The sequence below is a fragment of the Blautia acetica genome, assembly GCF_038739805.1.
In the GTDB taxonomy this organism is placed as follows: Bacteria; Bacillota; Clostridia; order Lachnospirales; family Lachnospiraceae; genus Blautia.
Window position 1 is genome coordinate 1 of the sequence record NZ_JBBEWO010000014.1, and the last position, 57,671, is coordinate 57,671.

The following is a 57,671-nucleotide window of genomic DNA, read 5'->3' on the forward strand; positions in this document are numbered from 1 at the left end:
GTTTTTTCAGCTATTCAGCTGAGCCGTTCTTTTTTTTCGACAGCCATACTAGATTATCACATCTGCATCGCTTTGTCAAGAACTTTTTAAAACTTTTTTATCGACCGAAGTCGTCTTTCAAAGTTTCTTTGTCGCTCACAGCAACTTTTATAGATTATCATATCTTCAATCGCTTGTCAACAACTTTCCAAAACTTTTTTTGTGACAGCAGAGCTGCCAGCGGAGAAAGAGGGATTTGAACCCTCGCACGGCGCGAACCGTCTACACCCTTAGCAGGGGCGCCTCTTCAGCCACTTGAGTATTTCTCCAACGCCTGAATAAGTAATTTATTCAATTTGCCTGCTCTATGTGAGCAAAATTGATTATACCTTACCAGACGCTTATCTGTCAATCACTTTTTTACTTTTTTTTTACTTTTTTATTTCTTTTTCTTTTTTTAATATCACTGTACCGAATTTATGCAGGGTTCCTCTATATTTTTCGCCCCAGGACGTGTACATTTCTGTTGAAAGTGGGAGTTCTATATCCTTGTCTGAAAAATTCTGTATGAAAATATAAACAGCTTTTTCATTCTCTCTGCTGCTGATTTCAATTTCCACAGGAATATCTTCCATAAAGAGAGGAATGTTACATTCCTTTACAATCTTTCTGTACAAGTCGTCATAAAACTGCTGTTCCATATCGGCACAAATATAGTATGCGTTGCCTTTTCCATAGTGATTTTCTGTCAATACAGGCATTCCCTTATAAAAATCTTCTCCATATACAAAATGTGCTTTTGCTCCCTGAAGCTTTACCAATTCACAGAGGTGTGTGCATTGGTATTCCTGCTGCATATTTACAGCCTCTGCAGGCTGTTTTCCCGGATTGCAGAACACGGCTCGGTTGGATTCCCAGTCATAGAGCCCGTCAATTTCCATGCTGCGCACTCCCATAACATCCATTAACCCATGCGGGGTTCCTTCCAGAAAACATAAGTCCGTGGAATCCACAATGCCGGACCAGTATGTCATAATAAACCGGCCTCCATTTTCTGTAAACCTGCGGACTTTCTCCTCAAATCCTGCGCGGAACATATAAAGCATAGGTGCAGCTACAATTTCATAACCCTCTAGTTCCTGCTCCATATCTATTACATCTACATCCAGTCCCAGTTTGCGGAACGCACTATACGATTTTTCTACCGTTTCTTTATAATACAATCCCTGATTTCGCGGTCCCTGGGCATTTTCCATGGCCCAGCGGCTCTCCCAGTCATATACAACAGCCACTTTTGCATAGGTATTACAGCCTGCAATTTCCTTTATCTTTGCCAGACTGTCTCCTACTTCTGTCACTTCTCTAAATACACGGGTATCCTCTCCCCCATAATGGTCAATGACTGCTCCGTGAAACTTTTCGCTGGAACCTCTGCTCTGGCGAAGCTGGAAATACAATACGCCATCCGAGCCATGTGCCACAGCCTGCATAGATGCCGCATGAAGCATACCCGGTTTTTTCAGCTTACTAACCGGCTGCCAGTTGGTTGCAGAGGGACAACTTTCCATAAGTAGAAAAGGTTTCTTCTGAATACTCCTCATAATATCATGCTGCATACCACTGTCCATAGCAGTAAGATATTCTGCTTTTTTATGCCACTGGGGATAATTGTCCCAGGAAATAAAGTCCACAGTATCTTTAAATTTATGGTAATTCAGCCCCTGGTAATCATACATCATATTTACTGTGGTTGGCTTATTGGAACCTGCGTCCCGGATAGCCTGAATTTCATGTTCTGTGAAATCAACGGTTCTGTCCGTGACAAAACGCTTCCAATCCAGATTTAGTCCGTGCAGGGCAGATTCTCCCCTGTCAGACGGACTTTCTATCTGTGAAAAATCCTGATATATATGACTCCAGAAAGTAGTTGCCCAAGCTTTGTTTAAGTTTTCAACCGTTTTATATTTTTCCTTCAGCCACTTGCGAAACTCTTCCTGACACAGAGGGCAGTGACATTCTCCTCCGTACTCATTGGAAATATGCCAGGCTATGACTCCCGGATGATTTCCAAACTGTTGTGCCAGCTTTGTATTGATGATTCTGACCTTTTCCCTGTATACGGGGGAGGTATAGCAGTGATTATGCCTTCCCCCGAACAGATTTCTGTGACGGTCTGCCTCTACCCGCAGCACTTCCGGATATTTATCTGCCATCCACTTTGGCCGGGCGCCGGAAGGTGTGGCCAAAATCACAGAAATATCATTTTCATATAACCGATTAATAATTTCCTGCATCCATGCAAAATGAAACTCCCCCTCATGAGGTTCCAAAACGGCCCAGGAAAAAATGCCCAGTGATACTTCGTTAATTCCTGCTTTTTTAAAATATGCAATATCTTTTTCCAGTATTTCCGGGAAATCCAGCCATTGTTCCGGATTATAATCACCCCCGTGAATCATTTTTCCGAACTGAACGTCTTTTTTCATAAATACTCCTATCAGATTCCCTTGAATCCAAACTTAAATTCCATCTTTTCGCTGACATTCAGCAGATATTCTTCATGTGTCTTAGCGCCCCAGCTGTCATCTCCGCCTACGCCCATCTGCTGTTTGGATACTCTTACCACCGTATAATGTACCTGCGGCAATTCAAAATCATGTCTGGCATTTTCCATTTCATGCGGTGTGTACGGAAGCGCAGAGAAATTCATACTGTCACCGGTGAAGAGCATGCCCCTTCCCTTCTTATCTGTTACAGAAGCCCAGCGAACCCCTGTTTTATTGCCGCATTCCTGTGGATTTAAGTATAAAGCCATATTATCCTGCACCTTATTTTCATAAATGCCCAGTTTTGCGCCTCTTCTTCTGTCCTCATAAGTCTCTTTCGGTCCCATACCGTACCAGGAAACATGGTCGTAATCCGCGTCAAGCTTAAATATTACGCCAAATTCCGGCATATCACCCAGTTCTTTGACCGGGTCATAGGTTAATGCAGTTTCAATATAGCCATCTGCATATACCTTATAGGAAAGCTGACATTCCGCTTCCGGTGTAGTTGGCATGAAATAGGTATAAGTTATCTGTGCATAATCTTCTTTTACTTCAATTTCCGGCATTTTACTATCCGGGTAACGTCCCTCTGAAGGTCTCTTGTGAGACAAATACAGGCTGGCCAGTTTCCACTGTCCATAGCGGGCAGGCATTAAACTTCCTTCGTCATTATCCGTTGGGGTTCTCCAGAAATTAGGCTTTGGAATCATTTTAATCATTTCCACGCCTCCATAACGGTAAGAAACCAGACCTCCGTTTAAGTAGGAAAACATCACTTCAAAGTTTTCTCCCCTGACACCGAAATTGTGAATGCTGCGGATAATGTTCATCTCGCCTCTGTGGGATTCCGCTTCTCCCTCTACTTTATAAACCGCTTCACCGAAAGCCACTTCATGTCCCCTCTTGGCCCAGAGTGTATCTTCTTTCAGAGTAAAGGAAACTGTGACCGTATACTCTCCCGGCAAGGTCTGTACCGGTACCGGAAGGACATAGATATCCTCACTTAAAGGCTCTGTATGGGTTTCCATAGGCACTTCCAAAATTTGCTTTCCATCTTTTTTGAGCATAACGGTACATTGGAAAGTATCTGTGTTTACAAACAGATTTTTATTGATAACCTTAACAGACTCCTTGTCTACCTGTGCAGTGATATTCTGATAGTTGAATTTGACCTCCTGCATTTTCGGGGAAGGATTTCTGTCCTTGCCATAAACAATACCATTTCCGCTGAAATTATAATCGCATGGATGCTCATCAAAATCTCCGCCATAGGCCTGGTATTCCCTGCCATAGCGGTCTTTCTTGTCAATAGACTGGTCAATATAATCCCAGATAAAACCGCCCTGATACAAAGGTTCCGTATCTGTCAAATCTGTATATTTGTGCATGGCCCCACAGGAATTTCCCATAGCGTGTGTATATTCGCAACAGATAAACGGCTTGCTTCTGTCTTTTTCCAGAAAAGCTTTGATGTCTTCCACTGTGGTGTACATCTGGCTTTCCATATCGCTGGTATCATTGTAACGCCTGTCATGCATAACCCCTTCATAGTGCACCAGACGAGTGGGGTCTTCCTTTCTGTAGAACTGGGACATCTCATAAATATCTTTTCCACCAAAGGATTCGTTTCCACAAGACCAGATGAGGATACTTGGATGGTTTTTATCTCTCTGGTACATAGAATTTACGCGGTCCAGCATCATAGAAAGCCATTCCGGTCTGTCACAGGGCACTACGCCGTCATATTCCCCGCTTCCCTCCTGAACAGTATCCCAGGAACCATGGCTTTCCAGATTGTTTTCTGCAATCATATAAAGTCCGTATTCATCACACAAATCATAAACCATAGTATCATTTGGATAATGACTGGTTCTGATGGCGTTAATGTTATTTTGTTTCATGGTGACAATATCTTTTACAACATCTTCCCTTGCAGCATGACGTCCTGTAAGAGAACTGAATTCGTGGCGGTTTACACCCTTAAAGACTATTCTCTTTCCGTTAAGCATCATAAGATTGTCTTTCATCTCAAAATGCCGGAATCCCACTTTCTGAGGAATCATCTCTTCCAACTCTCCATCTGTATTCCAAACCTCCAGAAGCAAATCATAAAGTACCGGTGTCTCCGCACTCCAGAGTTCTGGTTTTTCCACATTCATATGAAGAATTGTTTCCTGCTGCATTTCTTCTTCCAAAGTCTGCACAGCTTTCCCGTCCTTTGACAGAGTCAGGCGCACACGTCCTTCTTTAGATGCTTTGATTTTCACTTCCAAATCTGCCGCTGTATAAGTATCATTTAAGAATGTTCTGACTCTTAAATCTTCTACATGTACTTCCGGCACTGTGAATAAATACACATCTCTGTAAATACCGGAAAAACGGAAAAAGTCCTGGTCCTCGCACCAGCTGCTGCTGGTCCACTTAAATACCTGAGCTGCCAGCTTATTTCTGCCTTCTTTCATAAACGGTGTCAGATCAAATTCTGACGGTGTAAAACTGTCCTCACTGTATCCTACAAAAGAACCGTTCAGCCAAAGAGCCAGTCCGCTCTCCGCTCCCTGGAAAGAGATAAAGATTTTTTTGCCCTTCATGCTTTCCGGTACTTCAAAATATTTTACATAGCTGGCCACCGGATTAAAATGGGTGGGAATTTCTCCCGGCTTAATCTCTTCTCTTCCTTCCCATGGATACTGCACATTGGCATACTGAGGCACATCATAACCTTCCATCTGAATATGCGCAGGAACACGGATATCGTCCCAGGACAGACAGCAGTATTCTTCTTTTTCAAATCCCTGCACCGTGCTTTCATAATTCTTTGCATAGTGGAACTTCCATAACCCGTTCAGGCTATACTTAAAGCTTTCCTCCTGCTGCATCATAGCCTCGGCTGAGGAATAATATCTGTGGCTGGAATGTGCCGGCATACAGTTGTCTTTAAAATATTCCGGATTTTTCACCATGGAATAATCGAATCTGTTCATCTCATTTCCTCCTTGAATCGTGCGTAATTATAACTTTATTGTACCATTGATAAGGCTTTTGTTGTATGATATGTTTAGCTAAATAATATAACATTTTGAAACAGGAGATTCTTATGCCTATTTATTTCAGAAACACCCCTGTAAAACAGCCTTTCCTGTTTGATTCCATAGGATATGACTGGTATCAGGAGCCTATGAACCGTCCCAAGGGATATCCTCATTTTCATTACCTGCAAACCGAGCAGGGTATGGGACAAATACATATTCAGGGAAAACATTACACGCTGAATCCGGGAGAGGGGCTGTTTATCGCCCCTTTTGTGGGACATTCTTATCAGAGCATTTCAAAGGAAGAATGGCACACCTGCTTTTTTACTCTAACCGGAACTCTGGAAAGCAGTATCGGCAGGCTTTTGGACAACCAGCAGATTATTTGTGTCGAAAAAGAACTGGGAACTCTTCTGCGAAAGGAAATTGTCCGCATAGCGGGAAAATTTGAAACTCTTCCTGTAGATGCAAAATCCCTTTCTGTAGACTGTTACAGCCTTTTGATGCATTTCGTAGATGGCGGATACACCAAAGACTTGGAAAAAGAGGTTCTTTACAAACGTTATGTGGAGCCTGTGTTAAAGAGAATTGAAACAGATTATGCCTCAGAACTGACCATACAGGAATTAAGTCAACAGGTATATGTCACACCACAGTATCTCTCCCGTCTGTTTCGCCGCTTTCTGGACTGCTCTGCCTATGAATATCTGACAGCCTGCCGCATTAATAAAGCTAAGGAACTGCTGTTGACAGACAACAGCCTGGAGATACAGGAAATTGCCATTCGTACAGGATTTTCCGATGCCAGTCATTTCATTGCCATGTTTAAAAAGGCAGCAGGATTTACGCCCCGTGAATTCCGAAAAATTAACGGCTAAAAACAGGAAAGCGAAACCACAGTGTACAATCTGCGGTTCCGCCTTCCTGTTTTCTTTATTTTCCTTCATTCTCCTGAATGACTTTTTCAATGCGCCGTTTTACTTCTGCGGCAATCTCCACGGTCTTCATATCCTTGTACTCTTCATACAGCATAGGTTGCAGAATATGAACCTGTACCTTGATTTTCTCTATGGATTTCGTGTCAAAAGACTTGTAAGAGTCAATCAGAGCCACCGGAACAATGGGACATCTGGCTTTCGTAGCGCTTTTAAAGCTTCCCCCTTTAAATTCATGTACATGGTTGGGGTCCTTGGTCCTGGTTCCTTCCGGAAATATCAGGTAGTTCCTTCCCGATATAACTTCCTTTGTCACCTGCTGAATGACCTTCATGGACTGCCTTACATCTTCCCGGTCAATGGCATAGGCTTTCATACAGGCAAATACCTGCTTTAAGAACGGAATGTTCTGCACTTCTTTCTTCATGACCACAGAAAAGGGTCTGGGGCAGGCCTGCATAATGGCAAGCACATCAAACAGTCCCTGGTGATTCGGGAAAAGCATAAAGCCGTCCTCTTTCGGAATATTGTCCTGTCCATGAATGTCAATGACAATCCGTCCGCCCTTAATGGCGCGCCGGTCAATAAAACGAAGCATTTTATAACGCTCTTCCTCTGTATACTTCTCTACATGCCTTGCATAGTAACACAATTTAAACCACATAAAGGGCACCAGCAAAATGTTGTATGCCACCATAAGTAATATTCGTTTCACTGTCTTTCTCCCCTATCTGGACAATTCTTTAAACTTATTCTGCAGACTGTTCTCGTACTTTGGATTTTTTCTGATAAACGCCTCATATTCCTTTTCGTATTTCTTGTAGTCCTCTGTTTTCACAAATTCCTGATAATTTTCCCTGGATGCCTGGCTCATCTCGTCCGTCACATCTTTTGCCGGGACTGCATAATACTTCTTGTCCTTCTCCTTCACATAATAAAAGGACAGCGCCGGGACTTCCTGGATTTCTTTTTTTATCTCCACCTCATAATTGTACCAGACGTAAACCAGCTTTTTCTTATCTGCTGTTCCAAGAGTATCTGCTTTTTCAAATTTTACTTTATCTGCCTCATGGGCTTCAAAATACTTCATGTTGTAGTTCATCTCTTTTTGCACGGCGTCATCTGTCTTCTTATCCAAATCCAGACCAAAGCACTTTTTTACCGCCTCCCCATCTTGATTCTGATAAGCGCTGATGAGAGATTTCACTACCGCTTCCGGTGTTTTATGGCTGACCTTTGTACCGCAGCCTGCGAACAGAATTGCAGTACAAAAAACTGTCCCCAATACCAACCCTCTTATTTTTCTCATCTGTATACTCTCCTAACTTCTCCAATATCTGAAACTTCCTATTCCTGCACCGGTGTCTCCCCTTCTGTTTCCTCTGCAGGTGTTTCTTCCTCTTTCTCTCTGACCTTAGCAATACTTGCAACCGTAATATCATCTTTTAAATCCATCAGTTTCACACCGGAGGTAATTCTTCCCAGAATAGAAATTCCGTCACATTCCAGACGAATGATAATTCCCTCTGTAGTAATCATCATGATTTCATTGCCGCTGTTTACCGCTTTTACTCCGATGACATTTCCGGTCTTCTCCGTAATCTTATAGCACTTCACACCTTTACCGCCGCGGTTCTGACGGGTAAATTCCCCTATGGATGTTCTCTTTCCAAGTCCTTTTTCCGATACAATCAGCAGATAGTCTCCCTGACAGGTAAGCTGCATACCGATAACCTCATCATCCTCAATGAGATTAATACCTCTTACACCCATGGAAACTCTTCCTGTGCTTCGGACATCATTTTCATGAAAGCAGATACACTGGCCGAACTTGGTTACCAGGATAATATCCTTTTTGTTGTCTGTAAACTTCACTTCAATCAGTTCATCATCTTCCCGAAGAGAAATAGCTGCCAGTCCTGTTTTTCTCACGTTGGCATAGTCTTCAATCGGAGTCTTCTTCACCAGACCGTTTCGAGTCGCCATAAAGAGATAGCTTCCCGCCTTAAATTCCCGGATAGGAATAACTGCGCTAATCTTTTCATCCGGCTGTAACTGCAGCAGGTTGATAATTGCCGTTCCCCTTGCCGTACGGCTGGCTTCAGGAATCTCATAAGCCTTGATACGGTACACTCTTCCCGCATTTGTAAAGAACATGAGGAAGTGATGAGTGGTAGTCATCAGCAGTTCTTCAATATAATCGTCATCAATGGTGGACATTCCCTTAATTCCCTTGCCGCCTCTGTTCTGGCTGCGGAAATTGTCTACCGTCATTCTCTTAATATAGCCCAGTTTTGTCATGGCAATGACTGTATTTTCTCTTGGAATCAAATCCTCCATGGAAATATCAAATTCATCATATCCGATAGAAGTTCTTCTGTCATCGCCGTATTTGTCTGCAATGGTCAGAATTTCTTCCCGGATAACTCTCAGCAGCAGGTTTCTGTCTGCCAGAATTGCCTTTAATTCCTTGATTTTCATCTGCAGTTCGTTAAATTCCTTTTCCAGACGCTCACGCTCCATGCCGGTCAGCTGGTACAGACGCATGTTGACAATTTCCTGTGCCTGCACGTCGGAAAATTCAAAGGTTTCCATCAGAGTTTCCTTTGCTTCCACTCTTGTCTTAGATGCACGGATAATGCGGATAACCTCGTCAATTACATCCAGAGCCTTTAAAAGACCGGATACAATGTGGGCTCTTGCCTCTGCCTTATTCAAATCATACTGCGTTCTTCTGGTGACAACCTCTTCCTGATGTGCCAGGTAGTGTTTCAGCATTTCCAGAAGACTCATAACTTTAGGCGTATTGCCTACCAGCGCCAGCATAATTACGCCAAAGGTATCCTGCATCTGTGTGTGCTTGTAAAGCTGATTCAAAATGACATTGGCATTGGCATCTCTTCGCAGGGTAATACAGATACGCATACCTTCCCTGTTGGAATGGTCATTGATATCCGTAATACCGTCAATTTTCTTATCTCTTACCAGTTCTGCAATTTTTTCAATAAGTCTGGCTTTATTTACCATATACGGCAGTTCTGTGACAATAATCTGGCTCTTGCCGTTTGGCATGGTTTCAATATCCGTTACCGCACGGACTCTGATTTTTCCTCTTCCTGTCCGATAAGCTTCTTCTATGCCTCTTGTTCCCAGAATGGTTGCACCGGTAGGAAAATCCGGTCCCTTGACAATGGACAGAATTTCCTCTATCTCCGTCTCTCTGCCCTCTTCAATCTGGTTGTCAATGATTTTCACCACGGCCTGAATCACTTCCCGCAGGTTGTGAGGGGGAATGTTCGCCGCCATACCGACTGCAATACCGGAAGTTCCGTTTACCAGAAGGTTCGGGTATCTGGAAGGCAGCACCGTAGGTTCTTTCTCTGTTCCGTCAAAGTTCGGCACAAAGTCAATGGTATTCTTGTTAATGTCTGCCAGCATTTCCATGGAAATCTTGCTCAGACGTGCCTCTGTATAACGCATAGCCGCCGCACCGTCTCCGTCCACAGAGCCGAAGTTTCCATGACCGTCTACCAGCGGATAACGGGTAGACCAGTCCTGTGCCATATTTACCAATGCGCCGTAGATAGAACTGTCTCCATGAGGGTGATATTTACCCATGGTATCGCCGACAATACGGGCGCATTTTCTGTGTGGTTTATCCGGTCCGTTGTTCAATTCTATCATGGAATAGAGAATTCTTCTCTGTACCGGCTTCAGACCGTCTCGAACGTCAGGAAGGGCGCGGGAGGCAATAACGCTCATGGCGTACTCAATGTAGGATTCCTCCATTTTCTTCTGTAAATCTACTTCCTGAACCTTGTCAAAAATATTTTCTTCCATTTAGCTTCTCCTTATTGTTCCGGGTTATCAGATATCAAGATTCTTGGCATATTTCGCATTTTCTTCGATAAATTCGCGTCTCGGCTCTACCTTGTCTCCCATCAGGGTGGTAAAGGTCAAATCCAGCTCAGAGGTGGAATCTTCATCCATGACAACACGCATAAGAATACGTCTTTCCGGGTCCATCGTAGTTTCCCAGAGCTGGTCTGCGTCCATCTCTCCAAGTCCTTTGTATCTCTGAATACTGCAGCCCTCCAGACCGATTTCAGACAGAATATCTGCCTGCTCTTTCTCGGTATAGGCATAGTAAGTCTTACGATTCTTTTCCAGCTTGAAAAGAGGCGGTTTCGCCAGGTACACATAGCCCTGCTTAATCAGTTCCGGCATAAAACGGTACAAAAACGTCAGCAGCAAGGTTGCAATATGAGCGCCGTCCACATCCGCATCCGTCATAATGATAATCTTGTGATAACGAAGCTTGGAAATATCGAAATCCTCATGAATACCCGTTCCAAAAGCGGTAATCATGGCCTTAATCTCCGCATTGGCATAAATCTTATCCAGGCGGGCTTTTTCCACATTCAGAATCTTACCTCTAAGAGGCAGAATAGCCTGTGTGGCACGGCTTCTGGCAGTCTTTGCAGAACCGCCTGCGGAATCACCCTCTACAATATAGATTTCGCATTTGCTCGGGTCTTTGTCCACGCAGTCTGCCAGTTTTCCGGGCAGAGACATACCCTCCAGCGCGGATTTTCTTCTGGTCAGTTCTCTGGCCTTTCTAGCCGCATCTCTGGCTCTCTGGGATAAAATAGATTTCTCCACAATGATTTTTGCCACGGACGGATTCTGTTCCAGATAAATTTCCAGCTGGCTGCTCACCACATTGTCCACTGCACCTCTGGCTTCGCTGTTGCCCAGTTTCTGCTTAGTCTGTCCTTCAAACTGCGGGTCTTCGATTTTTACACTGATAACGGCAGTAATTCCCTCCCGAATATCCTCCCCGGTGAGATTCTGCTCGCTCTCTTTTAACAGTTTGTTTTTTCTTGCATAATCATTAAAGGTCTTTGTAATGGCATTACGGAATCCCATAATATGAGTTCCGCCTTCCGGCGTGGTAATGTTGTTTACAAATCCGTAAGTGTTTTCCGTATAGGCATCGTTGTGCTGCATAGCCACTTCTACCATGACGCCGTCCTTGTTGCCCTCAAAATACAGAATATCCTCATACAAAGGGGTTGCACTTCGGTTCAGATACTGTATAAACTCTTTGATACCGCCTTCATAGTGAAAAACCGCCTGGATTTCTTCTTCCTCCCGCTTGTCTCTGGCAATGATTTTCAATCCCTTTGTCAGAAACGCAAGTTCACGGAAACGGTGCTTCAAAATATTAAAGTCAAATACTGTTTCCTCAAAAATTTCCGGGTCCGGATGGAAGGTAACCATAGTTCCGGTTTTCTCCTTTTCACACTCTCCTACCACCTTCAGGCTGTACATGGTTTTGCCCCGCTCATACCGCTGTCTGTAAACCTTTCCCTCATTGTAAATGGTAACCTCCAGCCAGGTAGACAGCGCATTTACAACAGACGCACCTACCCCGTGAAGACCGCCGGATACCTTATATCCCCCGCCGCCGAATTTTCCTCCTGCGTGAAGAATGGTGAATACAACTTCAACAGCCGGAATTCCTGCTTTATGGTTGATGCCTACCGGAATTCCCCTGCCGTTATCAATAACGGTAATGGAGTTATCTTCATTGACAGACACATCGATAGTATCACAATACCCTGCTAAAGCCTCGTCTACTGCATTATCTACAATTTCATAAACCAGATGGTGAAGTCCTCTTGAAGATGTGCTGCCGATATACATACCTGGTCTTTTTCTTACGGCTTCCAGACCTTCCAGAATCTGAATCTGGTCCGCGCCGTATTCTGTCTTAATTTCTGTACTCATGCATTTCCTCCTGTTTTCCGGTATTCACCGGTGATTTGGCGGTTTACGGACAATAAACATTTCCCTCAACCACTTTAAATATCTTATTTATGTGAAATCTTCTGTCAATAAAATCGTCCAGTCCCGTACAGGTTATCATCGTTTGCACCTGGCTGATACTGTTCAGAAGATAGTTCTGCCTGTTAGAATCCAACTCGGACAATACATCATCCAAAAGAAGAATTGGCATATCCTTGATTTTTCTTTTCACCATATAGATTTCAGAAAGCTTCAGAGAAAGCGCGGCTGTCCGCTGCTGCCCCTGAGAACCGTATTTGCGGATGTCCATACCGTTTATCTTTACACACAGGTCGTCTCTGTGGGGACCTGTAGAAGTCATCTTAAAACGGCAGTCTTTTTCCCGATTTCCGGAAAGCTCTGAAAGAAAATGTTCACTGTCTGTACTTGGCTCATAAATCAGTTCAATTTTTTCCTTTCCGCCGGTAATCTTGCTATGTATTTCCTCAATAATGCCGTTCATCTCATCTAAAAAGGCTTTCCGCCCCTCAATCACTGCGCTGCCGTAGCTTGCCATCTGCTCGTCCCAGACCTCCAAAGTTGACATAAGAGACGGCTGAAAAGAAATATCCTTCAACAGCTTATTTCTCTGATTCAAAATCCGATTATAGCTGGAAAGGTTGGACAGATACAGTTTATTAAGTTGACATAATTCCAAATCCATGAACCTCCGGCGTTCACCGGGACCGTTTTTAATAATATTTAAGTCCTCCGGTGAGAAAAACACCAGATTCAGAATCCCAAAAAGCTCCCCGGCCTTTTTAATGGGAATCCCGTCAATGGCAATTCCCTTGGCCTTTGTCTTTTTCAGATGCATGTCAATTCTCCGGGAAATCCCGTTTTTGTTCACATACATACGGATATGGGATTCATCCGAGTCAAACTTTATCATCTCTCTGTCCTTGCTGCCTCTGTGAGATTTTGTGGTTCCGCACAGATAGACAGCTTCCAGAATATTGGTCTTTCCCTGGGCATTGTCCCCATAGAAAATATTGGTTCCTTTATCAAAATTCAGCGACAGCGTTTCATAATTTCTGTAATTCTTCAGCTCTATTGATTCGATATACATAGGCCACCCTTACTGCTTCCAACTATTTTATAATTTTTACTTCCTGCCCCTGGTAAGAAAGCACGTCTCCATCGTAAAGTTTGCGTCCTCTTCTGGTATCCACTTCGCCATTTACCAGAACTTCTCCGTCCTGAATGACATATTTTGCTTCCACCCCGTCCTGCACCAGGTTTGCGGCTTTCAAAGCCTGACCTAATTTAATAAATTCATCGCGTAATTTAATAGTTTCCATGTGTACTCCTTTTATCTGCTCACGGCATTGAAGTTAACCGGAAGAATCAGGTAAATATACTGCTGATTATCGTCCCGGATAAAGCACGGAGCCTTGGCATTCATCAGATAAATGCTGACCTCCTCATCATCAATGACCTTCAGTGCGTCAATCAAAAACTTAGGGTTAAAGCCAATCATAATGTCTTTTCCCTCTTTTTCAATGTCAATGTCCTCTTTCATGGAACCAACCTGAGAATCAATCTGCAGTTCCATCTGTCCATCCTGAATGTTAATGATAATCGGTTTTTTATCCCCTTCTTTTACAAACAGAGTGGCACGGTCAATACAATCTAAAAATTCTTTTTTGTTAATTTTTACTTTTGTTTCATAATCACTGGAAAGCATCTGGTCTACCTTGAAATACTCCCCTTCAATCAGGCGGGATACCACCTTTGTGTCATCAAACTCAAAGAGAATGTGGTTGGCAGACAGATAAATATCTACCATATCTTCCAGTTCTCCGGATAAAATCTTGCTGATTTCGTTCAGTGTTTTTCCCGGAACTACCACCTTACGGTTTTCACATTCGTCCTGCAAGCCGATTTTCCGGATAGAAATGCGGTGTCCGTCCAGAGAAATTACCCGCAGCATATTGTTTTCAATCTGGAAAAGCTCTCCGGTCATCAGCTTATTGTTCTCATTTACTGCAATAGAAAAGATAGTCTGACGGATAATTTCTTTTAAAGTAAACTGTGAAACCCGTATACAGTCATTCTTTTCAATTAAAGGTAAATAAGAAAAATCTTCTCCTGATTTTCCGGGAATATTGAATTTTGCTTTTTCACAGGTAATGGTAGCATTTAATTTTTCATCTGTTTCAATGGTAACATCATTATCCGGAAGCTTGCGGACAATTTCGGAAAAGATTTTTGCATCCAGTGCAAGGATACCTTTTTCCAAAACCATACCCTGAACACGGGTTTCGATGGCAAGTTCCATATCATTAGCCGTCAGTTTGATGTCATTGGTTGCTGCATCAATAAGAATACATTCCAGAATGGGCATAGTTGTTTTTCCTGGTACGGCTTTCATGACAATGCTGACACTTTTTTGAAGTTCAGATTTTGGGCAAATTATTTTCATGTGTGAATAACTTCCTTTCTGTGTGAGGTGGTTAAATATAAAAATAAATGAATAACAAATCCGTAGTAATCGCCGTAGGGGCTGTGAATATGTGAATAAGTCCCGAAACCCGTGAAAATACGGGCTTTATGGGTATGGATAACTTTGTGGGTCCATGTTGAAGTTCCAGTGTAACGGCTGTTGATAAAAATGTGGGTAAAAAACCGTAAATTTTTTCAACAGAGTTGTCCACATATAATTCACACGATATTCACTTTACGTTGTGGATAAAGTTCAGGTTATTTTGAGGGGTTTATTTTCTTCTGTAAAATATCAATAATTTCTTTGGTGGATTCGGAGGTTTCCAGTTCCGCCTCGATTTTATTAATACCATTCATAATTGTGGTATGGTCCCTTCCTCCCAGGACTTTACCGATATTTTTCAGTGTGACTTCTGTCATATGACGGCATAAGTACATCACAATCTGCCGTGGAAATACGACTTTGGAATTTCGTTTGTTGCCGGTCAGGTCAGCAGGAGATAAGTCAAAGTGTTCTGCCACAATATCAATGATAAGTTCAGGGGTAACGATGCGCTTCTGATTAGGAGAAATAATATCTTTTAATACTTTTTCAGCTAAAGGCAGATTGATTTCGCTTTTTTCCAGATTGGCGTAGGCCATAATTTTGTTTAAAGCGCCCTCAAGCTCACGGATATTGGATTTTATATTTTTGGCAATGTATTCGATGACCGCATCGTCTATCTGATAACCGTCCAGTTCTTCCTTTTTCCTTAAAATCGCCATTCTGGTTTCATAGTCAGGAGAGGAAATATCTACAATTAAGCCCCATTCAAACCGGGAACGGAGACGATCTTCCAGGATTTCCATATCTTTTGGCGGCTTATCTGAGGATATGATAATCTGCTTTTTCGCACTGTGCAGCGCATTGAACGTGTGGAAAAATTCTTCCTGTGTAGATTCCTTTCCTATAATAAACTGAATATCGTCAATGAGAAGAACATCGATGTTCCGATATTTTTCCCGGAACTTGGACATAGTGGAATTATTACCATTACGAATAGATTCAATCAGTTCGTTGGTAAAATATTCACTGGTGACGTAAAGTACTTTGGCGTCGGAATTCTGCTGCAAAACATAGTGGGCAATGGAGTGCATTAAGTGGGTTTTTCCAAGACCAACCCCTCCGTAGATAAACAGCGGATTGTAGGATTCCCCCGGAGATTCCGCTACGGCCACGGACGCGGCATGTGCCATCTTGTTGTTGTTTCCTACCACAAAGGTGTCGAAGGTATAGCGGGGATTTAAGTTGGCTTTTGCAATATTTTCGTTGTGGTCAATGGGATTTGCCACGGCTTTTTCCTTGATTTCTTCCTCAATTTCATCTGGCAGAATAAAAGAAATTTCAAAATTTTCCCCAGTAGCTTCTGCAATCGCTACTTTTAAAGGCAGGAGATACTTCTTATTAATATAATCCAAAGCAATATTTTGGTTATTAATGTTGATAGTGACCACATTTCCCTCTACTTTATAAACCTTTAAGGGCTTCAGCCAGGTGGAAAAGGAAATATCGGACACATCATGTTCGACCTTAATCATATTTAGAATCTCTGACCATTTTTCCTGAATTATGTGCATTTTCAATTCTCCTAAATCGTATTATATGCCGGTTTTCAAACACAAAAATATATGATTGACTGATTACTTCATTCAATCATAGGCAAAAAAAAGTATTATTATCTATATAATATAATAAAAAACCGTTTTTATCAATGAAAAGTTGAAGAGAAATAGAAGAATTACGGCATTGGAGACGATGTGGGTATGTGGATAAGTGTATGGATACTATTAATATAGGAAGAAATATTCTGGTGAGTGTGAAAAAATTGACAAAATGTGGGCATGTTTGTATGTGGATAGAAATGTGTGGATAATGAGGATTGTCTAAAAATAAAAGATTGTGGAAAACCTGCAATGTGAAAAATGTGTATAAGGTAAAAAACAGAATCCACATGTCGAAAACCGTTGAAAAATAAGGCTTTTTAAGATTTTGGAAAAGGAGTATGTGAATATATGGTGAGAGTTATCCACAAGTTATCCACATTTTGTGGATAAACTTACGTAAACTTAAAAAATGTGAATAAGTCGGTGTATAAAAATATGGATAAAATTAGTTAAAAGAAAAAATTCGTAAAAGTCTGTGGAAAAGAAGTGGAGAGATGTGGACAACTGAAAAAAGAGAGAAATACACAGAAAAAATGCCAGAAAAACCGCAGAAATAGAAAGAAAGGCTTGACGAACACCGACTTTATGAATATAATTGAAATGATGTTTTATCATGCATAACTAGAGGTGACATCTGAATTAAACAATATCGGAAAGATGTCCATTAATATAAGGGAGGTGCCTTGAATATGAAAATGACATTTCAGCCAAAGAAAAGACAGCGTTCCAAAGTTCACGGATTCAGAGCTAGAATGAGCAGTGCTGGCGGAAGAAAAGTTTTAGCTGCTAGAAGAGCAAAAGGAAGAAAAAAATTATCAGCATAAGACCGCAGACATGTGGTCTTTTCTTCTCTTTGCGGTAAAGGATAGGGTATGAAATATTCGGAATCATTAAAAAAGAACAGAGATTTTCAGCTGGTTTATAAAAGAGGAACATCATTTGCGAATCGTTATCTGGTTATGTACATTAAGGAAAATCAGCTGAATCGTAACAGACTTGGTATATCTGTAAGCAAGAAAGTGGGAAATAGTGTAGTAAGACATCATTTGACACGATTAATCAGAGAGAGTTACCGTCTGAATGAGGAAAAATTTTGCTGCGGATATGATATAGTAGTTATTGTCAGAGTAAGTGGAAAAGAGCAGGGGTTCCATTCTTTACAGAGTGCCTTGCTGCATTTGGGAAAACTCCACAAAATAATGAGAAGTGAAGAGAATGAAAAAAATATTAATCATCTTGATTAAAGGATATCAGAAATATTTGTCGCCGCTTAAAAGCACACGCTGCCCTTATATTCCCACCTGTTCGCAATATGGGTTGGAGGCTGTTGAAAAATACGGAGCGCTCAAAGGGGGGCTTCTGGCAGCATGGAGAATTTTAAGATGTAATCCCTTTTCAAAGGGAGGGTATGACCCGGTGCCGTAGTGCACCGAAAGAAAATAGAAGGGTGACAAAAACAGAAGGAGGAAACTGTTTTGGGTGTGTTACTGACTAAGAGTACCATGCCGATTGTAAACTGGGTAGCAGAAGTGCTGGGCTGGCTTATGAACGGCATTTATAGTATCGGAGTGCATAATTTAGGTCTGTGTATTATTATCTTTACACTGATTATCTATGCTTTTATGACTCCGCTTCAGATAAAACAGCAGAAATTTGCAAAAATGAATGCGGTTATGTCCCCTGAATTGCAGAAAATTCAGAAAAAATACAGAGGAAAAAAAGATCAGGCTTCTCAGATGAAGATGCAGGAAGAGACTATGGCCATTTACGAAAAATATGGCGTATCTCCAACAGGAAGCTGTCTGCAGATGTTAATCCAGATGCCGATTTTCTTTGCTTTGTATCAGGTTATTATTAAGATTCCGGGATATATCGGCGGAATTAGACATGTCTTTGATGCAGCTGTTGCAAATATTACAGAGGTAAAGGGATATTCTCAGATTATCCTGGACTTTGTACAGGAACACGGCATTAAAAATGCCTACCTGCCATTAGAAGGAACGTTAACGAACAATCAGGTCGTAGACTTTTTATATGCACTGTCTCCCTCTCAGTGGGACCAGCTTGCAGATGTAAATAAATTCCAGGGCTTTGCTGATGTGTTGAATCAGGCAGCAGATAAACTGCATCCCATGCAGAATTTCCTGGGTCTGAACATTGCGGACAACCCATGGGCGCTGATTCAGTCCGGATGGAATTCTCATAGCTATGTGTTGATTTTTGCAGCAGTGCTGATTCCGGTGTTGGCATGGGCGACCCAGGTTCTGAACATGAAGTTAATGCCGTCTGCAGCAAGCACCAGTGACAACGGAGCTGTGTCTTCCATGGAAGCCACTATGAAGAGCATGAACATGATTATGCCTTTATTTACAGCATTTATCTGTTTCACATTCCCGGTTGGTATTGGTATTTACTGGATTATAGGTGCGGTTATCCGAAGCGTGCAGCAGGTTGTAATTAACAGACATTTGAATAACATGGATATGGACGAATTTATCCGTAAAAACAAAGAAAAAATGGATAAAAAGCGTGCCAAGAGAGGGGTTACTACCCAGAACATCAGTCAGCAGGCCAAGATGAGTGTTCGTAATATTGAAGAGCCAAAAAGAAAGACCATTACAGAAAAGAGCAATTCTGTGAAAAATACATCAGGCTACAGCACCTCTGTACCGAAGACAAAGCCGGGCAGTCTGGCATCCAAGGCGAACATGGTGGCACAGTTTGATGAGGCGCACAAAGGAAAAAAGAAATAAGGTAAGGGGGAAAGAAGATGGAATTCAAAGAGTTTTCCGCAAAAACTGTAGACGAAGCGATTACAAAGGCAAGTCTTGAATTTGAAACATCGAGTGAAAATCTGGAGATTCAGGTAATTTCTGAGGGTAAGACAGGATTTTTAGGCTTTGGTACAAAGCCGGCGATTATTAAAGTGAAAAGAAAAGAAATCCCGGTAAAAACCACAGAAGAAAAGAAGGAAACAAAAAGAGAAGTAAAAAACACTCCTGTAAAAGAAGAGAAAAAACAGACTGTTGTGAAGGAAGAGGCGCCTGCTAAAGAGCCGGAACGTGTACGGGAAGAGAGAAAAGCAGTGGTAAGAAGCGAAGAAGAAATCGCGGAAATCAAGGCTGAAGCTGAGAAATTCCTTACAGGAGTATTTAAAGCCATGGAACTTCCGGTAGAAATTAAGATGCAGTACAAAGAAGCGGAAGGCAATCTGGATATTGAATTTGTTGGAGAGGATATGGGAATCCTCATCGGTAAGAGAGGACAGACTCTGGATTCACTCCAGTACCTTACAAGTCTGGTAGTCAACAAAGGCAGACAGGGATATATCCGTGTGAAGCTGGATACAGAAGACTACAGAAACAGAAGAAAAGAAACGCTGGAAAATCTTGCCAGAAGCATTGCCTACAAGGTAAGAAAGACCAGAAAGACTGTATCTTTAGAGCCTATGAATCCATATGAGAGAAGAATTATTCACTCTGCACTGCAGGGTAACCGTTATGTGGAAACTTACAGTGAAGGAAATGAACCTTACCGTCATGTGGTAGTAAAGTTAAAAAACAGATAACAACATACAGTAAAACATCATTATTCTAGGTGAAAGCGTGAATAAGAAGGGTTATCCCTGCGCTTTTGCCTGGAATATTTTTTTAGGAGGGATTTTATGACAGATACCATAGCAGCAGTTGCTACGGCCATGACTGCGTCAGGAATCGGAATTATCCGTATGAGCGGGCCGGACAGCCGGAAGATTGCCGGTAAGGTATACCGCTCGAAAGGTGGAAAGAAAAGGATAGAAGAGGTGTCTTCTCACACCATAAATTATGGTTTTATCTGTGACGGGGAGGAAACCATAGATGAAGTTCTGGTCATGGTTATGGACGGTCCCAGAAGTTATACAGGAGAGGATACCGTGGAGATTGATTGCCATGGCGGTGTGCTGGCCATGAAAAGAGTGCTGGAAACCGTGGTGAAGTACGGGGCCAGACCGGCGGAGCCGGGAGAGTTTACCAAAAGGGCCTTTTTAAACGGCAGAATGGATTTGTCCCAGGCGGAAGCCGTCATTGACGTCATCAATGCCAAAAACGAGTATGCGCTGAAAAGTTCCCTGGGGCAGTTAAAGGGAAACATTCAGAAGGCCATTCAGGAAATCCGAGAGAGGATTATTTATCAGATTGCCTATATTGAATCTGCCCTGGATGACCCGGAACACATCAGTATAGACGGGTACGGAGAGACGTTGGGAAAAGAAGTAGAACTTCTCAAGGAAAGACTGCAGCAGCTTCTGCAGACGGTACGGGAAGGGAAACTGATGAAAGAGGGAATTAAGACCGTAATTCTGGGGAAACCCAATGCGGGAAAATCTTCTCTTTTAAATATATTGGTGGGGGAAGAAAGGGCCATTGTCACGGATATCGCAGGCACAACCAGAGATATTCTGGAAGAAAGCATTGTGCTGCACGGCATTTCCCTTCGCATGATTGACACAGCGGGAATCCGCAGCACAGAAGATGTGGTGGAAAAAATCGGTGTGAAAAAGGCCATTGAATATGCAAAAGACGCGGATTTGATTCTGTATGTGGTGGATTCTTCTGTGCCGTTAGATGAAAATGACAGGGAAATTCTCGAGCTTCTGCAGGACAAACGCGCCATTGTTATTTTGAATAAAGCAGACCTTGAGCCGGTGGTCACAGAGGACATATTGAGAAAGAAAACAAAGCATGCAGTAGTGTCCATTTCAGCAAAAGAAGAAGAGGGAATTGACCTTCTGGAACAACAGATGAAAGACATGTTTTTCGATGGGGAACTGTCCTTTAATGATGAGATTTATATTACCAATGTGCGTCACAAAGCGGCTCTGGAAGAGGCAAAAAGAAGCCTGGAACTTGTGGAAAACAGTATTCAGATGCAGATGCCAGAGGACTTTTTCTCCATTGATTTGATGAATGCGTATGAGGCGCTGGGCAGTATTATCGGAGAATCTGTGGGCGAGGATTTGGTGAATGAAATTTTCTCCAAATTCTGTACAGGCAAGTAAAACAAAGGAAAAATATAGAAAGGATAGGGACAGGAATGAGTGTATTAGAAGAAAATTATGACGTTGCCATTGTAGGGGCCGGACATGCCGGCTGTGAGGCGGCTCTGGCCTGTGCAAGGCTGGGACTGGAGACGATTATGTTTACGGTCAGTGTGGAAAGCATTGCGCTGATGCCCTGTAACCCCAATATCGGAGGAACATCCAAGGGACATCTGGTGCGGGAAATTGACGCGCTGGGAGGAGAGATGGGCAGGAATATTGACAAAACATTTATTCAGTCCAAGATGCTGAATGTGTCCAAAGGGCCTGCGGTACATTCTCTTCGGGCTCAGGCGGACAAGCAGGAATACACCAGAGAAATGCGGAAAACTTTGGAAAACACAGAACATCTCACCATTCGTCAGGCAGAGGTAACGGAGATTTTGGCACAGGATGGCAAAGTACAGGGAGTGAAGACCTATTCCGGCGCCCGGTATCATACAAAGGCTGTGGTGCTCTGTACAGGAACCTATTTAAAGGCCAGATGTATTTACGGTGATGTGAGTAATTATACAGGGCCAAACGGATTGCAGGCGGCCAATTATCTCACAGATTCCCTGAAAAAACTGGGTGTGGAAATGTTCCGTTTCAAGACAGGAACACCGGCTCGAATTGACAGAAGAAGTGTGGATTTTTCCAAAATGGAAGAGCAGTTTGGAGATGAGAAAGTAGTTCCGTTTTCTTTTTCAACCAACCCGGAAGACGTACAGATTGAGCAGGAATCCTGCTGGCTGACCTATACCAATGAAAAAACCCACGAAATTATCCGGAAAAATCTGGACCGTTCCCCTTTGTATTCAGGTATGATAGAGGGTACCGGTCCCAGATACTGCCCGTCTATTGAGGATAAGGTTGTAAAATTCGCGGATAAAAACCGTCATCAGGTGTTTATTGAGCCGGAGGGACGTTACACCAATGAAATGTATGTAGGAGGTATGTCCAGTTCTTTGCCGGAAGATGTACAGTATGAGATGTATCATTCCGTGCCGGGGCTTGAGCATGCGAAAATCGTGCGGAATGCCTATGCTATAGAGTATGACTGCATCAATGCCAGACAGCTGTATCCCACACTGGAATTTAAGAACATCAAGGGCCTGTTTTCCGGCGGTCAGTTTAACGGAAGTTCCGGATATGAAGAAGCAGCGGCTCAGGGTCTTGTAGCCGGTATAAACGCGGCTATGGAGGTATTGGGAAAAGAGCAGATGATACTGGATCGTTCCGAGTCTTATATTGGTGTGCTCATTGATGATTTAGTGACAAAGGAAAACCATGAACCTTACCGTATGATGACCAGCCGGGCTGAGTACCGCCTGCTGCTGCGTCAGGATAATGCGGATTTGCGTCTGCGGGAAAAGGGATATCAGGTGGGACTGGTCAGTCAGGAACAGTATGATTATATTCAGTGGAAGAAAGAAAAAATTGCAGAAGAAGCAGAGCGCATGGAGCATGTGCATGTAGGAGCAGTAAAAGAGGTGCAGGAACTTTTGGAAAAATACGGAAGCACACCGCTGAAAAACGGGATTTCCCTGGCAGATTTAATCCGAAGACCGGAATTGACTTATGACATTGTGGCGCCATTTGATAAAAAAAGACCGGAATTGCCGGATGATGTAAGAGAACAGGTCAACATCAACATTAAGTATGACGGCTATATTAAGCGGCAGTTAAAGCAGGTAGAGGGATTTAAGAAGCTGGAAACAAAGAAACTTCCGGAAGATATGGATTATGATGCTATCAGTGGCCTGCGTATTGAGGCCAAACAGAAATTAAAAGAATACCGTCCGGTTTCCGTGGGACAGGCTTCCCGTATTGCAGGAGTGTCTCCGGCAGATATTTCCGTGCTGCTGGTTTATATGGAAACTTACAGACGAAACAGATAAGGAGACCTATCATGAATTATGATTTAACCCTTCTGAAACAGGCATGTGAAGAATACAAAATTAGCCTGACAAGTGAGCAGGAACAGCAGTTTATACAGTATTACGAGCTTCTGACAGAGTGGAATAAAGTAATGAATCTCACGGGAATTACGGAGTTTGAGGAGGTTTTGGTAAAGCATTTTGCGGATAGTCTGTCCATTGCAAAGGGACTGGATATGGAGAAAATTCACACCTGCATTGATGTGGGGACAGGAGCCGGATTTCCTGGAATCCCTCTGAAAATTGCATTTCCGCATTTAAAGGTGACGCTGCTGGATTCCTTGAATAAACGCCTGAATTTCTTAAATGAAGTTATCAGCCGGCTGGGACTTGAAGAAATCGAAACCGTTCACGGGAGAGCAGAGGACGGAGCACGCAGGGCAGAACACAGAGAACAATATGATTTGAGCGTGTCCAGAGCCGTATCCCGTCTGGCGTCCTTATGCGAGTATTGTATGCCTTATGTGAAGGTAGGAGGAGTATTTGTATCCTACAAAGCAGAAAAGGCGTCAGAAGAGCTTACAGAGGCCAAAAAAGCCATATCCGTACTGGGCGGAAAACTGGAAAAGGAAGTGGCCTTTCAGCTTTGCCGGACCGATATGGAAAGAGATTTGATTGTTATTAAAAAGGTGAAGAATACCCCGAAAAAATATCCGAGAAAAGCAGGAACACCTACAAAAGAACCTATCGTATGACAAAAAGTGAGCATGCTCAATTTTTACGGTTAAGCATGCTCACTTTTATACGAAAAATCATTTCTGATTTCACAGAAAAAACACATTCTCGTCTAATTTTTATCACAAATTCCCCATAGAATAAAAAAGTCAAAGTAGCTTTATTGCGCTTGTACATAAATCAAAGGAGGGACAGTTTTGATTGAGGTAAGAAATCTAGTCAAAAAATACGGCAGTCATATGGCGGTAAATCATTTGAATTTTACCATAGAGAAAGGGAAAATTTACGGTTTTCTCGGTCCTAATGGTGCGGGAAAGTCCACAACCATGAATATGATTACCGGATATATTGCGTCTACAGAAGGAGAGATTCTCATTGACGGACACAATATATTGGAAGAACCGGAAGAGGCAAAGAAAAAAATCGGATATTTGCCGGAAATTCCACCGCTTTATGTGGATATGACAGTCAGCGAATACTTGAAATTTGTAGCTGAACTGAAATCAATACCAAAGGAGAAGAGAAGCGGAAATATCAATGAAGTTATGTCAACTACAAAACTGCAAAGTGTAAAGGACAGACTGATTAAAAATCTTTCCAAAGGATACAGGCAGAGAGTGGGACTGGCGCAGGCTCTTCTGGGTTATCCGGAAATTATTATTTTAGATGAACCTACCGTAGGTCTGGACCCGAAACAGATTATTGAAATCAGGGATTTGATTAAGAGTCTGGGAAATAAGCATACCGTTATTTTGAGTTCTCATATTCTTTCTGAGGTCAGCGCAGTATGTGATCATGTGCTCATTATAGACAAGGGAAAACTGGTGGCCAGTGACACACCTGAAAATTTGAGCAAGGTTATGGCAGGGGCAAATTCTCTGGAGCTTACGGTGAAGGGAAAAGAAGAGGTCATCCGAAAGGCTCTTGATATGGTAGAAAATATTGAAGAGCTTGTCTACCACCAGTCCATGATAAAAGACGCATGTGACTTTACAGTGAAGATTGCCGGAAATCAGGATATGAGAGAGAATATATTCTTTGCCCTGGCGGAAGTGAAATGTCCAATTCTGAAAATGCAGTCCAGTAATATGAGTCTGGAAGAAGTATTCTTAAAACTGACAGATGATGGAAGAAGCATCAGTTCGGAAGTGGATGAGATGTTTGAAGCGGATACTTCGGAAAATCTGGCAGAAGATAGCGATGCTGAGAGCGGAAAAGAGGAGGAGAAATAGTATATGCTGGCAGTTTATAAAAAAGAATTGAGAGGGTATCTTACCTCCATGATTGGATATGTGTTTGTGGCGTTTATTTTGTTAATACTGGGCATTTACTTTACTGCCTATAATCTGCAGTATGCAAGTCCGGATTTTGGCGCTACACTGAATTCTGTAACCTTTATCTTTTTGATTATTACACCGATTTTGACAATGAAAATACTGGCTGAAGAGAAAAAAAATAAGACTGACCAGCTTCTTCTGACAGCTCCGGTATCAGTTTGGAAAGTAGTTTTAGGCAAGTATCTCAGCATGGTTACCATGTATTTGATTCCGGTAGTGATAGCAGGTTTTTATCCTTTGATTATGGGAAGATACGGTACGGTGTCCTATGCAATGGCTTATACAGCGCTTTTGGGATTTTTCTTTCTGGGATGTGCACAGATTGCCGTAGGAATGTTTCTGTCTTCTGTGACAGAAAGCCAGGTGATTGCTGCAGTTCTTACTTTTGGCGTTTTGTTTTGCAGTTTTATGATGGATGGCATTACCAGTTTCTTTTCTGATACGGCCATAACTTCTATGATGGCCTTTCTGGTGTTAGTGATTATTCTGGGTGTGATTATTTACCAGATGACAAAGAGTGTCGTCCTTTCTGCAGGGGTCAGTGGGGTTTTGGCGGTAGTCACCCTGGTGGTTTATATTATAAAACCAACGGTTTATTCAGGACTGATTCAGAAAGTGCTGGGACTTCTAGCGATATCCAATCAGTTTGATAATTTTGTAGGCGGTATTTTGGATATGACAGGTATTCTTTATATGCTTTCCGTTATCTGCATTTTTGTATTTCTGACCATTCAGTGTATACAAAAACGGCGTTGGAGCTAAGGTAAACTTATTTTAGAGGAAAGGAAATGCAGATATGAAGAAAATAAATTTGAAAGAAATGATAAGCAGCTACAGGGAACAGAGAAAGCGAAATAAGAAGCTTTTGAAGCATGGAACCTATAGTATGGCGGTAACAGCCGTGGTAATTGCCATTGTTGTGGTTTTGAATCTGGTTGTGCAGGAAATTCCCTCCAAATACAGAGAAATTGATTTGAGCAGCCAGAAGTTATATACCATAGGCGAACAGACGGAAAAGATTTTAAAGAACCTGAAAAAGGATGTAACTTTGTATTACATTGCCCAGGACGGCACAGAAAGCAGTGATATAAAAAATCTGTTGGAAAAATATGAGGAAGGCAGCAAGCACATTACAGTAGAGCAAAAAGACCCGGCTGTATCTCCTAAATTTGCTTCTCAGTATACTTCTGACAATATCAGTAATAACAGTATTATTGTAGTATGCGGAGATAAGAGTAAGGTTGTAGATTACAGTTCTATGTATGAGACATCTATCAATTATCAGACCTATTCACAGGAAGTTACGGGATTTGATGGAGAGGGCCAGCTTACAAGTGCCATTAACTATGTAGTATCCGATAATATGCCGGTTTTATACAATTTGGAAGGCCATGATGAATCCTCTATGAGTGAAACTATGAAAGAAACCATAGAGAAGGCAAATATTGAAATTAAGTCTTTAAATCTGCTTTCAGAAGAAGCTGTCCCGGATGACGCAGAGTGTCTGTTTATCTTTGCTCCGGCAACAGATTTGACGAAAGAAGAGGCAGATAAGATTATTTCTTATTTGGAAAATGGCGGGAAAGCATTGATTGTTTCTAACTATACGGATGAAGATATGCCGAATTTTGAATCCGTATTGGAAAATTACGGTGTTCAGCCTGTAGATGGCATTGTTTTAGAAGGAAATACGGATAATTACGTTTCCCAAAATCCATATTATTTGCTGCCAAATATCGAAAGCGGTGAGATTACTTCTGAACTTTCCTCACAGAGCAGATACGTGCTGGTACCTCTGGCGCAGGGGATTAAAAAGGCCGATAATATAAGAGATACCCTGAATATCAGCAGCATACTGACAACTTCCGACAGTGCTTATTCCAAGACAAATCTGAAAGATATGGATACTATGGAAAAAGAAGACGGAGATATTGATGGTCCATTTGATCTGGCTGTGTCTATTACCGAAAAAGTAGGAGACGATAAGGAAACGCAGATTGCTTATTTTGCTTCCGCTTCCATTTTCAATGACAGTATAAATTCAATGGTTTCAGGAACAAACTATGAACTGCTGTCTGCTTCTCTGGCATGGATGTGCAGCACAGATGACAGCAATCAGATTTCGATTCCAAGTAAATCTTATGACACGACGACACTGACTGTGCCTACAGCAGATATTAACTTCTGGAGCATTTTTGTAACCGGTGTGCTTCCGGTATGTACCCTGTTAATTGGATTTGGTATCTGGATGAAGAGGAGAAAACAGTAATATGAAAAAAAAGAAAAAAGGACTTCTGGCAGCAATTGTTGTTCTGGTTGTTCTTGTAGGCGTATATGCAGTAATGCGTGTGGCCATACCGGATGAAGACCAGTCCACAGACACAGAAGAAAGCAAAGAAACAGCATTCGAGGAAGATGCAGCAGATATTACCAAATTGAAAATACAGTCAGGAGAAAACACATATACGTTTACTCATGAGGACGATACCTGGAAATATGCGGATGATGAAAATTTTCCATTAAGTGAATCACAGTTTTTAAATATTGTGTCTAGCATTACCTCCATTTCTTCCACAAGAGAACTGGAAAAAACGGATAATTTGGCAGATTATGGACTGCAAAACCCGGAAGTGCAGGTGGTTGTGACCGATAAAGATGGAAAAGAAACAGAACTGAAGTTCGGTGATGTCAACGATTCTGTGTCCGGCTGCTATATGAGTAAAAGTGGAAGTGATACCATTTATTTGGTGGATTCTTCAGTAAAATCCGGTCTTCAGTTTAAAATCACAGATTTAGCAGATAAAGAAGAGATTCCGTCTATTACGGCTTCTACAATCAAAAATGTGGAAATTAACAGTAATGGAACAGTGCAGACGTTGGAAACCAATGATGCATCAGAAACGGGTTGGACTTATAAAGACCGTGATGGAAATACTACGGCCGTAGATAGTTCAAAAGTGGGAGAATATATGAATAATTATTCCGGTGTTTCATGGAATGATTTTGTTACTTACCGTACAGATAATCTTTCAGAATATGGACTGGATAATCCGACTACCATTACCGTGAATTATCAGGTGACCGAAACAAAAGAAAGCTCTGATGAAGATACTGATGATGAAAGCAAGAGCAGTTCGGATTCTTCTTCAGATGAAACAGAACAGGTTACTGTAAATAAGCAGGCTGTGTTCTTAATTGGTAAGCAGGATACAGAAGGTAATTATTATGCAAAAATGCAGGACAGCAAATATATATACACACTTTCTGCTGATAAGGTAGAGAGCATGCTCAATATAAATCCAGAAGACTTGGTAAGCAGCCTGGTAGCAGATTATTCTTTTGCTGATTTGGACAAAGTAACATTTGTAAGAAACGGACAGACTTATACTGCTGTCAAGAAAGAAATTGAAGTGGAAAAAGATTCGGATGATAAAGACAGTAGTGATGACAGTACAGAAACAGAAACAAAGTATTACATCAATGATAAAGAAATTGATAAGACAGCATTTTCTACATTCTTTAGTACAGTGACCTCTATGGAATGGCAGGAACAAAATCAGGGCATTCAGGCAGAAGGGACACCAGATATTACCATCACATTTGAAAAAGAGGGAGGTATCAACAATACAGTAGAGTATTATGCATATGATGCCAACTTCTATTTAGTCAAAGATTCAAAAGGCAATGAAATGATGGTAAATAAAATGAAGGTAAAAGAAATGTTGGATGCCTTTGATTCTATGATAAAAAACTGGGAAAGTGGAGAAACAAAATAAAGAAATACTTTAAAGAGTGTAAGACTTGAAAAAGCAGCCCCAAATGTTTCACGTGAAACATTTGGGGCTGCTTTTATATAGAAAAGAAATAAGTTACAAATAAATTTTCAAGGTTTCTGTAAACTCCTGTGGAGTTTCCAAATGTGGAAGGTGTTTTGCGCGTTTCATTTTGCATGTTTCGATTGCCGGGTTTAATTCTATATAAGCGGAGGCAATTTCTTCACCTTCTGGTTCGGTTTCTCCGGTAAGAATTACAATACTCTGGTTAATACATTTCAGTGCATGAGTAATGCTATTGTTGGTATACAAACCACAGAGACTGGAAAGAAGATATTTAGCACTTCCTAAATCCTTATGTGCGGTTTCATAGTAAGTGTCAATCAGTTCCGGTGTAGTATGGAAAGGATTGTATAAGTATTTTTCTGTAAAAAGTAATTGCACGTTGCTCTGGCTGGTTTTCATATTATATATCAGGGTGCTGAATACAGGAATTTCCAATAAGAATTTATACAATTTACTTCGTTTACCAGGCGCTTTATTTAAACTTGCTAAAGAAGGTGGATTAATCAAAATCAATTTACCAAACAAGTCTGATTCGCTGTGGCAGGCCAGCAATGCAAAGGAACTGGAATATCCGCAAACGGCAATGTCTGTTTTTTCATGAATTACATTCTTAATGAAGTCACAAATCAATTGTACATATAAATAATTGGTATAAGTGATTTTGGGTTTTTCTGAACGTCCGCAGCCCAGTAAGTCTAAAGCATAGACAGTGTGCTCTTTTGACAATTCATCAATCACCTGGCTCCATTCATAGGCAGAACTGTAAACAGTTAAGTCATGAATTAACAAAAGCGGAGAACCCTGTCCTTTTTTTTGATAATAAATATTACCAAATCGCCAATTATAAAAATTCTTGGCGGAAGATTTCAGTAAATTTTTTAAGACAGCGGTAGCAAAGATGACACGATTGATAACATAAATAATGCCGGTCGCCAAGGTAAAAAGTATACTTATAGTTAATAGTTTATGCTTATTTTCTTTCATGAAACAGTGCACCTCCTGATGAATTTATATGAATATTATAAAGCATTTGGCTCGATTATACAAGAAAAAGTGAGAGAATACAAAATATCACACAAAATGTTTCACGTGAAACATTTAAAAAATATATTTTTAAGAAGTGTATTTAAAAAATACATAAAATTAATGTTTCACGTGAAACATTGGTATGGCAATCAAATGGGAAAGGTGCTATAATAAGTTTTGAAATATTACACATAAAGATACTCATCATAATAAGGGGAAATTTAAGTGGGAAGAATTATTGCAATCGCAAATCAAAAAGGTGGCGTAGGAAAATCAACTACAGCCATCAATCTTTCTGCATGTCTTGCAGAATTAAATCAAAAGGTGCTGCTTATTGATATTGACCCACAGGGGAATACAACAAGCGGTGTAGGTGTTGATAAGGATAATGCAGAAGCAACACTTTATGAGTTATTGGTAGGAGAGTGCGAATTAAAAGACTGTATTGTTGAAAACGTGTACGAAAATCTATCACTAATTCCCTCAAATGTTAATCTTGCCGGCGCAGAAATTGAACTGGTGGGAGTGGAAGGCAGAGAATACCTGCTGAAAAATCAGATTGATACTATTAAGGATAAGTATGATTTTGTTATTATGGATTGTCCCCCATCGTTAAACATTTTAACTATCAATGCTATGACCACGGCAGATTCAGTGCTGGTTCCTATCCAGTGTGAATACTATGCTTTGGAAGGTTTGACACAGTTGATTCATACGATTGAACTGGTTCAGGAAAGGCTAAATTCAGAATTGATTATTGAAGGCGTTGTATTTACCATGTATGATGCAAGAACAAATTTATCTCTTCAAGTTGTAGAAAATGTAAAGAACAACTTAAATCAATCCATTTACAAAACCATTATTCCGAGAAATGTCCGTCTGGCTGAGGCACCCAGTTATGGAATGCCGATTAACCTCTATGATACGAAATCTGTAGGTGCAGAGAGTTACCGGCTTCTGGCTGAAGAGGTCTTAAATAGGGAGGAAGAAGAATGACTGTGAGAAAAGGAGGATTAGGAAGAGGGCTTGACGCTATGATTAGCGAGACAGCAGTTAAGCCCAAGACGGCAGTGACAAAGAAAGCGGCTGTCCGGACAACTAAGGTGACTAAAAAAGACACAGAAGAGAAAGTGAAAGAGGAAGGTTCTGTGCTGATTGTTAAAATGACACAGATAGAGCCCAATCGAAGCCAGCCACGAAAACAGTTCGACGAAGACGCACTTTTAGAATTATCAGAATCCATTAAACAGTTCGGTGTGCTACAGCCTCTTTTGGTTCAAAAAAAAGGCGATTATTATGAGATTATTGCAGGAGAGAGAAGGTGGAGAGCCTCCAAACTGGCAGGACTCAAAGAGGTTCCGGTGATTGTCAAGGATTTTTCAGAGCAGGAAACTGTGGAAATTTCATTGATTGAAAATATTCAAAGGGAAAATCTGAATCCGATTGAAGAAGCGGCTGCCTATAAGAGACTTATGGAGGAGTTTCATCTGAAACAGGATGTAATTGCAGAACGGGTGTCCAAAAGCAGAACTGCAGTCACCAATTCCATGCGTCTTTTGAAGCTGGATGAGAGAGTACAGCAAATGCTGGTGGACGAAATGCTGACCACAGGACATGCCAGAGCGTTGCTTGCCATAGAAAATAAGGATGAACAGCATGCAGCGGCTGTAAAGGTCTTTGATGAAAAGTTGAACGTAAGAGAAACGGAAAAACTGGTAAAGCTTTTGTTGAATCCGGCAGAGCCAAAGCCGGAAAAAGAGAAAAATTCTGCAGAAGATTTGGTTTACGAACAACTGGAAGAAAAAATTAAAGGGATTATAGGTTCAAAGGTAGCCATTCGCAGAAAAAATCGCGACAAAGGAAAAATAGAAATCGAATATTATTCACAGGAAGAATTGGAACGCATAGTAGAACTTTTGGAAACTGTAAAGTAAAAGGAGCGGTAAAATACATATGGAGAAATTCGTAAGCAGTCTTCAGTCCTACTCCGGTATTTTGTTACTTATGCTTTTAATAGTTGTGGTTATACTATTAGTATGCGTGTTTAATTTATCATTAGGGCTTAACAGACTGAGCAGAAAATACGCTATCTTTATGAAAGGTAAAGATGCACAGTCTCTGGAAAAATTGTTTAAGAGAAAATTTGAATTAATTGAAAAACTCACAGTGAATTCAGAGATAAATGCAGAAAATATTGCAAAGCTGGAAAAAATGCAGAATATGATTCTGGACAAGTATGGAATTGTAAAATACGATGCATTTGAAGATATGGGCGGGAAGCTGAGCTTTGTATTGGCTATGTTGGATAACAATAATACCGGATTTTTATTGAATGCCATTCACAGCCGGGAAAATTGTTTCCTCTATATTAAAGAAATTGTAAACGGGGAATCTTATGTAGCACTCAGTGATGAGGAAATTCAGGCGTTAAAGAAAGCTGTAAACTTTGGTATCGAAGAAAATGAGTTCGATATATAAGTGAAAACTGAAAAGGAGATTAAAAATGTTAGATATTAGATTTTTGAGAGAAAATCCAGAAGTGGTAAAACAAAACATCAGAAATAAATTCCAGGACAGCAAACTTCCATTAGTAGATGAAGTTATGGAACTGGATAAGAGAAATCGAGAGATTAAACAGGAAGTAGAGGCATTAAGAGCAGAGAGAAACAAGATTTCCAAAATGATTGGCGGTCTGATGAAGGAAGGCAAGAGAGAAGAGGCAGAAGAGGCTAAGAAACAGGTAACTGCTAATGCAGAAACCGTAGAAAAACTGTCAGCAGAAGAAAAAGAAGTAGAAGAAAAAATCAAAACGATTATGATGACAATTCCAAATATCATTGATCCGTCTGTACCAATCGGAAAAGACGACAGTGAAAATGTGGAGGTGCAGAAATATGGCGAGCCGGTTGTGCCGGATTACGAAATTCCGTATCATGCAGATATTATGGAAAGTTTTAACGGCATCGACCTGGACAGCGCAAGAAAAGTAGCGGGAAATGGCTTTTATTATCTTATGGGAGACATTGCGAGACTTCATTCCGCAGTGATTTCTTATGCGAGAGACTTTATGATTGACCGTGGATTTACTTACTGTATTCCTCCGTACATGATTCGCAGCGATGTGGTTACAGGCGTTATGAGTTTTGCAGAAATGGACGCCATGATGTATAAAATTGAAGGGGAAGACCTGTATCTTATTGGAACCAGTGAACATTCTATGATTGGTAAATTTATCGATACCATTATTCAGGAAGAGGAACTTCCAAAAACTCTGACCAGTTATTCTCCATGTTTCCGTAAGGAAAAAGGCGCACATGGCCTGGAAGAGAGAGGTGTGTACAGAATCCACCAGTTCGAGAAACAGGAAATGATAGTGGTATGTAAACCGGAAGAAAGCCCAATGTGGTTTGATAAATTATGGCAAAATACCGTAGATTTATTCCGTTCTTTAGATGTTCCGGTAAGAACTCTGGAATGTTGTTCTGGAGATTTGGCTGATTTGAAAGTGAAATCTGTAGACGTAGAGGCATGGTCTCCAAGACAGAAAAAATATTTTGAGGTGGGAAGCTGCTCGAACCTGGGAGATGCTCAGGCCAGAAGACTGAAAATCCGTGTCAATGGCAAAGGTGAGAAATACCTGGCACATACACTGAATAATACAGTAGTTGCGCCACCGAGAATGTTAATCGCTTTCCTGGAAAATAACCTGCAGGCAGATGGCTCTGTGAGAATTCCGGAAGCATTGAGACCATATATGGGCGGTAAAGAAGTCATTACACCAAACAAATAGATGGAGGTGCAGATTGCACAGTTATTTAAAAGCAATTGGTTTTTCTGATATTACGGATAAGAAAAAGCTGGACCAGATTCTGAAAGAAGTCATTCATACTTATGACGAGAAAATTGTCGTTGAGGATGGAAAACACCATTTGTTTGCAGAATTGTCCAAAATGTTCGGCTGTGATTTTGGGATTACAGTGTGTGGGGAATACGATGAAAATAATGAATTCCAAATGGAATATTATTTTCCGTATTTTCGAGGCACAGGCATTACCCTGCGTGAGCAGGTGAGCATTGAAAAGCATGCAGGGAAAGAATCCTTTGCCGGCGCATGTGATGATATGCGGATAGGTGTTACCATTATCTTCTATCTGCAAAATGCAGGAGAGTATCTGACCCAGAGGGGAAGAGGAAATTTTGCTTCCGGGGGGATGTACAACGTGACGCTGTCCGGTCTGGCGAAGAAGGGAACCATTCTGCTTCCGGTGTGGAAACAGGAGGGACAGGAATCTCAGAGCCGGATAGATGCAGCCAACCGGGGACGCCTTATTGCAGCGGCCAAAAACGGAGACGAGGAGGCCATGGAAAGTCTTACAATAGAAGATATGGATACTTATGCCATGATTTCCGGAAGAATCGAAAATGAGGACATTTACAGCATTGTAGATACATATTTTATGCCCTATGGAATGGAATGTGATTTGTACAGTGTTATGGGGGAAATCCTGGAATGTTCCAAAATGCGTAATCAAAGGACAGAAGAAACCGTTTGGGAACTGCGGATTGCCTGTAATGATGTGGAACTGGATATTTGCATCAATGGAAATGATTTGATGGGAATTCCTGAAGTGGGAAGACGATTCAAGGGCATTGTGTGGCTGCAGGGATATGTGGAATTTGATATGATGTAGGAGAGAAAGGGAGTGCAGACAGGTGAAGTGCTGTGCTTCCTTTTTGCTATGGAATAAAAAACGGGAGCACAGCAGCACGCAGAAGGATATGTAAAACAGTAGAAAAAATTCCTTGAAAAAGGAGGGAAAGTATAGTATCATAGATTAGTAAAGGAAGACAGAAATCAATACTATGTTCTCTTAGTTAAATGGATATAACAAGTGCCTCCTAAGCACTAGTTGTGAGTTCGATTCTCGCAGGGAACGTTTTGATATACTAAAGTGGAATGGATAGCAATGAATGCTTATTCATCTCCACTTTTTTGTTTCTGGAAATTATAGAAGAGGGATTTTGGTCTATGGAAGTGATAATCCGGATGCAAATGTTCATGCGCTGTAAAGTAATAAAATAATTTAAAGAACAGACGCCCAACTATTCCGAATATTGCATTCATTGAGTTATTGAAAAATTTGCAGCATGATATTGTCATGAAGGTGATAGATAGGTAGTTGCGAAACGAGTACGTAATCTTGATTCCAATAAGGCAAAAATCTGGCATAGCCTGTCTTTCAGGAGGTGTATGTAAAAAACAGAATTTCAGGACATGAAAACAAAACAGATAGGGCTATCTGCTGATAAATGAGTATGAATCGCAGGTATTTACGCAATCAAAGGCCTTAAGCTGCGGATATATTGATGCTTGTACAGTTTGTCAGCGACCATTACAGTAATGAGCTGGGTAATTCCGGCGAGAAGCAGGTCGGCATGAAGCGTTTTCTCATTCTGCGTTTTACGCCCGGCAACACAAAAACTGTTTTTGAAATGGTTAATCGATTTCTCAACATTTACTCTGACTTTATAGGTGGAATCCCATTTATCTGTACCGCGGACTGTACCAGGATAGGCACGAAGATTCTGTTCCGGATAAATGTAAATCATTCTTCCACAGGAAGAAGTGGTACATGGATGATCACAGTGGCATATGCGTTTCGATTTCTTTGTGGCGCTGTCCCATTTCCATTTCATTTTGGGGCATACGAATTTTATGGTCGGAAGGCCGCAGCGCAAATGGGATTTGCTTCCTTCACGCTTCAATAACTTCTCGGAATCTCAATGGATGAGATTCTAACTGGAAATTGACAACTAAATATCGTACAGGAAAAGAAATTTGAGAAAAATGGACATAAATATTGGACATAGTGGGAACTATGCCTTGAAAAATTTTATGGTGTCGTTTAAGATATCATTATTAGGCGGCGAATCCTAATAATGATTTTTGAAATGCCTCGACTGATGGCATTTCCCAGGCATCAAGATGTTGGAGCATCATGATGCCGTAGAGGCGGCAGTACCACATCTTCGTAGAGCGGTGCCTGCCGTCTTCTAATTTATAGTCCTCTTTCTCACGCTTGTTGGAGCGTTCCACGGAAGTCCTTCCGTCATATTCCCTTTTCCATGCTGTACTGTCTCTTGGAGCCAGACTACTTCCAAGGACAGTATAAAGAACGTTTGCAAGGATGATAAATGGATAAAGTATAAATAAAGCATAAGATAATTCCAGGCGGGGAGAAAGAGGGCGAAAACAAAATACAGACAATGAAATAATCTGCGGATTGTTCAGAAATAGAAAGAATAGAATTTAAAGAAACGCATAAAAAATACGGAAACAGAGAAAAATATTGAAGAAATCAATGCTTTGTGGTATCGTTATAGTCATAGCATATAGTGTGGAATGATGGTTGTAAGGAGAAGAATAAAGATGAGAAGACTGATTGTTCGTTTGTCATCATTACAATTGACAAGTATTAAAAATGTAAAAAAAGGCACTATATATATGCCGAATACTGTAAACAAAATTTTATCAGCGGATAAAGCAGAAATACTGGGAATTTACGGACAAAATGGTTCGGGAAAAACAGCGGTTGTTGATGCATTGTATTTTTTACAAAAAGTAATGATAGGAGCCGATCTTGATCAGTCATTAGAAGATTACATGGACATGGATTCCGATACTGCTGAAATTTTTGCAGATTTCAATATTTTTATGGATAGTATCGTGTTTGAAATAGGATACAGATTAAGTCTTAGCAGAAAAGAAAAAGAGGTCGTTATCAGTCGGGAAACATTGAGTGCTGCAAAGAATGAAAATGGAATCAGAACAAATAAGACTGTATTTATGGATTACCAAAGAGATCAAACGAATGTTATTTTTAAACCACAGAAAAGACTAGATGAAGTTCTGGAAGAAAATAAAGAAATAAAAACAGATTTAATTGTAGCGCGTAAGATGGCAGAGAAAAGTAACTGCTCTTATATTTTTGGTGAAAGCAGTCGGGAAATATTCTGCAGAGAATATGAAAATGGATTTCAACAATTTTCAGCTATTATTTCTTCTTTGTTTGAATTTGCTTTGAAAGATTTATTTGTGATTCGCAATACGCATTCAGGAGTGATTTCCGCTAATTTCGTCTTGCCGATGGCATTTCGGATTGAAAATGATAACATGGGAGCAAAAGGGGATTTTACAGTATCTTTGACAGAACCAATTTTAGTGGACGAGGAAAGAAAAAATCTGTTAGAGACAATTGTTGAACAGATTAATATTGTGTTATACACAATCATTCCAGGACTGCAGGTAACGATTAAAAATTATGGGAAACAATCGTTGAATGATGGTGAAGAAGGATGGAAGCTGGAATTAATGTCAAAGCGAGAGGGCATGAAAGAGATTCCAATCAGAATGGAATCAGAGGGAATTATTAAAATCATTTCCATTCTGAATGCACTCATACAGGCTTTTGGAAATCCTTCAATCTGTCTTGTGATTGACGAACTTGATTCCGGAATTTTTGAATATATGTTGGGAGAACTGCTGGACATTTTCAAAAAGAGTGCAAAAGGACAGCTGATTTTTACATCACACGATCTACGTGCACTTGAAATGATTGATAAGGAAAGTATTATGTTTTCCACTACGAATCCGAATAATCGCTATATTCATATGAAGAATGTAAGAGAAAGTAACAATCTTCGCAATATGTATATCAGAAGCATTACATTAGGTGGTCAATCAGAAGAAATTTATGAAGAAACTGATAGTTTAAAAATTGCCAGAGCATTTAGAAAAGCAGGGCGGGGTGTCCGCGATGAATGAGAAAAAAGTAATTGCAGTCATTGTAGAAGGACCGAGTGACGAGGCTGCATTGGGATCCATTTTAAAAGAATATTTTTCGAGTGAAGAGATTCAGTTTGTAGTAGTTCATGGAGATATCACAACAAAGGATTATACATCAACAGATAATATACTTTCCAAGATTAACAATTTAATTGAATCAGTAAAACAAAAATACGGGTACAAGATAGAGGACTTTTTAAAAATCATACACATTGTTGATATGGATGGAGCCTTTTGCAATGATGCGATTGTAGAAAAAGATGTTGAGGGAGTCCACTATTATCTGGATTGTATAGAAACGAAATATCCGGATTATTTAATCCGGAAGCATACTCAAAAAGCAGAAATATTATCAAAATTATATTCTTCCGGGAAAATCAATGGTGTCAGCTATAGAATCTATTTTAATTCTTGTAATTTGGAGCATGTTCTTTTCAATGAATTGAAAGATTTCACAGATGATGAAAAGGCAGATATGGCGGATGATTTTGCAGAAAAGTTTGAAGGTAAGGTAGAGGATTTTATTGCATTTATTTCTCAAGAAGATTTAATTGCTCCGGGTACTTTTAAACAAACCTGGCGATTTATTGAAAAGGAAAAACATTCATTAGAAAGATTTACGAATATGCATTTGATTTTTAAGTAATCTAATGCTGCGAGTTTCTTACGAGTTTTTTGTGAGATAACTCGCAAGAAAACTCGTAAGAAAGTAATACTACCTAGATTATTTGCGGTGTTCCTATTTAGAAGGGAGAATGCTGGCATGATTTATATGATATGAAAAAAAGATAAGTAAGTTAGACTTGAACCATGGGCATATAATCCAATACATTTTTCAAATGATAGTGTGGGGGATAGTCTTTCAGTTGCATTATCTTTTAGTGGAAAAGAAGATGAAAGAATAGAGGAAGCAGTAGAAGAACTAATAGAAAGGGAGTTAGAGAAATAATGGTTACAGGATTTGAAGACCAATATGTAATTATCGGAGGTACAGCATGTGACTTAATTATGGAAAATGAAGAACTTCCGTTTCGTGCCACAAAAGATATAGATATTGTTTTGATTGTTGAATCCATAACAGAGGAATTTAGAAAGCAGTTTTGGAAATCTTTTAAAGCAAAAGCATAACTGGATTTGAAAGAACGTAAATCAAAAGGACAACCTGTTGACAGTAAAATATTAAAAAACATAAACATGATGTGTTTTGACGGGGACAGTTGATTACTGCAGATACAAGGCAAATACTCAGTAAGGAAATTTTAAAATATATAAGGCGCTTCCTTTCACACATGGAAGAGGAAGAAAATCAGGAAGTCTTAAAAACAGATGCTGAAATAGTACTCATGTTTAATAGGAAGAAACTCTACGCAACAAAATATGTAAAAAAGTGTTGTAAATTGTATTTTTCTGTTGTAGAAGCAGGAAGTTTATGGTATAGTATAAGCGCTAAAAGGCATTAATTCATAGGAAATTGCTTGAAAAATTGTAGACACTGTAATGATTGTAATTGTATGCCGACGCATGTATCGTCGGCATATTTTTATGTGAGGAAACAAATTGTGAAAAATGCCCTCCCTGGTATGTAAAATTTAGGTAAAATTTCCGGGGGGGGGTATTTGTGTATACAAATAATTATAAAGGGGGAAAAATGAAGAAAATAGACATTCACAGTCACATACTTCCCGGTTTTGATGATGGTTCTTCCAGCGAAGCAGAAAGTCTTCAGATGCTGAAAATGGCGGCAAAGCAGGGAGTGGAAGCGGTTATTGCCACACCTCATTATTCTGCAGAATACTGTCATAATAGTCCGGAAACAATTCGCCGTGCATGTGCAGAGCTGGAGGCGAGAGTCAGAGAGAAAATCAATCCTGCGTTTCGTATTTATCCAGGGCAGGAAATTATGTATACACTGGATATACTGGAAAAGCTGGAAAGGGGAGAGATTCTTACCCTGGCGGGAACTTCTTATGTATTAGTAGAATTTATGCCATGGGTACCTTATTCGGATTTGTACAGATGTGTCAGAACCCTGATGACGCAGCATTACCGTCCTGTTATCGCCCATATCGAGCGCTATGGTGCGCTTAGGGAAAAGGGAAGAGTGGAGGAGTTGACAGAAATCGGCGCTTTGATGCAGATGAACTATCGGAGAATCGGTGGAAAATGGTATGAAGAAACAACCAGATGGTGCAGGAAGATGCTGAAAGATGAGAAAATTCACTTTCTGGCAACAGACATGCACAACACAAAAGCACGGAAACCCAGCACACAGGGGGCAGAAGTGTGGATGGCAAAACATTTGGATAGTATATATATGAAAAAGCTTTGTTATAAAAATGCACTGAAGCTTATCAAACAAAATACACAGAGGAGAGAGAACGACAAATATGGAAAATATGCATGACGATGAAATGGAAATTGATTTAAGGGAAATATTTTACGCACTAAAGAAAAGAATTTTCATGATTCTGGCCGTGGGGCTGCTGTGTGGATGTTTAAGCTGTGTGTATACCAAATTTTTTATGACGCCGGTCTATACATCTACGTCAAGTATGCTGGTACTTACCAAAGAGACTACCCTGTCATCCCTTGCGGACTTACAGATGGGCAGCCAGCTTACGAAAGACTATACCGTACTGACCACAAGCAGGGAAGTACTGCAAAAGGTTATTGAGAATCAGGAACTGAACATCAGCTATAAAGCACTGAAATCCTGCATTACTTTGGATAACCCCACAGATACCCGTATTTTGAACGTGTCTGTGACTTATCCTGATGCAGAGAAGGCAAAAGCTATTGTAGATGAACTTGCCAACGTGGCTTCCTCATACATTGGAGATAAGATGGAAGTCATTCCGCCTAAGATTATCGAAGACGGTGAAATTCCTACCGTACAGACAAGCCCCAGCATGAGCAAGAATACCATGCTTGGTCTTCTGGCCGGACTGATTTTAAGCGCAGGTATTGTGGTCGTGATTACGATTATGAATGACAGCATTAAGACAGAAGACGATATTGAAAAATATCTGGGCATTTCCACCTTGGCTGTTGTACCGGACAGAAAAGATTACATTGGAAAAAAGAAAAAAAGTAAAAAGAAGAAGAGCAGCAAAGGAGGGAGAGCATAATGGAAAATAGTGTTATGATGAGGGATCCGAGAAAATCCAATTACTATTATGAGGAGTCTATAAAAACACTGCGTACCAATATTCAGTTTTCCAGCAAGCAGGTGAAAACCATTCTGCTGACAAGCTGTTATCCCAATGAAGGAAAAAGTGATGTCGCCTTTTCTCTGGCAATGGAAATGGGAAAACTGGGACAGAAGGTCCTTTTGATAGACGCAGATATCAGAAAGTCTACCTTTATAAATAAGTACCGTGTAAACGAAGCGGTAAACGGATTATCCCAGTACTTAAGCGGTCAGGTGGAATTACAGGACATTATCTACCACACAAACTTTCAGAACATGGATATGATTTTTGCAGGACCTACGGCTCCCAACCCTTCGGAGCTTCTGGGAGATGCGGACTTTGCAGAACTGCTTCGTCAGAAAAGGGATGATTATGCCTACATTTTCATTGATACACCGCCGTCAGCCAGTCTGATTGATGCCACGGTTGTGGCAAGAAACTGTGACGCCGGAATTCTGGTTATAGAGAGTGAAGCCATCAGCTACAAAGTGGCGCAGAAGGTAAAAACGCAGATAGAGCGAAGCGGCTGTCACCTTATCGGTGCGGTTCTGAATAAAGTAGACATGAAAAAGGGAAGATATTACAACTCCTACAAAGGATACTATAAGAAATAACTTGGCAAGGAGTGCAAGAAGTGTTTGATTTTAATAACAAGGAAAAGAAGTGGAACATTATTTTCATGGCGTTCTGTGTGATTCTGGTAGTTCTCCTGGCAGGAATGCTGATATGGAGTAAGAAAACAGAAGCAGCAGAAAGCAAAAGACTGCAGGCCATTGCAGCAGGAAAGAAAGAGGATACCGAAAACAAAGCAGAGGACGGACAGAAGAAGACAGAAAGTACAGAAGCGGAAAATACGGAGACAGAAGAGGCGCCCAAAGAGAACCCGGAAGGCATTGTATGCTGGGGGGATGATTTGATAAATGGAGAGCCGTCTGCAACGTATTCTTATAAGGTAATTTTGCAGCAGCTTCTGCAGGAAAAGGGATACAGCCTTCCGGTACAGGACAAAACGCTGCAGGGCGCAAGTACGTTGTCCATGATGACCATGGCAGGCGTACCGGCAGACCAGGTACAGCAGTATATTACAAAGCATCAGGAAGCAGCGGCAGGTGCAGAACTTGCCATTACCGAGACAGGAATTCGGGATTTGACGCCAGAACAGACCAACCGGACAGATTTGCAGTGTATTCCTGTGATTTGCATGGGATATTACGGAGGCTGGAATCATGATCCTGCAGAACTGGCAGAACAGCAGCAGAAAATTCTGGAGACCTTTCCCGATAAAGAGAAATTTATCATCATTGGGACAATGCCCATGGACGGCAGTGTAGATGCGGCAACTCTTGATGCTGCACTAAAAGCAAAATGGGGAGAACATTATATCAGTGCAGCAGAAGTGACAACTTCACCTTCCTCAACCTATGAAGCTCAGGCAGAAATTGCACAGGCTGTGCTTGATAAGCTGGAAGAGCTGAAATACATACAAAGAGAAGGATAAAAAATGAGCAGAACCGGAAAAAGACGGAAACGACAAGTGAAAAAGTGCCTGACAGCGCTGATTGCCGTGCTTGTTCTGGGAATTATAGGGACAGCGGGGTTTGGAATATGGCGCAAACAACACGCAGTACAGGAAGCGGAAACAGAATATGCAGCAGAGACAGGAGAGGCAAAGACAGCTACTTCAGGTTCTGTTACTTATGAAGGAAAAGAATATAAATACAATGACCATTTGAGTAACTTCCTCTTTATGGGCATTGATTCCAGAGAAAAAGTGGAAACTACCACCGGACAGGCCAATGCCGGACAAGCAGATGCCATTTTTATCATATCCTGGGATCGGGTGGAACACAAAATGAGTGTAGTGTCCATTCCCAGAGATACCATGGCAGAGATAGAAGTCTTTGACCAGAATGGAGACAGTCTGGGAACCACCACAGATCACATCAATCTGGCTTATGCATATGGAGACGGAAAAAATGAAAGCTGTGAGTTGATGAAGCAGGCAGTCTCCAAGCTCCTTTACGGTCTGCCCATACAAGGGTACTGTGCCTTGAACATGGATGGTATTCCTACCTTAATTGAAGGAATCGGCGGTGTGACGGTCACGGTTCCCAATGACAGTCTGGAGGAAAAAAATCCAGAGTGGAAAAAGGGAGCAGAGGCAGAACTCACCCCGGAGAATGCGGAAACCTTTGTCCGTTATCGAAATATTGAAAAAGACCAGAGCGCCATGGAACGTCTGGAGCGTCAGATGGCATTTTTGGAAGCATATGGAAACAAAGCCACAAAGGTTTACAGCAAAACGCCTTCTCTGGTAACAGAACTCTATGAAAAATTAAACGACTACATGGTCACCAATATTGGCACAGACCAGTATGTAAAGATTTTGCAGGATTTTGCCTCCGATGCAGACCGGGAAACCTGGAGTATTCCGGGGGAAGGCGTAAGCGGCGGCGAATTTGATGAATATCATGTCAATGACCAGGAACTTTATAAGCTGATGATACAGCATTTTTACAAAGAAGCAGAATAGGAGGGCATATGAAAAAGAAAAAAATCATTGCCTTTGTATGCCTTGGACTGGGTATTCTCTGCGGGATTGTAGGACTCTATAAATATATGGAAGAGAAAAATGCCGGCAAAGAATACGAAGACATCAAAAAAGAAGTGGTAAAAGAAGAAACACCGGATACGGAAGAAAACACAGAGCAGCAGGAAACGGAAGAAACACAGACGGAACAGCCGGCTGTAGAAATTCCCATAGATTTTGCAGCCCTGCAGCAGCAGAATCCCGATGTGTATGCCTGGATAACAGTGCCGGGGACAGCCGTAGACTATCCCATTTTACAGAGCAGCACAGATAACGGATATTATCTCAACCACACTATTGACGGAGAAGAGAAAAAAGAAGGAGCTATTTTCACTGAGAACTATAATACCAAAACCTTTGAAGACCCCAATACGGTTATCTATGGACACGATATGAAAAATGGCTCGATGTTTCAGAGTATTCACCAGTATATGGACAGAAGCTTCTTTGACGCCAACCGGGATATTACCATTTATATGACAGACAGGATACTTCATTATAAAATTTTTGCAGCATATCTGACAGACAACAAGCACCTGCTTATGACGTATAACTTCTGGGATAAAGACACCTATAAGCAGTATTTGGACGGCATTTTCTCCATGCGGGATATGAATGCCTTTATAGATACTTCCATGGAAGTGACAAATGAGGACAAAATCATTACTTTGTCCACCTGCTATGCAGGAATCTCCACTCAGAGATATCTGGTACAAGCTGTACTGGTATCTATAGAAAAATAAAAAGAAAGGAAAGGTGATACCGATGAAAAAAAGACTTTTGGGAACTCTTTTAGCTGCAGCTTTGGTCGTTACTCAGGCAGTCAGTGTATTCGCCGCAGGCAGCAAGACAACACAGGCTACTCCATCAGGAGACTCTGTAGGCAAGTATGAAATGACAGAAGGTACCAAAGAAAACTTTTCAGAAGTGACGTCTCAGGAAGTCCTGGACAAAATCCTGGCTGTTAATGAGGGAACTGCTACACTGGAAAGTATTGCAGAACAGGCAGAAGAGCTGAAAACAGAGTTACAGGGCAAAACGCTTGTAACCAAGTTTTTTGACTTAACACCTGTTGACGGCGGAGTGAAGACAGAAGACGGAAAGTACAAAGTTACTTTTAACGTACCAAATCTGACTGAATCTCTGAAAAATGTGAAAGTAGTTCACTACAGCACAGCACGCAGTGTTTGGGAAGTAATTACACCATCTGATGTAAATTACACAAACAAGCAGATTACTGCAGAGTTCACAGACCTGTCTCCTGTAGCAGTTATTGCTGAAAAAGACGGGACAGCTGCTGACTCAACAACCTCAACCTCAGGTACAGCGCCTAAGACAGGCGTAAGCTCTGACTGGGGTCTCTATGCAGGTGCATCTGTATTGCTTCTGGGAGCAGCCGTTGTTGTTTTGGGAAGAAACAGAAGAAGAGCATAAGGTAATACCTGGGAGCTGTCTGCGGGCAGCTCCTGCACTATCAATAAGGAGGGGCAGCCGTTGTATCGGGAAATTTCAAGCAGTTGGTTTAAACACTGGGATTTTATTTTGCTGGATTTGATTGTCCTGCAGGTTATTTATGTAGTTTCTATTATGTGCAGAAATGGGTTTGTGAATCCCTATGGGCAGGATATTTATCGGCAGGAAGCAATTATTTTGTGCCTTGCTGACATCTGTACTGTATTCTTTACAGAAGAATACAGCGGTATTATGAGAAGAGGATATTTTCAGGAATTTAAGGCAGCATTAAAACATGTTGTGATTGTGTATCTGATGATGATTTCCTACCTGTTTCTGATGAAAAGGGGAGAAGACTTTTCGCGAATTTCATTGGTTATCTTTGTAATTTTTGGTTTTGCAGGATTGTATCTGGAAAGACTCCTCTGGAAAATATATTTATTAAAGCATAAAAAAGTTTTTTATGCAAAAAGAGCTATTTTGATTTTGACTACAAGGGACAGGGCTGAGAGAGTAGTACAGACTGTTCTTAAAAATACATATAACGAACTGGAAGTAAGAGGTGTAATCCTTGCTGATGATGACAGCCTGGTAGGAGCGAATATAGCAGGGGTTCCCGTTGTCTGTAAAGTGACGGAAATACCAGATTATATACAGACCAGATGGGTTGACAGCATGCTTATCAATGTCAGAGAAGGGATGGTTCTTCCCAGAAATCTGGAACTGACCTGTATCACCATGGGACTTACGGTACACAGAAAGCTGGCAAGAGTAGGAGAAAATACCAGAAATCAGCAGTTGGACAGCTTTGGCGGGTATGTAGTGCTGTCTACCAATATTCGTATGGCAACTTCCAGGCAGTTGATTCTGAAGAGGCTTATGGATATCTGCGGCGCGGTAGTAGGGCTTATTTTCACGGCGATTTTGGGTATCTTTATTGCTCCCGCCATCTATATTGCTTCTCCGGGACCTGTGCTTTTCTCTCAGGTGCGTGTGGGAAGAAATGGAAGAAAGTTCAAGATTTACAAATTCCGCAGTATGTATATGGACGCGGAGAAGAGAAAAAAAGAATTGATGGAAAAGAATGAGATGAAAGGCTTTATGTTTAAGATGGATGCAGACCCCAGAATCATTGGCAGCGGACCGGATGGAACAAAGCACGGTCTGGGGTGGTTTATCCGTAAGACCTCCATTGATGAATTTCCACAGTTCTGGAATATTTTAAAAGGTGATATGAGTCTGGTAGGAACCAGACCGCCGACTGTAGACGAATGGGAGCAGTATGAACCGCACCACAGAGGAAGAATGGCAATGAAACCGGGACTTACCGGTATGTGGCAGGTGAGTGGCAGAAGTGATATCACAGACTTTGAGGAAGTTGTAAAGTTGGATATGGATTATATTCAGAAGTGGAATATAGGGATGGATATTAAGATTCTTTTGAAGACCGTAATGGTGGTGTTTAAAGGGTCTGGTTCGAAATAAGACATACGAGGGAGAATAGGAGTTTCGCTATGCAGTATAAAAAAGATGTTCAACACGTTTTTCTGGTGGGTGCAAAAAGTCTAGGAGCATATGGAGGATATGAAACGTTTATCTATAAACTGACAGAATACCATCAAAATAATAAAAATATTAAATATCATGTGGCCTGTAAAGCAAATGGTGATGGATGCATGGACGAAACAAAAGAACAGGGTGTTGTTAAAATTTCAGATAATGAATTTGAATTCCATAATGCCCATTGTTTTAAAATCCATGTGCCTCAGATTGGTGCAGCACAGGCAATTTATTATGATGTCGCAGCTTTAAATGCATGTTGCAAGTATATCAAAAACAATAGAATTGCAAATCCTATTGTTTATATTATGGCCTGCCGAATCGGGCCATTTGCAAGGTATTTTTATAAGAAAATTCACAATCTCGGTGGTAAGGTGTTCCTGAATCCAGACGGGCATGAATGGTTACGCGCAAAATGGTCGCCGATGATTCGTAAATATTGGAAGATTTCTGAACAAATGATGGTGAAATACAGTGACTTATCCATCTGCGACTCTGTTAATATTGAAAAGTATATTCATGAGAGCTATGACGGAAAAGGAATAAAGGGAAGAAGTCCAAAGACAACATTTATTGCTTATGGAGCAGACCTTACATTGAGTAAATTGACAGATAGTGATGAGAAACTTTTAAATTGGTATCAGGAAAAGGGGCTTGCTAAGAAAGACTATTATTTGGTAGTAGGAAGATTTGTGCCAGAGAATTCTTTTGAAATAATGATTCGAGAGTTCATGAAATCTAATTCAAAACGGGACTTTGCAATTATTACAAACGTAAATGAAAAATTCTTGAACGAATTAGAGCAGAAGTTGCAGTTTAAACAGGATAGACGTATAAAATTCGTTGGTACCGTTTATGACCAAGAATTGTTAAAAAAAATTCGAGAGAATGCGTATGCATATTTTCATGGACATACAGTTGGAGGGACAAATCCTTCTTTAATAGAGGCTCTTGGAAGCACAGACTTAAATCTTCTGGTAAATGTAGGATTTAATAAAGAGGTGGCTGAAGACAGTGCGTTGTATTGGAGCAGAGAGGAAGGGAATCTCGCAAATTTGATTAATAAAGCTGATAGTATGTCAGAGAATGAAATTAAGCAATTGGGGAAAAAAGCGAAAAAACGTGTTGCTGAAGAGTATACATGGGAAAGAATTTGTAAATTATATGAACAGTGTTTTTGCGAGGATAAATAGATGAAAATTTTAATGGTGAATAAATTTTTTTACATAAAAGGCGGAAGCGAGACATATTACTTTGCCTTGAAACATTTATTGGAAGCGCAGGGACATACTGTTATAGATTTTTCCATGCAGGATGAGAAAAATTTCTCCTCAAAATATAGTAAATATTTTGTTGAAAATGTAAATTATAATTCTGCGGGAGGCTTGCAAAAACAATTAAAAGCAGGATTCAATATTGTATATTCTAAGGAGGCAAAGAAAAAATTTGAGCAATTGGTAATTGCTACAAGGCCGGATATTATTCATTTACATATTTTTCAGCACCAGTTGTCACCTTCAATTTTAGATGTTATAAAAAAATATAATTTACCGACAGTGTATACCGCTCATGATTTGAAAATGTTGTGTTTAAATTATAAAATGATGCATCATGGACAAATTTGTGAAGAATGTAAAGGGCAAAAATATTACAGATGTGCAGTGAACAAGTGTGTGAAGGAATCTTTTGCAAAAAGTTGTATTAACGTAGCAGAAGGGTATATCCATAAGTGGCGGCATAGTTACGATGTAATAGATAAAATTATAACTCCAAGTGCTTTTTATAAAAAGAAATTCGAAGAATTTGGAATACCGGGTAAACGAGTTGTACATATTCCGAACTTTCTGGATACGGAAAAGCCAGAAATAAACAAAACGAATGATTGTGAAGAGTATTATTTGTACTTTGGACGTCTTTCAGAAGAAAAGGGAGTTCTAACTTTACTGAGAGCTTTTCAAGGAATAGATGCTAAGCTTTATATTGTGGGAACTGGACCGATAAAGAGTGATATTGAAGAATATATTTCAGCAGAGAGTATAACCAATATTAAAGTATTAGGGTTCATGTCTGGACAACCTTTAAAAGACATTGTTGGTAATGCAAAGGCAGTAATATTACCTTCTGAATGGTATGAAAATGGACCATATTCTGCAATCGAGGCTTTACAGATGGGAAGACCTATTATTGGAGCGAATATTGCAGGAATTCCAGAGTTAGTAGACGGAAATGGGTATTTGTTTAAAAGTGGAAGTACAGAAGATTTAAAGGAACAAATAGAAAAGATGGAAGGATTAACAGAAGCAGAATATCAAAAGTTAAAAAGTAATTCCTATAAATTGTTTTTAAATAGCTATACAAAAGAAAATCATTATAAGAAGTTGGAGAAAATCTATTTAAGTGTTTTAAATAATCATTGAAACGCTATTCCATTGTTATAATATTTGTTTAAAAGTTTGAAAATGGATTTTATTTGTGAAGTATGAAAGGAATTGTCCTATGAATGTATTGCACTTATTAGCGTCAGGAGGAGTGGGAGGTATTGAAGTTTTATGCAAGGAATACGCACAATATTCGCAACATAAAAATGTGTTTGTTTTTCTTTTGGGTAAAACACGAACGATTTGCAAGGAGATGAAAAAGAATGGAGATATAGTATACGAAATAAATAACTCTAAATTAGATATACCTGGAACATTTAAAGCACTTTCTGGGTTGTGTGAGGCACATAAAATAGATGTTATTGTTGAGCATCATTCTTCTCCTATTTTGTACATGTATATCTGGGCTTTAAAGCTGAAGTATAAATCATTGCGTTCGGTAATGTATGCACATAGTAATGCAGCATTAATCTTGCGTCTAGAAGAAAAGGGGCTCTTTTTTAGAAAAATAGTATTATCTAAGGGGTTATATCAGGCAGACCGTATTGTTGCAATTTCCAATTCTGTGAAAGAAAGCTTAGTACATTATTTTAAGATAAAAGAGGATAAGATAAGAGTAATTTATAATGGAGTTAATACTGAAAAATTTAGTTCAGATATACAGAAAAGGAAGTCTTATTCAAAAATCATTTATGTAGGAAGACTAATAGAGAAAAAGGGAGTACAGCTAACTCTTGATGAACTAAGCAATCTTTCGCCGGAAACAAAATTTTATTTTATGATTGTTGGTGATGGTGATTACCGAGAGGAATTGGAAAAATATGTGAAACGAAAGCACTTAGAGGGAAAAGTTTCATTTTGGGGTACACGGAACGATGTAGCCGAACTTTTGAAAGAATCAGATATATTTATTCATATGCCATTATTGGAAGAGGGATTTGGTATTACGATAATTGAAGCAATGGCAGCTGGATTAATTTGTATTTGTAATGACCGTGGTGCAATTCCCGAAATTATTGACAATGGTGTTAATGGATTTATTTTAGACCACAATAAGGCAGGCGCGCTATCAGAACTTTTAAACAGAATATTTTATGCCGAAAATCATAATAAATTAAATGAAATAGGAATGAATGCAGTCAATTCTGCAAAAAAGTATTCAATAGAAAACTTTTCACAAAGTCTAGACAAGTTAATTGAGAATTCTGTTTTTGAATTATGAGTTAGAGATAGCAGATATAGAAGTATTTATAGACTCTTGTGAAGAAGGGATGACGATGAAACTACATATAAATAAATATATGCTATTTATAGGAACAATAATTTTATTGAATTTAAAAGGGTTTACCCTAATTCCAAATTTGCCAGTAGATATTGCGGATATAACAATTGTTGTGGAAGCGATATTTTGGTTTTATGTATTTTTCACTTGCAAAAATAGAAATAAAAACAGATATGGATGGATGATTATATTTGTTGCTGTATTAGTTGCTAGTTCAGCGTTTATGGCAAAGCTAAGTTATGGGCAGCCATTATTTATGGGAATTAGGGCTCAGCGTGCTTGGTTAGTTTCTATGTTTATGTATTTTCCAATTAATCGTCTGGTTAAAAGTGGACGAATTACCATTAGGCAAATACTGGAAATGCTGGACACTATTAATTTCATATATATGTTTATCGTAATTATTCAGTTTATAGTGGGACCAGAACATTTATTTTTAAATGTCAGAAACAGCATTCGGTATGGAACATTAAGAATAGCTGTGGCACAGTCCTTTTTGTGCATATCCTATTTTTATAATCTAAAAAAGATATTAACTCAAAAAAAGTGTTTGAAAAGCATTTTATTTGTTGTCTGTACATTGTTTGTTATCATTTTTATTAATAAAGGAAGAACATCAACAATCATACTTGTAGTTCCAAGCTTATTAATGATTTTGTTATCAAAACTATCAAAAAAGAAACTTGCTATAGTAGGTATTTCAGTAGTAGTAGGAATTGCTTTTTTGAATTCTGCATATGGAGTTTCTTTGGTAGATTCAGTTATAGGAAAAACAGCTGTTGACCCTGGAACCTTAATTCGTGAGGTGGGTCGTGAATTTTATACAGAACAAGTGTTAAAATCACCGATAAATACTATTTTGGGATGTGGATATGCGAATATTGATTGGCCTGAAACTGTAACCGGAATAAGATATGAAGAAGGAATTACCTATGATGATAACGGGATATTTGGGTTAGTATTTTACTATGGTTTTATTATGTTGGCATGGATTCTAGTATTCATTATTTGGTTGATGCATGATTCCTATAAATATGGCAGAAAAATTTATATATTCATGCTGTTACGTTCATTCATAGGAATTATGACGCTATTTCCTGAATGCTATACAACTCATATTGGGTTTGTAATACTTTGTGTAATTATAGAATCAAGGGAAAATATAGAAGATAAAGTTATGCCCCGATTAAGGCAGAGAACATTCAATCAGGAAATAACTGAGAAATAAAAAAGGTTAAAATGAGGAGGGTATAATGCAATTTATACATAAGGACTTAAATAGACTAGCTGAAATGTTGGCAAAGTCAAATTATGATTTTTATGCCAGTGTGGTTACACCATGGCATTTAATTAATGTAGAAGCCTATATTGCAGAGATTGCCCAAAATAAAGAAGTAAATGGTGTGATTGTTCTGGGTAAACATCCGAAAAGTGGATATGTATTAAAAAAAGAAGACGTCGTGGAAATAAAGAATGCAAATATTGAAGTATTATATCAAGATGAGATAGATTTTGAGAAGAAGCAAAATAGTTCAAAAATTAAGAGAATTAAGCCAATTCACATAATTTCTCCTCTTGATTATCAATTTGAGTTGGGAAGAAGTATACAGAAAAAAGGTAGAAAGCAAGTATATCTTATTCGTACAGATGAAGGGCTAATGGAATATTACGATGACGATTTTAAAAAATTGACGAGACAGCGTGATGGACTTTCCACAAGGCCATTTATAAAAGAAGTTATGGATAAATTGATACTAAACAGTTCTATGAAAAACTGGGATAACTCACAAACTATAGATCGGTATATGATGAAAAAGGACGTCAATGGTGAGCTTAAGCCACAACAGAATGTTGTAATTTCCGTCAGAAATTATTTGCAGTATTGTGGCAAACCAATTCAATACGAAAAGGAAGCATATGCAATTTTCCTATCGTTTGTCTGGGAAGAAGATAAAATGTGGAATATGTCGGAGTACGAAAATATGTTGAAAATGCTCCAAAGAGTTCTTCAAGATAAAGGAATAAAATTGTATGTTAAAACACATCCGAGAGAAAAATTACTGGAAAAATACGATAAATGGGGCATTCCTATTTTTTCATCAGAAAAGTTGGCATTAGAAACATTGCTTACTAATTTAGAGGTTAAACCAGTAGCAATGTTTGGATTAGATTCCACTGCATTGATTAATGCTTCTATGCTTGGCGGATGTCCATCTGTTTCACTTAAAAAGATGGTTACTAAAGATTATACATCTGAGATAATGTGGGTTGGACTTGAAACATTTGAAAAGTATTTTAAAGGATATGTGAAGTTTGTAGATTCGGAACAAGAAATCTATGAGATTTTAGATACTGTTAAATAGAGAAATAGATGAACATGAATAGAGAGAGTTGTATGAACGATAAAAAAGTCAGTATAATTATTCCTGTTTATAATATTGAAAAATATTTATCAAAATGTGTGGATTCTTTAATTGCACAGGAGTATCCCAATTATGAAATCATTTTACTAGATGATGGCTCATCGGATAAAAGTGGTGAGATTATGGAGTTTTATGCATCAAAATATCCATATATACGTGCGTTGCATCATACGAATCATGGAGTATCATATACGCGTAATAGAGGAATCCGTGAGGTAAGTGGGGAATATATAGCGTTTATCGATGGGGATGATTGGGTGGATAAGCACTATTTGTCTCGGATGATAGAATATCTTGAAGAAAACAATTTAGATTTTGTGACCTGCAATTATTCTTTTTATGATGATAGGACGGGCAATAGTAATAAATGGATGATGTATGAGGAATCGAGTTGTGTTGATAAAATATGTGCAGCAGAGATGTTGTTAACCACATCTTGTGTTCCGTGGAATAAAATATATAAAAAATCCGTAATAAAGGATTGCAAGTTTCCAGAAGATATTGCAATAGGGGAAGATACCATATTCTTAATGGAGTTGTTGGGTAACTGTGATAGAATAGGCTTTTTGAATGAATCCTTGTTATTTTATCGCCAACGAGAAGGAAGCGCAATGCATAGTGGATTACAACCTAAGATTTGGGATAATGTAAAAAGCGGAAATATTGTTTATGATATTGTAATGTCATATAGCAGTTCATTAAGAGATGCAGCAGAATATCGTTTTTCTGAGAATATGGCGAATATATTATGGAAGATAATTTATAGCAAAAATATAAAAGAAATAGAGATAAAATATCATGAAGAGCTTAAATCTTTAAAGGAATCCATGCGTGGAAGATATAGATTTGGGAGCAAAAACAAATATATTTTATCTCAAAAACGTATGTATCTAAATATAGCATATATTTCCCCTTTTTTATTATTGAATATGTTTAGGATAGCAAATTTTATTAAGCGTAGATGAGAATATTTTGTAGATTGCAAATCAAGAGGTGACAGTAACGTGTTTGGAATTAAAAGTCGTTTATTAAGAAACAGTAAATCCTTTGGCGGTGAGAAATCTCCAAATAGAAAAATAATTTTAGAATACTGGAAAAGTAAAGTAAATATTGGAGATGCGTTGGCTCCGGTTATATATGAGTATATGCTGAAAAAAAATGGATTGTCTAAAGATGTGTCGATTCCCAAAAGGATTCATTTGATGACAGTCGGATCTTTAATTGGTCTAATGCCATTTGATGCTGTTATATGGGGGACAGGAATTCATAGAGTGAATATTGCAAAAAATTTAATCAACAATCGCAAAAAAATATCATATGATATACGAGCAATACGTGGCCCTGTTACAAAATTTGTAATGGATATTGCCGGATATCAGTGTCCAGATGTATTTGGTGATCCGGCTGTTTTGATGAAGCTGATTTATCAACCTGAAAATGTGAAGAAGGAATATGATGTTTCAGTAATCTATCATCTTTTTCATAAGAATTCCGAAAAGAAGGAGGGTATTCATTACATAGACACACAAACGGATGATTATAAATTTTTTATTAATGAAATTATTAAATCAAAGCTAATAATCTCTTCTTCATTACATGGTATTATTCTTGCTGAAACATATGGGATTCCAGCAATATTTTTGAGTGAAGGAATGGAAGAAGAGATAATTAAGTATTTTGATTGGTATTATTCAACTGGTCGATGCAATATTAAAATGGCATTATCATTAGAAGAAGCATTGAGTATGGAACCTATGGAAATTCCTGATTTGGAAGCAATGCGAAAGAGTTTAATAGATTCATTTCCAGCAGATTTATGGGATAAAACCATTTAAAAGCTATTTGGTAGTGATTACAAGGTGGTAGTAAAAACTATTGCGTGATTTTGGAGGAATAAACGTATGGCAATTACTTTAATAACTTTGAATTATAAGGATGTTGAAGGCTGCAAAAAAATATGTGAACAAGCACAGGGAATAGACATTATTGATAATATTATTATAGTAGACAACATGTCAAATGACGGGTCATATGAGAAACTTTGTGATTTAAAAAATAATAAAATTAGAGTTGTCCAGAGCAAAAAAAATGGTGGTTATTCGTATGGATATAATTATGGCTTGAAAATCGCAAAAGAATTGAGTACAGAATATGTTTTTATATGTAACAGTGATGTCCTGTTTGATAAAGTACTTATAAAAAAGTGTATAGAATTTTTACAAAAGAATGATAAATGCGGGGCGGTTTCGGCACGGCAATTTGGCATTTTAGGAGAAGAGTGTGTGAGTGCATGGAAATTTCCTAAATATATTGAAGATTTAAAATTTTGTTCTTGGATTTATAAAAAATATTTTTTTCAAAGCAATAATACTTATAAAATGATTGGAAAATATCAAAAAGTTGATGCTGTTTCGGGGTGTTTTACATGTTTTAGGATGAGTGCATTAATTGAAGCAGGTATGTATGATGAAAAAGTATTTTTATACAATGAAGAAAATATTATAAGTAAGCGGTTACAAAAAATAGGATTTGATACATATAGATTGAATGATTGCTCCTATATTCACAATCATAAAAGAAAGCGCGGAGTTCCAGATGCTAATTATAAAAAGATTTTACAAGTTGCAAGAAGCGGCTATTATTATCATACACAGTATAACAATATAAGTATGATTAAAAAATCTATATTTTGGATTTATATGCATATAGGTGTCTTTGAAACATATATGGTTAATCTAGTTAAGTTGGTGTTATGCAAGTGATAAACATACTGATAGTGGAGAGAAAATTAACATGAGAATAGAGCGTACGAAGAATGCTGTTAGAAATATGATTTTTGGTTCTATACTAAAAGCATATCAAATACTTTTGCCCTTTATAATGCGTACGGCCATGATTTATTTTATGGGTGTACAGTATCTTGGATTGAATAGTTTATTTACATCTATACTACAGGTATTAAATCTTGCAGAATTAGGTGTTGGTAGTGCAATGGTTTTTAGTATGTATAAGCCGATTGCAGAGGATGATTCAACCACGATATGTGCTTTGATGAAATTGTATAAGACATATTATCGTATTATAGGACTGATTATAGCAGTAGTGGGTATTATATGTTTGCCATTTATACCGTATTTGATAAAAAGTGATATTCCAAAAGGGATGAATATATATGTGCTATATTTGTTGAATTTATCAGCTACGGTACTTTCTTATTGGCTCTTTGCATATAAGAATTCATTATTGCAAGCCCATCAAAGAGTAGACATTATGAGCAAAGTAACTTTCATGACAAATACAATTCAGTATTTGTTGCAGTTTTTTGTGCTCGTGATTATAAAAAATTATTATGCGTATTTGATTGTGTCACTATTTATGCAAGCGGTAACTAATATTATTACAGCTGTTGTAGTTTCTAAGAAATATCCTAATTACAAGGCTAAAGGTAAATTATCAAAAGATTATATTATAAAAATTAATCAGCGTATTAGAGATTTATTTACTTCTAAGCTTGGTGCGGTGGTATTGAATTCTTCAGATTCTATAGTCATTTCAGCCTTTTTAGGTCTTACAACCTTAGCAATATATCAAAATTATTATTTTATCTTAACATCTATAATTGGATTTGTAACCATTATTTTTAATGCCTGTACTGCTGGAATAGGAAATAGTTTGATTGTAGAAACAAAGGAAAAAAATTATTATGACTTAAAGAAATTTACCTTTATTATTTCGTGGATTGCAGGATTTTGTTCGATTTGTTTCTTATGTTTGTTTCAACCATTTATGGATATATGGGTTGGAAAATCTATGAAATTAGAATTTGGTGTTGTTATTTGGCTTTGTATATATTATTTTTTGTACGAAATTAATCAGCTTTTGAATACCTATAAAGATGCAGCAGGTATGTGGCATGAAGATCGTTGGAGGCCATTAATTACCGCACTTGCAAATTTAGGAATGAATGTTATTCTGGTTAAATTCTGGGGTATATATGGAGTCATTTTATCAACAGTATTGTCGATGATTTTAATTGGGACACCATGGTTGTTACATAATATTTTTACAGTGATTTTTGATGAAAATAAATTATTGGATTATTTAAGGCAGATATTTCGTTATGTGGTTGTAACACTGTTTGGGGCAATAATAACATATCTGATATGTCTCGTCATTGTAGGAAACAAGTGGTTTGTGATATTGGGACGTATGATTATATGTTGCATAGTCCCCAATGTTATTTATCTTTTTATTTATCGGAATAATGGAGAGTTTAAGGATAGTATTATACTGTTAAACAAGATTACAAAAGGGAAAATATTGCCATTGGCGACCTATTTGAAAAAATTAAAATAGGAATATTTAAGTGAATCTTTAAAATTAATATATAAAAGATGAGGAGGATAATTTTATGAAAACAATTGCATTACTTACAGGGAGAGGAAATAATACGCTACAAGACAAAAATATTTTGGATGTTTTAGGTCATCCTGTTTTATACTATCCAGCACATGCAGCACGAAAATGCTCCCTTATTGATGACTGGTATTGTAGCAGCGATGATGAGAAAATTTTAAGTGCA

The 57,671-nt window shown here is 39.3% G+C and carries 53 protein-coding genes, 2 tRNA genes and 1 pseudogene (1 of these 56 running past the window's edge); 42 read left to right on the plus strand and 14 right to left on the minus strand.

Annotated features, from left to right (window positions below):
• Window positions 1-239, plus strand: a 239-nt coding sequence (locus WBS51_RS10130) for a hypothetical protein (protein ID WP_342694078.1), incomplete at its 5' end; no start/stop codon positions are given.
• Here WBS51_RS10130 and WBS51_RS10135 read toward each other — a convergent pair.
• The 3 genes from WBS51_RS10135 to lacZ all read right to left on the minus strand — a co-directional run bounded on the left by WBS51_RS10135 (window position 221) and on the right by lacZ (window position 5,512).
• A tRNA-Ser gene (locus WBS51_RS10135) sits at window positions 221-308 on the minus strand. The two genes, WBS51_RS10130 and WBS51_RS10135, sit on opposite strands and share 19 nt — an antisense overlap.
• A gap of 102 nt (window positions 309-410) precedes the next feature.
• Window positions 411-2,465, minus strand: coding sequence for a beta-galactosidase (locus WBS51_RS10140; protein ID WP_173749810.1), 2,055 nt, complete (start codon window positions 2,463-2,465; stop codon window positions 411-413).
• 11 nt (window positions 2,466-2,476) lie between these two features.
• Window positions 2,477-5,512 (minus strand): beta-galactosidase, LacZ type, encoded by a 3,036-nt coding sequence (gene lacZ, locus WBS51_RS10145; protein ID WP_173749811.1) that lies wholly within the window; start codon window positions 5,510-5,512, stop codon window positions 2,477-2,479.
• A gap of 113 nt (window positions 5,513-5,625) precedes the next feature.
• Here lacZ and WBS51_RS10150 point away from each other — a divergent pair, with 113 nt between their 5' ends.
• Window positions 5,626-6,438 carry an AraC family transcriptional regulator gene (locus WBS51_RS10150; protein ID WP_173749812.1) on the plus strand — a complete coding sequence of 271 codons (813 nt, stop codon included), beginning with the start codon at window positions 5,626-5,628 and terminating at the stop codon, window positions 6,436-6,438.
• 55 nt (window positions 6,439-6,493) lie between these two features.
• Here the strand turns inward: WBS51_RS10150 and WBS51_RS10155 are convergent, their stop codons facing one another.
• The 8 genes from WBS51_RS10155 to dnaA form a co-directional block, all read right to left on the minus strand.
• Window positions 6,494-7,210 carry a lysophospholipid acyltransferase family protein gene (locus tag WBS51_RS10155; RefSeq protein ID WP_173749813.1) on the minus strand — a complete coding sequence of 239 codons (717 nt, stop codon included), beginning with the start codon at window positions 7,208-7,210 and terminating at the stop codon, window positions 6,494-6,496.
• Between the two features lie 12 nt (window positions 7,211-7,222).
• Window positions 7,223-7,804, minus strand: coding sequence for a hypothetical protein (locus WBS51_RS10160; protein WP_173749814.1), 582 nt, complete (start codon window positions 7,802-7,804; stop codon window positions 7,223-7,225).
• A gap of 38 nt (window positions 7,805-7,842) precedes the next feature.
• Window positions 7,843-10,335, minus strand: a complete 2,493-nt coding sequence (gene gyrA / locus WBS51_RS10165) for a DNA gyrase subunit A (RefSeq protein ID WP_291683451.1) — start codon at window positions 10,333-10,335, stop codon at window positions 7,843-7,845.
• A 27-nt stretch (window positions 10,336-10,362) separates the two neighbouring features.
• Window positions 10,363-12,288, minus strand: a complete 1,926-nt coding sequence (gene gyrB / locus WBS51_RS10170; RefSeq protein ID WP_291683450.1) for a DNA topoisomerase (ATP-hydrolyzing) subunit B — start codon at window positions 12,286-12,288, stop codon at window positions 10,363-10,365.
• Between the two features lie 43 nt (window positions 12,289-12,331).
• The gene (gene recF / locus WBS51_RS10175; RefSeq protein WP_173749817.1) at window positions 12,332-13,414 is read right to left on the minus strand and encodes a DNA replication/repair protein RecF; all 1,083 of its coding nucleotides are present in this window, start codon (window positions 13,412-13,414) and stop codon (window positions 12,332-12,334) included.
• Window positions 13,415-13,436: 22 nt separating this feature from the next.
• Window positions 13,437-13,646, minus strand: coding sequence for an RNA-binding S4 domain-containing protein (locus tag WBS51_RS10180; RefSeq protein WP_173749818.1), 210 nt, complete (start codon window positions 13,644-13,646; stop codon window positions 13,437-13,439).
• An 11-nt stretch (window positions 13,647-13,657) separates the two neighbouring features.
• Complete coding sequence (dnaN, locus tag WBS51_RS10185; protein ID WP_173749819.1) at window positions 13,658-14,770, minus strand: DNA polymerase III subunit beta; 1,113 nt, start codon at window positions 14,768-14,770, stop codon at window positions 13,658-13,660.
• 278 nt (window positions 14,771-15,048) lie between these two features.
• Entirely contained in the window at window positions 15,049-16,407 is a 1,359-nt protein-coding gene (gene dnaA / locus WBS51_RS10190) for a chromosomal replication initiator protein DnaA (RefSeq protein WP_173749820.1), read from the minus strand.
• A 776-nt stretch (window positions 16,408-17,183) separates the two neighbouring features.
• Between dnaA and rpmH the strand changes: the two genes are divergently transcribed.
• The 12 genes from rpmH (at window position 17,184) to WBS51_RS10250 (ending at window position 29,278) form a co-directional block, all read left to right on the plus strand.
• Window positions 17,184-17,318 (plus strand): 50S ribosomal protein L34, encoded by a 135-nt coding sequence (gene rpmH, locus WBS51_RS10195; RefSeq protein WP_003021823.1) that lies wholly within the window; start codon window positions 17,184-17,186, stop codon window positions 17,316-17,318.
• A 48-nt stretch (window positions 17,319-17,366) separates the two neighbouring features.
• Window positions 17,367-17,738, plus strand: a complete 372-nt coding sequence (gene rnpA / locus WBS51_RS10200) for a ribonuclease P protein component (protein WP_173749821.1) — start codon at window positions 17,367-17,369, stop codon at window positions 17,736-17,738.
• Window positions 17,710-17,919 carry a membrane protein insertion efficiency factor YidD gene (gene yidD, locus WBS51_RS10205; protein ID WP_173749822.1) on the plus strand — a complete coding sequence of 70 codons (210 nt, stop codon included), beginning with the start codon at window positions 17,710-17,712 and terminating at the stop codon, window positions 17,917-17,919. Before rnpA ends, yidD begins: the two co-directional genes overlap by 29 nt.
• Before the next feature lie 56 nt (window positions 17,920-17,975).
• The gene (locus tag WBS51_RS10210; RefSeq protein WP_342694081.1) at window positions 17,976-19,247 is read left to right on the plus strand and encodes a YidC/Oxa1 family membrane protein insertase; all 1,272 of its coding nucleotides are present in this window, start codon (window positions 17,976-17,978) and stop codon (window positions 19,245-19,247) included.
• Window positions 19,248-19,264: 17 nt separating this feature from the next.
• Window positions 19,265-20,062, plus strand: a complete 798-nt coding sequence (jag, locus tag WBS51_RS10215; RefSeq protein WP_291683449.1) for an RNA-binding cell elongation regulator Jag/EloR — start codon at window positions 19,265-19,267, stop codon at window positions 20,060-20,062.
• Between the two features lie 96 nt (window positions 20,063-20,158).
• Window positions 20,159-21,532, plus strand: a complete 1,374-nt coding sequence (mnmE, locus tag WBS51_RS10220; protein WP_291683448.1) for a tRNA uridine-5-carboxymethylaminomethyl(34) synthesis GTPase MnmE — start codon at window positions 20,159-20,161, stop codon at window positions 21,530-21,532.
• Window positions 21,533-21,567: 35 nt separating this feature from the next.
• The gene (mnmG, locus tag WBS51_RS10225) at window positions 21,568-23,451 is read left to right on the plus strand and encodes a tRNA uridine-5-carboxymethylaminomethyl(34) synthesis enzyme MnmG (protein ID WP_173749825.1); all 1,884 of its coding nucleotides are present in this window, start codon (window positions 21,568-21,570) and stop codon (window positions 23,449-23,451) included.
• Window positions 23,452-23,462: 11 nt separating this feature from the next.
• Window positions 23,463-24,185, plus strand: coding sequence for a 16S rRNA (guanine(527)-N(7))-methyltransferase RsmG (gene rsmG, locus WBS51_RS10230; RefSeq protein WP_291683447.1), 723 nt, complete (start codon window positions 23,463-23,465; stop codon window positions 24,183-24,185).
• Window positions 24,186-24,362: 177 nt separating this feature from the next.
• The gene (locus WBS51_RS10235) at window positions 24,363-25,397 is read left to right on the plus strand and encodes an ABC transporter ATP-binding protein (RefSeq protein ID WP_173749827.1); all 1,035 of its coding nucleotides are present in this window, start codon (window positions 24,363-24,365) and stop codon (window positions 25,395-25,397) included.
• A 3-nt stretch (window positions 25,398-25,400) separates the two neighbouring features.
• Window positions 25,401-26,264, plus strand: coding sequence for an ABC transporter permease (locus tag WBS51_RS10240; protein WP_291683446.1), 864 nt, complete (start codon window positions 25,401-25,403; stop codon window positions 26,262-26,264).
• A gap of 34 nt (window positions 26,265-26,298) precedes the next feature.
• Window positions 26,299-27,771, plus strand: a complete 1,473-nt coding sequence (locus WBS51_RS10245) for a GldG family protein (protein WP_291683445.1) — start codon at window positions 26,299-26,301, stop codon at window positions 27,769-27,771.
• A 1-nt stretch (window position 27,772) separates the two neighbouring features.
• Complete coding sequence (locus WBS51_RS10250; RefSeq protein WP_294460298.1) at window positions 27,773-29,278, plus strand: DUF4340 domain-containing protein; 1,506 nt, start codon at window positions 27,773-27,775, stop codon at window positions 29,276-29,278.
• A 93-nt stretch (window positions 29,279-29,371) separates the two neighbouring features.
• Here the strand turns inward: WBS51_RS10250 and WBS51_RS10255 are convergent, their stop codons facing one another.
• Window positions 29,372-30,325, minus strand: coding sequence for an alpha/beta fold hydrolase (locus WBS51_RS10255; RefSeq protein ID WP_291683443.1), 954 nt, complete (start codon window positions 30,323-30,325; stop codon window positions 29,372-29,374).
• Between the two features lie 267 nt (window positions 30,326-30,592).
• On the opposite strand from WBS51_RS10255, the gene WBS51_RS10260 reads away from it, so the two are divergent.
• The 6 genes from WBS51_RS10260 (at window position 30,593) to WBS51_RS10285 (ending at window position 35,304) form a co-directional block, all read left to right on the plus strand.
• Complete coding sequence (locus WBS51_RS10260; protein ID WP_173749832.1) at window positions 30,593-31,363, plus strand: ParA family protein; 771 nt, start codon at window positions 30,593-30,595, stop codon at window positions 31,361-31,363.
• Window positions 31,360-32,301, plus strand: a complete 942-nt coding sequence (locus tag WBS51_RS10265; protein WP_291683442.1) for a ParB/RepB/Spo0J family partition protein — start codon at window positions 31,360-31,362, stop codon at window positions 32,299-32,301. The genes WBS51_RS10260 and WBS51_RS10265 overlap by 4 nt, the downstream gene beginning before the upstream one ends.
• A 19-nt stretch (window positions 32,302-32,320) precedes the next feature.
• Window positions 32,321-32,845 (plus strand): DUF4446 family protein, encoded by a 525-nt coding sequence (locus WBS51_RS10270; protein ID WP_173749834.1) that lies wholly within the window; start codon window positions 32,321-32,323, stop codon window positions 32,843-32,845.
• A gap of 25 nt (window positions 32,846-32,870) precedes the next feature.
• Complete coding sequence (serS, locus tag WBS51_RS10275) at window positions 32,871-34,157, plus strand: serine--tRNA ligase (RefSeq protein WP_173749835.1); 1,287 nt, start codon at window positions 32,871-32,873, stop codon at window positions 34,155-34,157.
• A 13-nt stretch (window positions 34,158-34,170) separates the two neighbouring features.
• On the plus strand, window positions 34,171-35,058 hold the full coding sequence (locus WBS51_RS10280) for a DUF3881 family protein (protein ID WP_291683441.1): 888 nt from the start codon (window positions 34,171-34,173) through the stop codon (window positions 35,056-35,058).
• 174 nt (window positions 35,059-35,232) lie between these two features.
• Window positions 35,233-35,304 (plus strand) — tRNA-Arg (locus WBS51_RS10285).
• Window positions 35,305-35,760: 456 nt separating this feature from the next.
• Here the strand turns inward: WBS51_RS10285 and WBS51_RS10290 are convergent.
• Together WBS51_RS10290 and WBS51_RS10295 are read right to left on the minus strand one after the other, a co-directional pair.
• Window positions 35,761-36,133: pseudogene (locus WBS51_RS10290) on the minus strand (hypothetical protein); the annotation flags it as partial.
• 154 nt (window positions 36,134-36,287) lie between these two features.
• Window positions 36,288-36,464: a hypothetical protein gene (locus tag WBS51_RS10295; protein ID WP_226853686.1), complete on the minus strand. Its 177-nt coding sequence runs from the start codon at window positions 36,462-36,464 to the stop codon at window positions 36,288-36,290.
• Window positions 36,465-36,797: 333 nt separating this feature from the next.
• On the opposite strand from WBS51_RS10295, the gene WBS51_RS10300 reads away from it, so the two are divergent.
• The 22 genes from WBS51_RS10300 to WBS51_RS10405 all read left to right on the plus strand — a co-directional run.
• Entirely contained in the window at window positions 36,798-38,192 is a 1,395-nt protein-coding gene (locus tag WBS51_RS10300; RefSeq protein ID WP_294460305.1) for an AAA family ATPase, read from the plus strand.
• Window positions 38,185-38,859, plus strand: coding sequence for a hypothetical protein (locus tag WBS51_RS10305; protein WP_294460309.1), 675 nt, complete (start codon window positions 38,185-38,187; stop codon window positions 38,857-38,859). The genes WBS51_RS10300 and WBS51_RS10305 overlap by 8 nt, the downstream gene beginning before the upstream one ends.
• A 302-nt stretch (window positions 38,860-39,161) precedes the next feature.
• The gene (locus WBS51_RS10310; protein WP_202031327.1) at window positions 39,162-39,341 is read left to right on the plus strand and encodes a hypothetical protein; all 180 of its coding nucleotides are present in this window, start codon (window positions 39,162-39,164) and stop codon (window positions 39,339-39,341) included.
• Window positions 39,342-39,430: 89 nt separating this feature from the next.
• On the plus strand, window positions 39,431-39,673 hold the full coding sequence (locus WBS51_RS10315; RefSeq protein ID WP_294460315.1) for a hypothetical protein: 243 nt from the start codon (window positions 39,431-39,433) through the stop codon (window positions 39,671-39,673).
• Window positions 39,674-39,861: 188 nt separating this feature from the next.
• A complete protein-coding gene (locus WBS51_RS10320) occupies window positions 39,862-40,617 on the plus strand; it encodes a CpsB/CapC family capsule biosynthesis tyrosine phosphatase (protein ID WP_294460317.1) in 756 nt (251 codons plus the stop codon).
• On the plus strand, window positions 40,601-41,341 hold the full coding sequence (locus WBS51_RS10325) for a YveK family protein (protein ID WP_294460321.1): 741 nt from the start codon (window positions 40,601-40,603) through the stop codon (window positions 41,339-41,341). The genes WBS51_RS10320 and WBS51_RS10325 overlap by 17 nt, the downstream gene beginning before the upstream one ends.
• Window positions 41,341-42,018 carry a CpsD/CapB family tyrosine-protein kinase gene (locus WBS51_RS10330; RefSeq protein ID WP_294460324.1) on the plus strand — a complete coding sequence of 226 codons (678 nt, stop codon included), beginning with the start codon at window positions 41,341-41,343 and terminating at the stop codon, window positions 42,016-42,018. Before WBS51_RS10325 ends, WBS51_RS10330 begins: the two co-directional genes overlap by 1 nt.
• Before the next feature lie 20 nt (window positions 42,019-42,038).
• On the plus strand, window positions 42,039-42,902 hold the full coding sequence (locus WBS51_RS10335) for a hypothetical protein (RefSeq protein ID WP_294460327.1): 864 nt from the start codon (window positions 42,039-42,041) through the stop codon (window positions 42,900-42,902).
• A 3-nt stretch (window positions 42,903-42,905) separates the two neighbouring features.
• A complete protein-coding gene (locus WBS51_RS10340) occupies window positions 42,906-43,937 on the plus strand; it encodes an LCP family protein (protein ID WP_173749843.1) in 1,032 nt (343 codons plus the stop codon).
• Between the two features lie 8 nt (window positions 43,938-43,945).
• Complete coding sequence (srtB, locus tag WBS51_RS10345) at window positions 43,946-44,737, plus strand: class B sortase (RefSeq protein ID WP_294460334.1); 792 nt, start codon at window positions 43,946-43,948, stop codon at window positions 44,735-44,737.
• Window positions 44,738-44,759: 22 nt separating this feature from the next.
• On the plus strand, window positions 44,760-45,428 hold the full coding sequence (locus tag WBS51_RS10350) for an LPXTG cell wall anchor domain-containing protein (RefSeq protein WP_173749845.1): 669 nt from the start codon (window positions 44,760-44,762) through the stop codon (window positions 45,426-45,428).
• 60 nt (window positions 45,429-45,488) lie between these two features.
• A complete protein-coding gene (locus WBS51_RS10355; protein WP_173749846.1) occupies window positions 45,489-46,931 on the plus strand; it encodes a sugar transferase in 1,443 nt (480 codons plus the stop codon).
• 29 nt (window positions 46,932-46,960) lie between these two features.
• The gene (cps2T, locus tag WBS51_RS10360; RefSeq protein WP_294460339.1) at window positions 46,961-48,199 is read left to right on the plus strand and encodes a beta 1-4 rhamnosyltransferase Cps2T; all 1,239 of its coding nucleotides are present in this window, start codon (window positions 46,961-46,963) and stop codon (window positions 48,197-48,199) included.
• Window positions 48,200-49,423, plus strand: a complete 1,224-nt coding sequence (locus WBS51_RS10365; protein WP_342694079.1) for a glycosyltransferase — start codon at window positions 48,200-48,202, stop codon at window positions 49,421-49,423.
• Window positions 49,424-49,502: 79 nt separating this feature from the next.
• On the plus strand, window positions 49,503-50,606 hold the full coding sequence (locus WBS51_RS10370; RefSeq protein ID WP_294460343.1) for a glycosyltransferase family 4 protein: 1,104 nt from the start codon (window positions 49,503-49,505) through the stop codon (window positions 50,604-50,606).
• Complete coding sequence (locus tag WBS51_RS10375) at window positions 50,596-51,894, plus strand: hypothetical protein (protein ID WP_291683706.1); 1,299 nt, start codon at window positions 50,596-50,598, stop codon at window positions 51,892-51,894. The genes WBS51_RS10370 and WBS51_RS10375 overlap by 11 nt, the downstream gene beginning before the upstream one ends.
• Window positions 51,895-51,919: 25 nt before the next feature.
• Window positions 51,920-53,029: a polysialyltransferase family glycosyltransferase gene (locus tag WBS51_RS10380; protein ID WP_294460345.1), complete on the plus strand. Its 1,110-nt coding sequence runs from the start codon at window positions 51,920-51,922 to the stop codon at window positions 53,027-53,029.
• Window positions 53,030-53,061: 32 nt separating this feature from the next.
• Window positions 53,062-54,054 (plus strand): glycosyltransferase family 2 protein, encoded by a 993-nt coding sequence (locus tag WBS51_RS10385; protein ID WP_294460348.1) that lies wholly within the window; start codon window positions 53,062-53,064, stop codon window positions 54,052-54,054.
• 39 nt (window positions 54,055-54,093) lie between these two features.
• Window positions 54,094-54,924 (plus strand): glycosyltransferase family protein, encoded by an 831-nt coding sequence (locus tag WBS51_RS10390; RefSeq protein ID WP_294460349.1) that lies wholly within the window; start codon window positions 54,094-54,096, stop codon window positions 54,922-54,924.
• A 66-nt stretch (window positions 54,925-54,990) separates the two neighbouring features.
• Window positions 54,991-55,851, plus strand: coding sequence for a glycosyltransferase family 2 protein (locus WBS51_RS10395; RefSeq protein ID WP_291683702.1), 861 nt, complete (start codon window positions 54,991-54,993; stop codon window positions 55,849-55,851).
• Between the two features lie 31 nt (window positions 55,852-55,882).
• Entirely contained in the window at window positions 55,883-57,445 is a 1,563-nt protein-coding gene (locus WBS51_RS10400; RefSeq protein ID WP_294460352.1) for a lipopolysaccharide biosynthesis protein, read from the plus strand.
• 55 nt (window positions 57,446-57,500) lie between these two features.
• Window positions 57,501-57,671 carry the 5' end (the start) of an acylneuraminate cytidylyltransferase family protein gene (locus WBS51_RS10405; RefSeq protein ID WP_294460355.1) on the plus strand. It continues 543 nt past the right edge of the window, so 171 of the gene's 714 nt are visible here — the first part of the coding sequence; its start codon is at window positions 57,501-57,503; its stop codon lies beyond the right edge, outside the window.

What these genes read in the sequence shown, in the direction of transcription:
- jag (WP_291683449.1), top strand. Translation starts at nt 19,265, where the DNA reads ATGGAATTCAAAGAGTTTTCCGCAAAAACTGTAGACGAAGCGATTACA.
- WBS51_RS10370 (WP_294460343.1), top strand. Translation starts at nt 49,503, where the DNA reads ATGAATGTATTGCACTTATTAGCGTCAGGAGGAGTGGGAGGTATTGAA.
- WBS51_RS10300 (WP_294460305.1), top strand. Translation starts at nt 36,798, where the DNA reads ATGAGAAGACTGATTGTTCGTTTGTCATCATTACAATTGACAAGTATT.
- WBS51_RS10305 (WP_294460309.1), top strand. Translation starts at nt 38,185, where the DNA reads ATGAATGAGAAAAAAGTAATTGCAGTCATTGTAGAAGGACCGAGTGAC.
- recF (WP_173749817.1), bottom strand. Translation starts at nt 13,414, where the DNA reads ATGTATATCGAATCAATAGAGCTGAAGAATTACAGAAATTATGAAACG.
- WBS51_RS10265 (WP_291683442.1), top strand. Translation starts at nt 31,360, where the DNA reads ATGACTGTGAGAAAAGGAGGATTAGGAAGAGGGCTTGACGCTATGATT.
- WBS51_RS10400 (WP_294460352.1), top strand. Translation starts at nt 55,883, where the DNA reads ATGAGAATAGAGCGTACGAAGAATGCTGTTAGAAATATGATTTTTGGT.
- rpmH (WP_003021823.1), top strand. Translation starts at nt 17,184, where the DNA reads ATGAAAATGACATTTCAGCCAAAGAAAAGACAGCGTTCCAAAGTTCAC.
- WBS51_RS10325 (WP_294460321.1), top strand. Translation starts at nt 40,601, where the DNA reads ATGGAAAATATGCATGACGATGAAATGGAAATTGATTTAAGGGAAATA.
- WBS51_RS10240 (WP_291683446.1), top strand. Translation starts at nt 25,401, where the DNA reads ATGCTGGCAGTTTATAAAAAAGAATTGAGAGGGTATCTTACCTCCATG.
- rsmG (WP_291683447.1), top strand. Translation starts at nt 23,463, where the DNA reads ATGAATTATGATTTAACCCTTCTGAAACAGGCATGTGAAGAATACAAA.
- WBS51_RS10350 (WP_173749845.1), top strand. Translation starts at nt 44,760, where the DNA reads ATGAAAAAAAGACTTTTGGGAACTCTTTTAGCTGCAGCTTTGGTCGTT.
- WBS51_RS10310 (WP_202031327.1), top strand. Translation starts at nt 39,162, where the DNA reads ATGGTTACAGGATTTGAAGACCAATATGTAATTATCGGAGGTACAGCA.
- WBS51_RS10245 (WP_291683445.1), top strand. Translation starts at nt 26,299, where the DNA reads ATGAAGAAAATAAATTTGAAAGAAATGATAAGCAGCTACAGGGAACAG.
- mnmG (WP_173749825.1), top strand. Translation starts at nt 21,568, where the DNA reads ATGAGTGTATTAGAAGAAAATTATGACGTTGCCATTGTAGGGGCCGGA.
- WBS51_RS10180 (WP_173749818.1), bottom strand. Translation starts at nt 13,646, where the DNA reads ATGGAAACTATTAAATTACGCGATGAATTTATTAAATTAGGTCAGGCT.
- WBS51_RS10365 (WP_342694079.1), top strand. Translation starts at nt 48,200, where the DNA reads ATGAAAATTTTAATGGTGAATAAATTTTTTTACATAAAAGGCGGAAGC.
- srtB (WP_294460334.1), top strand. Translation starts at nt 43,946, where the DNA reads ATGAAAAAGAAAAAAATCATTGCCTTTGTATGCCTTGGACTGGGTATT.
- WBS51_RS10150 (WP_173749812.1), top strand. Translation starts at nt 5,626, where the DNA reads ATGCCTATTTATTTCAGAAACACCCCTGTAAAACAGCCTTTCCTGTTT.
- gyrB (WP_291683450.1), bottom strand. Translation starts at nt 12,288, where the DNA reads ATGAGTACAGAAATTAAGACAGAATACGGCGCGGACCAGATTCAGATT.
- WBS51_RS10340 (WP_173749843.1), top strand. Translation starts at nt 42,906, where the DNA reads ATGAGCAGAACCGGAAAAAGACGGAAACGACAAGTGAAAAAGTGCCTG.
- WBS51_RS10395 (WP_291683702.1), top strand. Translation starts at nt 54,991, where the DNA reads ATGGCAATTACTTTAATAACTTTGAATTATAAGGATGTTGAAGGCTGC.
- WBS51_RS10250 (WP_294460298.1), top strand. Translation starts at nt 27,773, where the DNA reads ATGAAAAAAAAGAAAAAAGGACTTCTGGCAGCAATTGTTGTTCTGGTT.
- WBS51_RS10380 (WP_294460345.1), top strand. Translation starts at nt 51,920, where the DNA reads ATGCAATTTATACATAAGGACTTAAATAGACTAGCTGAAATGTTGGCA.
- yidD (WP_173749822.1), top strand. Translation starts at nt 17,710, where the DNA reads ATGAAAAAAATATTAATCATCTTGATTAAAGGATATCAGAAATATTTG.
- cps2T (WP_294460339.1), top strand. Translation starts at nt 46,961, where the DNA reads ATGCAGTATAAAAAAGATGTTCAACACGTTTTTCTGGTGGGTGCAAAA.
- dnaA (WP_173749820.1), bottom strand. Translation starts at nt 16,407, where the DNA reads ATGCACATAATTCAGGAAAAATGGTCAGAGATTCTAAATATGATTAAG.
- mnmE (WP_291683448.1), top strand. Translation starts at nt 20,159, where the DNA reads ATGACAGATACCATAGCAGCAGTTGCTACGGCCATGACTGCGTCAGGA.
- serS (WP_173749835.1), top strand. Translation starts at nt 32,871, where the DNA reads ATGTTAGATATTAGATTTTTGAGAGAAAATCCAGAAGTGGTAAAACAA.
- WBS51_RS10320 (WP_294460317.1), top strand. Translation starts at nt 39,862, where the DNA reads ATGAAGAAAATAGACATTCACAGTCACATACTTCCCGGTTTTGATGAT.
- WBS51_RS10330 (WP_294460324.1), top strand. Translation starts at nt 41,341, where the DNA reads ATGGAAAATAGTGTTATGATGAGGGATCCGAGAAAATCCAATTACTAT.
- WBS51_RS10270 (WP_173749834.1), top strand. Translation starts at nt 32,321, where the DNA reads ATGGAGAAATTCGTAAGCAGTCTTCAGTCCTACTCCGGTATTTTGTTA.
- lacZ (WP_173749811.1), bottom strand. Translation starts at nt 5,512, where the DNA reads ATGAACAGATTCGATTATTCCATGGTGAAAAATCCGGAATATTTTAAA.
- WBS51_RS10140 (WP_173749810.1), bottom strand. Translation starts at nt 2,465, where the DNA reads ATGAAAAAAGACGTTCAGTTCGGAAAAATGATTCACGGGGGTGATTAT.
- WBS51_RS10160 (WP_173749814.1), bottom strand. Translation starts at nt 7,804, where the DNA reads ATGAGAAAAATAAGAGGGTTGGTATTGGGGACAGTTTTTTGTACTGCA.
- WBS51_RS10385 (WP_294460348.1), top strand. Translation starts at nt 53,062, where the DNA reads ATGAACGATAAAAAAGTCAGTATAATTATTCCTGTTTATAATATTGAA.
- dnaN (WP_173749819.1), bottom strand. Translation starts at nt 14,770, where the DNA reads ATGAAAATAATTTGCCCAAAATCTGAACTTCAAAAAAGTGTCAGCATT.
- gyrA (WP_291683451.1), bottom strand. Translation starts at nt 10,335, where the DNA reads ATGGAAGAAAATATTTTTGACAAGGTTCAGGAAGTAGATTTACAGAAG.
- WBS51_RS10255 (WP_291683443.1), bottom strand. Translation starts at nt 30,325, where the DNA reads ATGAAAGAAAATAAGCATAAACTATTAACTATAAGTATACTTTTTACC.
- rnpA (WP_173749821.1), top strand. Translation starts at nt 17,367, where the DNA reads ATGAAATATTCGGAATCATTAAAAAAGAACAGAGATTTTCAGCTGGTT.